We start from the raw sequence: 56636 nt of genomic DNA on the forward strand, positions 1-56636 counted from the left end.
GCCGTGCGGTTGTCGTCGGCGAGGGTCCAGCCGTTCGCGGTGGTGAGGACGTATCCGTCGGCTGCGGTGGCGGTGACGGTGATCGTCGCGCCGGGGGCCGGATCGGCGTTCCGGGTGTAGGTGACACCGTCGGTGTTCGGGAACGTCAGTGCCGGGGTGGTGGTGCCCTCGGCGGTGCACTGGGCCTGGACGATCTGGGGCATCACCGGTGCGACGGAGCGAACTTCGCCGTCACCGTCACCGCCGGCTCCGTCGCGCAGCACCTCAGCGCTCACACGCTGCGGGTCGTCGGCGAGGCCGGAGACGACGGCAGAGTTGCGGAACACCCCGTTCTCACCGGGGAGGAGGTTGCTGTCATATCTGAAATAGATGTTCTCCCCCGCGTAGACAGCGCTCTCGCCCGGGTGGTTACCGAAAAGCTCGATGCGCACGCCGCGAGCACCCTCTCGTGCCACGGTGTAACGCTCGGGGTTCATCTCGACATTGTTGACATAGCCCTTGACGGATTCGATGTTGATGCTCGAGCTCGGCCCCGGAGTATCGACGATGACGACCGGCGCATTGACGTGCGCACCAGTGCCGGTGTCGAGATACACCGCCCAACCCAGCTGGCGCGCGGGGGAAGAAGCACCCTGGTCGTCGCTCAGCCACCAGCCCACCTTGGAGGTGCTCTGGGCGTCGCCTGACGGGCCGTCGGGCAGCAGGGTCAAGGGCAGCGTCCACGAGCCGCTACCCGTGAATCGCAAGCTGTACTCGCCACCGTTGATCGTGTCGACTTCATTCCTGTTCCAGGAGACGGAGAAGTAGGCGCTGCCGTTGACGGAGGTCTTGTCGTTCACGAAACCCGTCAGCGTGAATGTCGCGGTGTTCCCGCTCCATACGGCATTGGCCACCACATCGTTGGCGCTGTTGCGCAGAGCGAAACCTGCGGTGCTGGATGGCCGCAACTCGTTGGGCAGAACGATCGAGAAGGTGTCTCCGCTCTTCGAGCCATCAGCAATAGCCCAGTTGAAAGAGAACCGGGTGCTCTCGCCGCTCGTCGTCGCCGTCTTATCGAACGTCTGGTTCGAGAACGTGACAGTCGCGGGCGCGGCCATTGCAGCCGGCGCCGCGACAAGCGACGCCACGAAGAACAGCAGTGCGAGCACAGCGCTCAGCGCGCCTCTCATCTTGGACGTTGAAAGCGATGAGCTCGAGTGCGGCATCATGTAAATTTCCCCTTCTGCAACGTGATAATTTCCCCGGTTGCGCGCAGACCGACGAGGCTCTCAACCGACGAGGTTCTCATAGGCACACAACGAAACAAGTCTTGCCTGCCACTCGCCCGTCATCGACGACGTCACGGTTCTTTCACCCCGAAATTCACCCCCAGTCCACCGCCCGGTACGCGTTGTCCTGTTCGCACGAAGAAGGCCGACGACAACGTCGGAGGTCACCGACGCGAGCGGAAGGCTGAGTCAGGTGTGCACCGGCTGACCCTGCCAGCGCTCGATCGTGAGGGGACCACCCGTCTCGCGGACGACCGGAACGCGGGCCGTGCGCACGCTCGCTTCAGGCCGGAGGCAACCGGAGCACGTCGCCCTCGCCGCCGGTGATGTCGTCGGCGAGCCGGATGCTGCGGGCGAGGTTGTCGAGTGCGCCCTCGAGGGTGCCGAAGCGCTCGCGGTCGCTGCACACCGCCGTCAGGGTGATGAGGTGGGTGCCGGTGTCCCAGGTGTAGGTCGCCGACGCGAGCGACGCGGGGTTCGGGGGCGACGGCATCAGCAGCTTCTCACCCTGACCGAGCGCCGTGCGGAAGTCCTCGGTGTCGTCGTACTCCATCGGCATCATCGCGCGTGCGGTGCGCAGCTGCGGGGTGAGCGCCTGCACGGTCGCCATCGCGACCACGAGGTCGGGCTCGGCTCGCCAGGTCCACGCGAGCACCCGACCATCCGCCTTGCGCATCGCGAAGGGGATGGCCTGGCTGGCCAGCCAGCTGCCGAACCGGGCGCCGGGCAGCGTCTCGCGCCCGAGTCCCGTGCCGGCCTGGGCCATCAGCATCCGGATCGCCGCTTTACGATGCCGACGGCCGCGCAATCCCAGCGAGCCGGTGACGGGGATCCACAGGGCGCGGTCGGCAGACGAGATCAGGCGCATGCACCCACGGTACGCGGCCCGCCTCCCGGGATGGCACAGTGCCCTCGGGTAGAGTGACGGGCGCCCAGAGCTAGAGATAGGCAGCAGACTTCACGTGACCTCCGGACGCCCCCTGAAGATCCTCATCGGCTGCGACACGTTCGCCCCCGACATCAATGGAGCCGCACGCTTCGCCGAGCGCCTCGCGGCCGGCCTCGTGCAGCGCGGCCACGACGTGCACGTCGTCGCGCCGAACACCGCCTATCGCCGTTCGGCCGCGCACACCGAGGTGATCGAGGGCGAGCCGATGACGATGCACCGGCTGCCCGCACTGCGCTGGCTGCCGCACGACTGGGTGCGCTTCGTCTGGCCGTGGCGCTCGAAGCACTGGGCGCGCAAGGTGCTCGACGAGGTGCGGCCCGACATCGTGCACATCCAGTCGCACATCATCATCGGGCGCGGCCTCACCCGGATCGCCCATCAGCGGGGCATCCCCGTCATCGCGACGAACCACGTGATGGCCGAGAACATCCTCGATCACACGGCGATGCCGAAGTTCATCGACGACATCGTGCTGCGCCTCGCCTGGGCCGACGCCAAGCGCACCTTCGACATGACCCGCGCGGTGACGACGCCCACCCGCAAGGCGGCCGAGTTCCTCGAGCGCACGATCGACACGCAGGGTGTGGTGCCGATCAGCTGCGGCATCGACCGGCGCAACTACAATCCGGTGATCGCGCCCCGCGACCGCAACCGCATCCTCTTCGTCGGGCGCCTCACGGGCGAGAAGCAGGTCGATGTCGTGCTGCGCGCGGTCGCGGCGCTCGACCCCGCCCTCGACGTGCACTTCGACATCGCCGGCGGCGGTGACCAGCGCAAGGCGCTCGAGGCGCTCACCGAGCAGCTGGGCATCGAGGACCGGGTCACGTTCCACGGCCGGGTGACCGACGCGCAGCTGCGCGAGCTGTACTCGCGCTCGTCGGTGTTCGCGATCGCCTCGATCGCCGAGCTGCAGTCGATCGTGACGATGGAGGCCATGGCATCCGCCCTGCCGATCGTCGGAGCGAACGCCGTCGCCCTGCCGCATCTGGTGCATGACGGCGAGAACGGCCACCTCTTCGAGCCGGGGAACGTCGATGACCTCGCCGACAAGCTCACCCGGGTGCTGACCGCGTCGCCGGCCGAGTACGAGCGGATGCAGCGCGCCTCACTCGACGGCGTGGCCGTGCACGACATCAACCGCACGCTCGACACGTTCGAGGCGCTCTACCGCGACGAGCCGCTGCCCGCCTGACGGCCGGCGCGGTCCGTGGGCGGGCGCGTGGTCGTGCGGCGGCTTCCGGCGGTCGTGCGGAGGTAGGCCAACACGCAGGGGTAGGACGAATCAGGGGTGTTTCGTCCTGTGCTCGGGCGTTCGCCTGCGCTCGCCGGGTCACGCCTCGCCGCGCCCCGCGCCCCCCGCCCCGCGCCCGCGCCGACGCGCGTACCGTCAGGCGTCGGTCATGCCTCGGCGCAGCAGACGGCCGCGCGGGTTCTCGAAGTCGATGACCTCGCCGTGCAGCCACGTGCGGCGCACCACGCCGGCGAGCGCCTTGCCCTGGTAGGGGGTGATCGGGTTCTTGTGGTGCAGCTTGCTGACGTCGACCACGTAGGCGTCGTCGGCGGCGAAGATCGAGAAGTCGGCGTCGTATCCCGGGGCGATCCGGCCCTTGCCGGTGAGCCCGGCGAACTGCGCCGGGCGCTCGCTCATCCAGGTCACGACCTGCTCGAGCGGCAGCCCGCGGCGACGGGCCTCGGTCCAGATCAGCGACAGGCCCAGCTGCAGCGACGCCACGCCGCCCCACGCCACGCCGAAGTCGCCGTTCTCGAGGTCCTTCAGATCGAGGGTCGAGGGGGAGTGGTCCGACACGATGAAGTCGATCGTGCCGTCCTCCAGGCCCTGCCAGAGCAGCTCGCGGTTGCCCGCCTCGCGGATCGGCGGGCAGCACTTGAACGCGGTCGCCCCGAGCGGGATCTCCTCGCTGACCAGGGTCAGGTAGTGCGGGCAGGTCTCGACGGTGATCCTCAGGCCGTCGCGCTTCGCGGTGCGGAGCATCGCCAGCGCGTCCGACGACGATAGGTGCAGGATGTGCGCCCTCGCGCCGGTCCAGCGGGCGCGCTCGATGACCTCGGCGATGGCGAGGTTCTCGGCCCCGCGGGGGCGGGATGCCAGGAACTTCGCGTAATCGTCGCCGTCGGGCTGGGGCGCGCGGTCGATGGCCCGCGAGTCCTCGGCGTGCACGATCATGACCGAGTCGAACGTGGCGAGCTCGCGCATGTCGTCTTCGAGCTCGTCGGGGTCGAGCGGGGGGAACTCATCGACCCCGGAGTGCAGCAGGAAGCTCTTGAAGCCGAAGACACCCGCGTCGTGCAGCGGGCGCAGGTCGGCGGTGTTGCCCGGAACGGCGCCGCCCCAGAACCCGACGTCGACGTGCGTCTGGCCGCGCGCGACATCGCGCTTGATCTCGAGGGCTTCGACGCTGACGGTGGGAGGGATGCTGTTCAGCGGCATGTCGACGATGGTCGTCACGCCGCCGGCGGCAGCGGCCCGGGTCGCCGAGGCGAACCCCTCCCACTCGGTGCGTCCGGGCTCGTTGACGTGCACGTGGGTGTCGACCAGCCCGGGGATCAGCGTCTCGTCGTCGGCGAGCTCGACGACCTCGGCGCCGTCGAGCCCGTTGCCGAGCGGCTGCATGGCGACGATGACGCCGCCGCGCACGCCGACCTCGCGGGGGCGGATGCCGGAGCTGGTGAGGACGCGCTGGCCGCGGATCACGAGGTCGTAGCGCTCGCCGGTGGGGTCGAGCGAGGTGGATGCTGACTGCGTGTGACCGGCGTCCTGCGACATCCCGACCGCCCTTCCAATGCTTTCATGATGCGAGAACAACTTTTCGCACTAAGGGATCTCACCATGCCGACGAAACACTGTCAACACCGAGCGAGTGTAGTCCCGGCCTGGGCCGGCGGCGGGTTCAGCGCCTGTCGACGGGCGGTCTTGGTCGGGTTAGAGTTCTCGCGCCGCAGAAACCGGATCCCGCAACGCAGACGAACGGAGTCATCATGACCGACAAGCTCACCCCCGGCGCCACCGCACCCGAGTTCGCACTCGCCGACGCCGACGGCCGCACGGTCGCGCTCGCCGACTACCGCGGGCGCGACGTGGTCGTGTACTTCTACCCGAAGGCGGCGACGCCCGGGTGCACGACCGAGGCCTGCGACTTCCGCGACAGCCTCTCGGCGCTGGATGCCGCCGGCTACGCCGTCATCGGCGTCTCGCCGGACTCGGTCGCCGAGATCCGAGCCTTTGCCGAGGCCGAGGGTCTCACCTTCCCCCTGCTCGCCGACACCGACGCGGCCGTGGCGAGGGCCTGGGGCGTCTGGGGCGAGAAGACCGTGGGCGATCGCACCTTCGACGGCGTGATCCGCTCGACCTTCGTGCTCGACGGCGACGGCGTCGTGCAGCGCGCGGAGTACGGTGTGGATGCAGAGGGCCACGTCGCCCGTCTGCGCGCCGAACTCGGCGTCTGACTCCACGATGTGAAACACGCCGCCGGGCGGTTGACAACCAGCCCGGCGGCGTACAGACTTCATTGCAGATGCTGAAACAACAGTTCCGGCATACGGAAGTTACCTTCTCGTGAAGACTCCGTCAGGGGTTTCCGTATAGCCTTCGCGCCGGATGCCAGCGTTCTGCTTGAGGATCGAAGATGCTGCTCGAGGACTTCAACTCGGCCCCCCGTGAAGAAGCCGTCGCCGTCGTGAAGCCGGCACTGGACATCGCCCGCTGGATCGACGCCATCGTCGACGGCCGCCCGTACGAGAGCGTCGACCAGATCGTCGCCGCGGCGGCCGCCGTCGCCGCCCCGCTCTCCGAGGCCGAGCTCGACGGCGCGCTGGCGCACCACCCGCGCATCGGCGAGCGCCCGCAGGGCGAGACCGCGGAAGCCGCCCTGTCGCGCAAGGAGCAGCCGGGCGTCGACGCCGAGGCCGCCGCCGCCCTGGCCGCGGGCAATAAGGCCTACGAGCAGAAGTTCGACCGTGTGTACCTCGTGCGCGCGGCCGGACGCTCCGCCGAAGAGATCCTCGCCCTGCTGCAGCAGCGGCTGGGCAACACCCCCGAACAGGAGCTCGCCGTCGTCGACCAGCAGCTGCGCGAGATCGCGGCGCTGCGACTGGCGGGAGCCCTCGAGAGCTGAAGGAGCGCGCCATGAGCGTTTCCCACGTGACCACCCACATCCTGGACACCTCGATCGGACGCCCCGCGCCCGACGTCGCCGTCGCACTCGAAGCCCGTCAGGGCGCCGAGTGGGTCGAGATCGGTGCAGGATCCACAGATGCTGACGGGCGGGTGAAAGAACTGGGCCCCTCGCGGCTGGAGAGCGGTGCATACCGCCTCCGGTTCGACACAGCGGCCTACTTCGCCGGCATCGACACGGACACCTTCTTCCCGGAGGTGGTGTTGACCTTCCAGGTCGACGCTGAGCAGGCGCACTACCACGTGCCGCTGCTGCTCAGCCCGTTCGCCTATTCCACATACCGAGGAAGCTGAGTTGACAACATGACCGACATCATTCTGGGCAAGAACCAGTACGGCAAGGCTGAGGTCCGCGTGGTGCGCATCACCCGCGACTCCGACCGTCACGAGATCGAGGACCTCAACGTCACCTCGCAGCTGCGCGGCGACTTCGACAGCGCGCACTTCGAGGGCGACAACGAACACGTCGTGGCCACCGACACGCAGAAGAACACGGTGTACGCCTTCGCCAAGGACGGCGTCGGCAGCCCGGAGGAGTTCCTGCTGCGTCTCGGCCGGCACTTCACCGGCGAGTTCGCCTGGGTCAGCGGCGGGCGCTGGGAGGCCGAGCAGTACACCTGGCAGCGCATCCAGGGCGACGACGGCGAGCACGACCACTCGTTCGTGCGCGGCGGCACCGAGACCCGCACCTCGGTCGTGCAGATCGACGGCGATGACACGGTCGTCATCGCCGGCCTGCAGGACCTCAAGGTGCTCAAGTCGACGCAGAGCGGGTTCGTCGGGTACCCGAAGGACAAGTACACGACGCTGCCCGAGACCGAGGACCGCATCCTCGCCACCTCCGTCACCGCGAAGTGGCGCTACAACCCCAACGACATCGACTTCAACGAGGTCTTCGCGGACGTGCGCCGCCTGCTGCTCGCCGGCTTCTCGCGCAACTACTCGTACGCCCTGCAGCACACGCTGAAGGAGATGGCGGAAGCCGTTCTCGAGCAGCACCCCGAGATCGACGAGATCCGCTTCTCGACCCCGAACAGCCACCACTTCGTGGTCGACCTGTCGCCGTTCGGCCTCGAGAACCCGAACGAGGTGTTCTACGCGGCCGACCGTCCCTACGGCCTGATCGAGGCGTCGTTCCTGCGCGCGGGCGCCGACACCGACCACTGGTCGTGGGACGGCATCGCCGGATTCTGCTGATCCGCACCGGATGCCGTTCGGCCGGCCGCTGACCCCGTCAGCCCCTGCCGCCGAACGGCATCCCCGCCGCGGCGACCGTGAGAGAGGCGACGTTCGCCTCGGCGGGCAGCTGCGCCATGAAGAGCACGGCGCGCGCGGCATCCGCGACGTCGAAGGTGGGCTCGACCCGGCGCGAGCCGTCGGCCTGCAGGGCACCCGAGCCGACCCCGATCTCGGACATGATCCGCGTCGCCGCGTTGCCGATGTCGATCTGACCGCAGGTGATGCCGTGCGGCCGGCCGTCGAGGTCGATCGACCGGGTCAGGCCGGTGATGGCGTGCTTGCTCACGGCGTACGCCACCGACAGCGGCCGCGGCACCTGCGCCGAGATCGAGCCGTTGTTGATGATCCGCCCGCCCTGCGGCCGCTGCGCGATCATCGTGCGCATCGCGGCTCCCGCGCAGAGCAGGGCACCGGTCACGTTCACATCGATCGTGCGCTGCCACTCGACCGGGTCGACGTCGGCCGCGGATGCCACCGGCCCGAAGACCCCCGCGTTGTTGAACAGCACGTCCACCCGGCCCCACTCGGCCACCACGCGGTCGAACAGGGCGTCGACCTCGGCGGGCACGGTGATGTCGGTGGGCACGACCAGGGCGTCCGGATGTCCGTCAGCGGTCTGCTCGAGGGCATCCGCCCGCCGGCCGGCGAGAGCGACCCGGAAGCCGGCGGCGAGCATCGCCGCCGCGACGGCACGCCCGATGCCGGAACCCGCCCCGGTGACGACGGCGACGCGTGCGTTCGGCATCAGCTTCCTCCTGTCCTGGGCCCGGTTTGGGTCCCTGAGCCCGGTTTGGGTCCCTGAGCCCAGTTTGGTCCCTGAGCCTGTCGAAGGTCCCTGAGCCTGTCGAAGGTCCCTGAGCCCGGTTTGGGTCCCTGAGCCTGTCGAAGGGCCCTGAGCCTGTCGAAGGGTCAGGATGCCAGCTCGGCGCTGATCGCCTGCGCCGCCGCACGCAGCATGGGCACGGCGCGCTCACCGAACGACTCGTCGACCCGCGAGATCGGACCCGACACCGACACCGCCGTGGGCGTCGGGGCGTCGGGCACGGCCATCGAGAAGCAGCGCACGCCGATCTCCTGCTCCTGGTCGTCGATCGCGTACCCCCGCTCGCGAATGCGGTCGAGCTCGGCGAGAAGCGCGTCGACGTCGCCGATGCTGAACTCGGTGGGGGTCGGCATGCCGGCGCGCGCGACGATGCCCCGCACGACGTCATCCGGCAGCTGGGCGAGGATCGCCTTGCCGACGCCGGTGTCGTGCATGTGCGCGCGCCGGCCCACCTCGGTGAACATGCGCATCGAGTGCAGCGACGGCACCTGGGCGACGTACACGACCATGTCGCCATCGAGCACCGCCATGTTGGCGCTCTCGCCCAGCTCGTCGACGAGCGTCTTCAGCTGCGGTCGCGCCAGGGCGCCGAACTGACGCGACGCGCCCTCGCCGATGCGGATCAGTCGCGGGCCGAGCGCGTAGCGCCGGTTCGGCAGCTGGCGCGCATAGCCGAGCGACACGAGCGTGCGCAGCAGCCGGTGAATGGTCGGCAGGGGCAGGTCGGTCGATGACGCCAGCTCGCTGAGGGTCACGTCGCCGCCGGCGTCGGTGACCAGCTCGAGCAGCTCGAAGACGCGCTCGACGGACTGCACTCCGGACCCGCTGCCGCGCGGGGTCTTGCTTTCAGCCATCACGTCCTCCTAGGTGCTCGCACGATTCCATCATGCGAGAAGTGCGAGCGAAAGTCCTGCCCGACCCTCATCGTTGATTGCAGTGAACTTTCGTAGGATAGACAATAGTCTCCACTATGCGAAAGCACGAAGAAGTCCACCAGCACACGTGAGTCGGCGCCGCGATGCGCCGCCCACCTCAGGGAAGAGGAATCATGGCCAATCCCGGTCCCGGCAATTCGATCACACTGCGCATCGACGCCCCCTCCAACTTCAGCGTCACCAGCGAGCTCGCGGCCGCTGCGGCATCCGCCGGTGCCGCGATCACCGCCCTCGACGTCGTCGAGTCGCACCCCACCTCGATCGTCGTCGACCTCACCTGCAACACCATCGACGACGACCACGCCACGCGCATCCGCGACGCGGTCGAGGCCCTCGACGGCGTGCACGTGCGCCAGGTCAGCGACCGCACCTTCCTCATGCACCTCGGCGGCAAGCTCGAGGTCGTGCCCAGCGTGCCGCTGCGCAACCGCGACGACCTCTCGCGCGCCTACACCCCCGGCGTCGCCCGCGTGTGCATGGCGATCGCGGAAGACAAGAGCAAGGCACGCAACCTCACCGTCAAGCGCAACACCATCGCCGTGGTCACCGACGGCACCGCCGTGCTCGGCCTCGGCGACATCGGCCCCGAGGCCGCGCTGCCGGTCATGGAGGGCAAGGCCGCGCTGTTCAAGCAGTTCGCCAACGTCGACGCGTGGCCGGTCTGCCTCGACACGAAGGACACCGAGGAGATCATCAAGATCGTCAAGGCGATCGCCCCCGTCTACGGCGGCGTGAACCTCGAGGACATCGCCGCTCCCCGCTGCTTCGAGATCGAGGCGCGCCTGCGGGAAGAGCTCGACATCCCCGTGTTCCACGACGACCAGCACGGCACGGCGATCGTCACCCTCGCGGCCCTGGTCAACGCCCTCAAGGTGGTGAAGAAGCGGATCGAGGATGTGCGCATCGTCGTGTCGGGGGTCGGCGCCGCCGGCAACGCGATCATCCAGCTGCTGCTCGCCGAGGGCGCGAGAGACATCGTGGCCTGCGGCCGCGACGGCGCGATCGTCGCCGGCGTGGAGTACGCCGACGCGCATCGCCGCGAGATCGCAGCGACCACCAACCCGCGCGGCTTCCAGGGCAGCCTCAAGGAGGCCATGTCGGGCGCCGACGTCTTCATCGGCGTGAGTGCGCCGAACGTGCTCGACGAGAACGACATCGCGGCCATGGCCGGCGACGCGATCGTCTTCGCGATGGCCAACCCCACCCCCGAGGTCGACCCGGTCGTGGCATCCAAGCACGCCGCCATCGTCGCCACCGGCCGCAGCGACTTCCCGAACCAGATCAACAACGTGCTCGCGTTCCCCGGAGTGTTCCGCGGTCTGCTCGACGCGGGCGTGTCCGACATCACCGCACCTATGCTGGTCGCGTCGGCCTACGCCATCGCGTCGCGCGTCGAAGACGATGAGCTCAACGCGAGCTTCATCATCCCGAGCGTGTTCGACCCGCTGGTCGCCGGCGCCGTCGCCGACGCGATCGTGCGGGCCGTCGAATCCGCCGCAGCCGACGCGTCCGTCGCAGAGAAGGAGTGAGCCGGGTGTCAGCCAACACGACCCTGCGCGAAGACGACTTCGCCGACATCGACGCGCGCCTGGCGCAGACCGACGCGCTGCTGTCGGGCTCGTACCCCGGCGATGACGGCAGCCGGCAGCCCGTGCACACGCTGTACGTGCCGGCCGACCGGTTCGATCCGCAGCTGCCGGCCCGCTTCGGCGCAGACGCGATCGCCGCCGTCGACGCCGCCGGCGGCACCGCCGCGCTCGCCGAGGCGGTCGGGCTGGGTCACCTCGCCGACGAGCTCGCGCCGCTGGTGGATGCCAAGCTGCGCCGCGAGCCCGTCGAAGACCTGCGCCTCGACTTCGAAGACGGCTACGGCACCCGCGGCGATGACGAGGAGGACGCCGACGCCGTCCTCGCCGCCGAGCGTGTGGCCGAGGCGGTCGCCGCAGGCACGGCGACGCCGTTCATCGGCATCCGGTTCAAGTGCTTCGAGGCGCCGACCCGGCGCCGCGGCATCCGCACCCTCGACCGCTTCGTCACCACGCTCGCCGCCGCAGGCGAGCTGCCCGACGGACTCGTCCTCACCCTGCCCAAGGTGACCACCGTGGCGCAGGTCGAGGCGATGGTCGCACTGTGCGAGCGCCTCGAGCAGCGCCTCGGCCTGGCTCCCGGGCGCCTGCGCTTCGAGGTGCAGATGGAGACCCCGCAGCTGATCGTCGCCGCCGACGGCACGATCCCGGTCGCGACGCTGCTGCACCGCGCCGAGGGGCGCGTTTCGGCGCTGCACTACGGCACCTACGACTACAGCGCCTCGCTGCAGATCGCCGCGGCGTACCAGTCGATGGAGCATCCCGCCGCCGACTACGCCAAGCAGGTGATGCAGGTCGCCGTCGCCGAGACCGGCGTGCGCCTGTCGGACGGATCGACCAATGTCATCCCGGTGGGAGAGAACGCGGCGGACGCCTGGAAGCTGCACGCCCGTCTGGTGCGGCGCTCGCTCGAGCGCGGCTACTACCAGGGCTGGGACCTGCACGCGCACCAGCTGCCGACCCGGTATCTCGCGACCTATGCGTTCTATCGAGAGGGCTTCGAGGCGGCCGCACGCCGGCTCGACAACTACCTGCACGGCAGCGACGCGACGATCATGGACGAGCCCGCCACCGCGCGCGCCCTCGCCCGCTTCGTCGTGCGCGGCCTGGAGTGCGGTGCGCTCACCGACCACGAGGTGCGCTCGTCGACCGGCGCCTCGCCCGCCGAGCTCACCCGGCTCGCGCATCCCAAACTCGCCACCAAGGAGTCCTGATGTCGTACTACACCCCGACTGGCGGGCTGCCGCCGCAGACCGACCTGCTCACCGATCGCGCGATCGTCAAGCTCGCGTACACGGTGATCCCGAAGGGCGTGCTGCGCGACATCGTCACCAGCAGCCTGCCCGGCTTCAGCCGCACCCGCGCGTGGATCATCGCCAAGCCCACCCCGAGCTCGGCGCAGACCTTCTCGCAGCTGATCGTCGAGATCTCGCCCGGCGGCGAGGCAGCCAAGCCCGAGGCCGAGGCGGGCGTCGAGGGCGTCGTGTTCGTCACGACCGGCCGTCTCACGCTCACGCTCGAGGGCGAGACGCACGTGCTCGAAGAGGGCGGGTACGCCTTCCTCGCGCCCGGTGCGGACTGGTCGCTGAAGAACGAGGGCGACGAGATCACGAGCTTCCACTGGATCCGCAAGGCGTACGAGTGGCTCGAAGGCGTCGACGCACCGGCATCCTTCGTCACCCGCGACCAGGACATCGAGCCCACCCCCATGGTCGGCACCGACGCATGGCTCACCACCCGCTTCGCCGACTCGAACGACATGGCGCACGACATGCAGGTGAACATCGTCACCTTCAAGCCGGGCGGCTCGATCCCGTTCGCCGAGACGCACGTCATGGAGCACGGCCTGTTCGTGCTCGAGGGCAAGGCCGTCTACCACCTCAACGGCGACTGGGTCGAGGTCGAGGCCGGCGACTACATGCTGCTGCGCGCGTTCTGCCCCCAGGCCTGCTACGCCGGCGGCCCGGGCGACTTCCGCTACCTGCTGTACAAGGACATGAACCGTCAGATCAAGCTGACCTGAGCCCCTCGCCGAGAGCGAGCGACTCCTGAACGCACCCGTCGGGCATCCGGTGGGTGCGTTCGGCTTTCCAGCCGGTTCCGGATGCCGGAATGTCGGGCGTTCATCGTTGACACCTCTCATACCCCCGCCTAACCTTTCGTTACTAGGAACTTTTCTTCCGCAATCCGAAAATCAGGGAACGTCATGAGCTACACCGTCAACGCCTCGATCCTGCTGACCGACCTGCCCGTGAACGAGCGTCCGGCCGCGGCCAGGGCCGCCGGCTTCGACGCCGTCGAGTTCTGGTGGCCCTTCTCGTCAGCCGTTCCCGAGCAGCAGGAGGTCGACGCGTTCATCGCCGCCCTCGACGACGCCGGCGTGCAGCTCACGGGGCTCAACTTCTTCGCCGGCGACATGCCCGCCGGTGACCGCGGCCTGGTCTCGTGGGTCGGTCGCGAAGACGAGTTCCGCGACAACGTCGACGTCGTGGTCGGCATCGGCGAGCGCACCGGCACGAAGGCGTTCAACGCCCTCTACGGTCTGCGCCAGGACGGCGTCGACGAGAAGGCCCAGGACGACCTGGCGGTCGAGAACCTCACGATCGCGGGCAAGGCGGTAGCCCGCATCGGCGGCATCGTGCTGCTCGAGCCCGTCTCGGGCGCCGACGCCTACCCGCTGAAGACCGCTGCAGACGCGCTCGCCGTCATCGCCCGCGTCAAGGACGAGCACGGCGTCGACAACGTCCGCCTGCTCGCCGACTTCTACCACCTCGCCGTCAACGGCGACGACGTCGCAGCCGTCATCGCCGACCACGCCGGCGAGTTCGGGCACATCCAGATCGCCGACGCCCCCGGTCGCGGCGAGCCCGGCACCGGCGAGCTGCCGCTGACCGAATGGATCGACGCCGCTCGCGCCGGCGGCTACGACGGCGTGATCGGGCTCGAGTACAAAGCCACCCAGAGCGACCCGTTCGCCTGGATCGAGAACTGACCCACTTCCGCGAAGGAGCGACGACATGACCAGCATCACCATCATCGGTCTCGGCATCATGGGCCTGCCCATGGCGAAGAACCTCGTCAAGGCCGGCTACACGGTCACCGGGTTCAACCGCAGCCCCGAGGCCGTGCAGAAGCTCGTCGATGCGGGTGGCAACGGCGCCGCCAGCATCGCCGAGGCCGTCAAGGACGCCGACGTGATCATCACGATGGTCCCCGACTCCCCGGACGTCGCCGGCGTCGTGCAGGGGCCCGAGGGCGTCTTCGCCAACGCGAAGAAGGGCGCGCTGTGGATCGACAACTCCTCGATCCGCCCTGACGTCGCCAAGGAGCTGGCGGAAGAAGCTGTCGCCGCCGGCCTCGGCGCCGTCGACGCGCCCGTCTCCGGGGGCGAGCAGGGCGCCATCGACGGGGTGCTCTCGATCATGACCGGCGGCTCCGCCGAGGACTTCGCGCGGGCCGAGCCCATCCTGCAGGCGATCGGCAAGACGATCGTGCACGTCGGCCCCGCCGGCGCCGGTCAGACCGTCAAGGCGGCGAACCAGCTCATCGTCGCCGTCAACATCCAGGCCCTCAGCGAGGCGATCGTCTTCCTCGAGGCGTACGGCGTCGACACCGACGCCGCCCTGAAGGTGCTCGGCGGCGGTCTCGCCGGCTCGAAGGTCCTCGACCAGAAGGGGCAGAAGATGCTCGATCGCGACTTCGCCCCCGGCTTCCGCCTGGCCCTGCACAACAAGGACCTCGGCATCGTCACCGCAGCAGCCCGCGGCGCCGGCGTCACCGTGCCCCTCGGCTCGGCCGTCGCCCAGCTCGTCACCTCGCTCGTCGCCCGCGGCGACGGCGGCCTCGACCACTCCGGCCTGTTCAAGCTCACCGCCGAGCTCTCCGGCCGCGACAACGACTAAGGACACAACATCATGACCCGCATGCGCGCAGTGGACGCGATCGTCCAGATCCTGATCAAGGAGGGCGCCGACGAGGCGTTCGGCCTGCCCGGAGCCGCCATCAACCCGCTGTACTCCGCGATACGCGCCGGTGGTGGCATCCGGCACACCCTCGCCCGTCACGTCGAGGGCGCCGCCCACATGGCCGACGGCTACAGCCGCACCGGCGACGGACGCATCGGCGTCTGCCTCGGCACCTCGGGCCCCGCCGGCACCGACATGATCACCGGTCTGTACGCCGCCATCGCCGACAGCATCCCGATGCTGTGCATCACCGGTCAGGCGCCGGTGGCGAAGCTCGACAAGGAGGACTTCCAGGCCGTCGACATCGCGTCGATCGCGAAGCCGGTGACGAAGTTCGCCAAGACGGTGCTCGAGGGGGCGCAGGTTCCCGGCGTGTTCCAGAGCGCCTTCCAGATCATGCGCTCGGGTCGCCCCGGCCCGGTGCTGATCGACCTCCCGTTCGACGTGCAGATGACCGAGATCGAGTTCGACATCGACACGTACGAACCGCTGCCGGTCGCGAAGCCGGTCGCGACCCGCGCGCAGGCCGAGAAGGTCCTCGACATGCTCACCGCGTCGAAGCATCCGGTCATCGTCGCCGGCGGCGGCATCGTCAACTCCGGCGCCTCCGACACGCTCGTCGAGCTGGCCGAGACGCTCGGCGTGCCGGTCGTGCCCACCCTGATGGGCTGGGGCGCCATCGCCGACGACCACCCGCTGGCCGCCGGCCTGGTCGGCATCCAGACCTCGCAGCGGTACGGCAACGCGAGCTTCCTCGAGAGCGACTTCGTGCTCGGCATCGGCAACCGCTGGGCCAACCGCCACACCGGCGGGCTCGACACGTACCGCAAGGGCCGCACCTTCGTGCACGTCGACATCGAGCCGACGCAGATCGGTCGCGTGTTCGCGCCCGATTACGGCGTGGTCTCCGACGCGGGCGCGTTCATGGAGGCACTGCTCGAGGCTGCCCGCGACCGGGTCGCCGAGCTGCCCGACTACAACGGCTGGGCCGAGGCGTGCCGTGACCGCAAGGCGCGCCTGCAGCGCAAGACCAACTTCGACGACGTGCCCATGAAGCCGCACCGCGTCTATCAGGAGATGCTCACCGCGTTCGACCGCGACACCACGTTCGTCACGACGATCGGCCTGTCACAGATCGCCGGCGCGCAGCTGCTGCACGTGTACGGCCCGCGCAAGTGGATCAACGCCGGCCAGGCGGGCCCACTGGGCTGGACGGGACCGGCGGCCCTCGGCGTCGTGCGCGGCAAGCCCGGCGAGCAGGTCGTCGCGCTCTCGGGCGACTACGACTTCCAGTTCATGATCGAAGAGCTCGCGGTGGGCGCGCAGCACAAGCTGCCGTACATCCACGTCGTGGTCAACAACAGCTACCTGGGCCTGATCCGGCAGTCGCAGCGCGGCTTCGAGATGGACTACGAGGTCTCGCTCGCGTTCGACAACGTCAACACTCCGTACGACCCCGACAGCGTGGCCAGCGGCTACGGCGTCGACCACGTGAAGGTCGCCGAGGGTCTGGGCTGCAAGGCGATCCGCGTCGAGCGCCCCGAACAGCTCGCCGCCGGATTCGCCGAGGCCGCGCGCCTGCGCGACGAGTTCCAGGTGCCGGTCGTGGTCGAGATCATCCTCGAGCGGGTCACGAACATCGCCATGGGTGCAGACCTCGACACCATGAACGAGTTCGAGCCGCTCGCCACGTCGCCCGAGGACGCTCCCGAGGCGATCTACGCCCTGCTCGACTGACCGCCATGCGCATCGTCATCGCCTCCGACAAGTTCAAGGGCTCGGCGACGGGCTCCGAGGTGGCGGCGGCGCTCGCCGACGGCATCCGGGAGATCATCCCGGATGCCGTCGTCGATGCCGCACCCGTCGCCGACGGCGGCGAGGGCACGGTCGACGCGGCCGTGGCGAGCGGATTCACGCCCGTCGCGGTCTCGGTGACCGGCCCCACCGGCCGCCCCGTGGATGCCGCGTTCGCAGTCCGCGGCGAGCAGGCGGTCATCGAGATGGCCGCGGCCAGCGGGCTCGACGTGCTTCCCGACGGCGAGAAGGATGCGCTCGGCGCGACCAGCCGGGGCACCGGCGAGCTCATCGCCGCCGCGCTCGATCGCGGCGCGACCTCGATCGTGCTGGGTGTGGGCGGCAGCGCGTGCACCGACGGCGGGGCCGGCATGCTGCAGGCGCTGGGTGCGACCCTGTCCGCCGAGCACGGCCCGGCGCGCCCGGGCGGTGCAGGCCTGGTCGATCTCGTCTCGGCCGACATCTCCGGACTCGACCCGCGACTCGCCGGTGTCCGTGTCGTGCTGGCCGCCGACGTCGACAATCCGCTCCTGGGAGACCGGGGCGCGGCCGCGGTGTTCGCACCGCAGAAGGGGGCGAGCGCTGCCGACGTCGCCGTCCTCGAGGCGGGGCTCGCGCGTCTCGCCGAGCTCGTCGACGCGCTGCCCGGAGTGCGGGCATCGGCGACGGCTCCCGGCGCGGGTGCCGCCGGCGGTGTGGGGTATGCGGCTCTCGCGGTGCTCGGCGCCGTGCGCGAACCCGGCATCGACGTGATCCAGCGGCTGACCGGTCTGGACGCGCGCATCGCCGACGCCGATCTCGTCATCACCGGCGAGGGCAGCCTCGACGAGCAGAGCCTGGGCGGCAAGACCCCGCTGGGCGTCTCAGCCGCCGCCGCGAGGGCCGGGAAGCCCGTCGTCGCGGTCTGCGGGCGCACGACACTGGATGCCGCCCAGGCGGCCTCCGCGGGCTTCGCGAAGGTCTACGCGCTGAGCGACCTCGAGCCCGAGCCGGCGAAGAGCATGGCGAACGCCGTGCCCCTGCTGCGCGAGGTGGGCCGCGCGATCGCCACGGAGCTCCCGGCTCTCACCGCCCGCTGAGTCGCGCTGCTGTTGGGCGGCGCGAGCCGGGTGGTCCCATAGGGTCGCCTCGCCGCGTGGGATGCGGCCCTTCGGGCCCACTCGAGGTCGGGGATGGGTGCGTGGGGGTTTAGGCGGCGCGAGCCGGGTGGTCCCATAGGGTCGCCTCGCGGCGCGGGATGCGGCCCTTCGGGCCCACTCGAGGTCGGGGATGGGTGCGTGGGGGTTTAGGCGGCGCGAGCCGGGTGGTCCCATGTGGTCGCCTCGCGGCGCGGGATGCGGCCCTTCGGGCCCACTCGAGGTCGGGGCGGCCCGCGTGGGGGCTGGGGCGGCGCACCGGGTGGTCCCATAGGGTCGCCTCGCGGCGCGGGATGCGGCCCTTCGGGCCCACCCGACGCGAGGGGATGCCTGCGCGTGGCGCGGGGCGGCGGCCCGGGTGGTCCCATGTGGTCGCCTCGCGGCGCGGGATGCTGCCCTTCGGGCCCACTCGAGGTGGGGGCGCGCGTGGGCCGTCAGGCCGCCTTCGGGAAGAGCACGCGGAATGCGCGGACGAAGCCGTTGCCGCGGTCAGCGGGCAGATGGAAGTCCGGGTCGATGTTGACCGTCGGATGCTCTGCGGACGGGACGTGCCCACTCGCCTCAGTCGGATGTGCGCTCATGTCCCTCTCCGTTCTCATTCTCATATGATGGAATAATCGTCTTGCTATATGAAAAGACTAGGCGGAGGGTCGCCAGAGAGTCAATACCCTCTTCGTGGGACCCTCTTCGCGAGCGAGCGGTCAGCTCCACTGACCGGGCCGCGCGAGCACCCGCGACCGCACGGTCACCGTGCCGGGCGCGACCTCGGCCGTGCAGAACAGCAGCGACATCGTCGGATACCCGTGAACCCGGTTGTCGCGCACGATCGCCCTGTCGTCCTCGGGCGGGAGAGCGGCGCTCTCGGCGAGCACGTCCTCCCATCGTGACGCCCAGCCGTCAGCATCCGCGGCGGCGGCGAACCGCGGCAGCCACGTCTCGATGCGCGCGGTGCGCGGATCGTCGAGGTCGTCGTGCGCGATCATGTGCACGCCGACCGGCACGGACGTCTCGCGCAGCCGTACGCCGTCCCACGACAGCACGCGAGATCCCTGCGGCGTCACCTCGAGCAGGTTGAAGCCGTGCATCGGCAGCCGACCCTGCGGTGAGCGGCCCGCGACCGACTCCAGGGCCAGCGACCCTCGTGAGCGCACGGCGTCGTCCGGCAGGTCGAGCACGTCGGCACGGTTCAGCAGCACGGCCAGGCGCCCGGCAGCGGGATCGGCGGCGAGCCAGGCGCCACCGGCGCGGCGGTCGCGGATGCCGATCACACCGGGATGCGCGTCGGGCCACCACTCGCCGAGGTCGTCCCACGGACGATCCGGGTCCTCGTCGCGCACGGCCAGCAGCCGGGCGCCGTCGCCGGGGGAGGGGGCGACATCGATCACGACGGTGCACACGAGCACGAGTCTAAGCGCGCCCGCCGCGCAGCCGGCTGGGGCAGAATCGAACGCGTGAACATCGTCGTCGCCGTCACCGGCGGGATCGCCGCGTACAAGAGCGTGCACCTGGTGCGCCTGCTGATCAAGGCCGGTCACGAGGTCACCGTCGTGCCCACCGAAGACGCGCTGCGCTTCGTCGGCCTGCCCACCTGGGAGGCGATCAGCCGCAGGCCCGTGACGACGAGCGTGCACGAGGACGTCGCCCAGGTGCGCCACGTCGCCCTGGGGCAGGCCGCCGAGCTGGTGATCGTCGCACCGGCCACGGCGAACACGATCGCGAAGATGGCCGCGGGGCTCGCCGACGATCTGCTCGGCACCACCCTGCTCGCCACCACGGCCCCGGTCGCGATCGCTCCGGCGATGCACACCGAGATGTGGCGCCACCCGGCCACGCAGGCGAACATCGCCACGCTGCGCGACCGCGGCGTCGCCATCCTCGGACCGGGCGAGGGCGAGCTGACCGGCGGGGATTCCGGACCGGGCCGGATGCTCGAGCCCGAGCAGATCATGGCCGAGGCGCTCGCCCTGCTCGACGGAGGCCCGCAGGACAGAGACCTCGACGGGCTGCGCGTCGCCGTCTCGGCGGGCGGCACCCGCGAGCCGCTGGACCCGGTGCGCTTCCTCGGCAACCGCTCCAGCGGGCGGCAGGGCATAGCCCTCGCCCTCGCCGCGGCAGACCGGGGTGCCGAGGTGCTGCTCGTCGCCGCGCATGTCGACGGCGCGGTGCTGGCGGATGCCGAACGGCATCCGCTCATCCGCCTCGAGCACGTCGGCACCGCGGCCGAACTCGGCGACGCGATGCGCCGCGCATCGGAGGAGGCCGCCGTGATCGTGATGGCCGCCGCCGTCGCGGACTACCGCCCGGCCGACGTGTCCGATCACAAGCTCACCAAGGAGTCCGGCCCGCTCGAGAGCATCGAGCTGGTGCAGAACGAAGACATCGTGGCTCACCTGGCGGCGCGCCGGCACCCGGGTCAGGTGATCGTCGCGTTCGCCGCCGAGACCCCGGATGACGGCGACGACCTGCTCGAGCGGGCCCGCCGCAAGCGCGAGCGCAAGGGCGTCGACCTGCTCGTGGTGAACGAGGTCGGCTGGGACCGCGGGTTCGAGTCGGGCCAGAACGCCGTGCACGTGATCGGCGAGGGCGGGGTGGTGCTCGCCCGGGCATCCGGAACCAAGCGCTCGGTCGCCGACGACGTGTGGGACGTCATCGCCGACGTTCTGGCGTGAGGCGGCGGCTCAGCCGCCGATGTACGACATCTCGATGCGCTTGCGCTGCGTGCGCAGCGCCGGGGTGAGACCGGCGCGGATCTCGGAGTAGCGGTCGTCGCGTGCGCCCCAGATGGATGCCATGGCCGCAGCCAGCTCGACGTCGTCGGCGCCACCGCGCATGAGCGCCCGCAGGTCGTGGCCCTGCGAGGCGAACAGGCAGGTGAACAGCTTTCCCTCGGTCGAGATCCGCGCGCGCGTGCACGTGCCGCAGAACGCGTTGGTCACGCTGGAGATCACGCCGATCTCGCCACTGCCGTCGGCGTAGCGCCAGCGCTTCGCCGTCTCGCCGTGCACGGTCGGGGCGACCGGCTCGAGGGGGAAGACCGCGCCGACGCGCTCGATGATCTCGGCCGACGGCACGACCTCGTCGAGCGACCAGCCGTTCGTGTTGCCGACATCCATGTACTCGATGAAGCGCAGGGTGTACGGGGTGCCCTTGAAGTGCCGCGCCATGTCGATGATCTCGTCGTCGTTGACGCCGCGCTTGACGACCATGTTGAGCCGGATCGGCCCGAGGCCCGCCGCGTGTGCGGCGTCGATGCCGTCGAGCACCCGGCTCACCGGGAAGCGCACGTCGTTCATGCGCTGGAATAGCGCGTCGTCGAGCGAGTCGACCGACACCGTCACGCGCTGCAGGCCGGCCGCCTTCAGCGCCCCGGCCTTCATCCCGAGGGCGGACCCGTTGGTGGTCAGGGCCAGATCGAGCGGCTCACCGTCGGGCGTGCGGATGGCGGCGAGCTGCTCGATGAGCTGTTCGATGCCGCGTCGCAGCAGGGGCTCACCCCCGGTGAGGCGCAGCTTCTGCACGCCGTGCGCCGCGGCGACGGTGGCGATGCGCGTGATCTCCTCGAAGCTCAGCAGCTCGTCGCGATCGAGGAACGCGTAGTCGCGCCCGAAGATCTCTTTGGGCATGCAGTAGACGCAGCGGAAGTTGCAGCGGTCGGTCACCGAGATGCGAAGATCGCGCAGCGGACGACGAAGCCGGTCGGTCAGCGCGCCCGACGCGTCGGCCGGCCGGCCGTCGCCGTCGATGCGCCTGCTCGCCATGATCACGTCCTCTCGCGTGTGAAACGCTAGCACCGGATTCCCGGTCGCGGATCCGCCCGAGTGCGTATCCATTGTCGCTCGCGCGTCTTTTCCGTCGAGGGTGGAAATGGGTGTCGGAATTCTCTGGACGCCGGGAGGCGATGTTGCTATTGTCAAAACAGCCGCATATCCGACAAGTGGCTCAATTGAACAGTCAGCGGTTCGACGTATATCTCGCAGAACGATCTCACCCGGGTCCGCCTCGATAAGCCGTATCACTGCTACGTCAGCAAGGAAGCTCTCGTATGAACAGCAGTGCTATGCCCATATCCGAATCGACTGACCAGACGTCCCCCGGTCCCGCCGAGTACCTGGCCGAGGCCGTGCGGATCGCCGTCGACAACGTCCGCAACCAGGGCGGACCGTTCGGCGCCGTGGTCGTCACAGCCGATGGCCAGGTCTTCGAGGGCGTCAACCGGGTCACCGCCGATCTCGATCCCTCGGCGCACGCCGAGGTCACGGCGATCCGCAACGCGTGCCGCGGGCTCGGAACCTTCGACCTGTCGGGTGCGACGCTCTACACGAGCTGCGAGCCCTGCCCGATGTGCCTGGCCACGTCGCTGTGGGCGCGCATCGAGCGGGTGTACTTCGCCGCCGACCGCAACGACGCCGCCGACGCCGGCTTCGACGATGCGGCGTTCTACCGCTACTTCGAGGGCGACGAGGCCGACCGGGCCGTCATGCCCGTGACCGACATCGCGCTGCCGCCCGCGCAGCGCGTCGCCCCCTTCGCCGAGTGGAGCAGCACGCCCACTCGCATCGAATACTGACCCCCGACCCTTTTCGGAGCCGATGATGTCTTCACCTCTCCCTCCTTCCGCGCGCCCATCCGAGGCCGACGGATCCACTCCGGCTGACCCGACCGCCGCAGCCGACACATCCACCACAGGGGTCGTCGGCAACGACGCCGCCGGGCACTTCGCCCGGGGCGACGCGCAGCTGCCGCCCCTCGCGACCGGGGCGACGACGACCGTCGACGCCACACCCAAGAACGCCTTCGACCGGTTCTTCGAGATCACCCGACGCGGGTCGACCGTCGCACGCGAGATCCGCGGCGGCGTGGTCACCTTCGTGACGATGGCGTACATCGTCATCCTCAACCCGCTGATCCTCGGCGGCGTCACCGACGTCTCCGGCGGGGCGCTGGATGCCGCTCAGATCGGCGCCGCGACGGGCCTCACCGCCGGCGTGATGACGATCCTGTTCGGCGTGTTCGCGAAGCTGCCGTTCGCCCTCGCGGCGGGCCTCGGCATCAACTCGTTCCTCGCCGTCTCGGTCGTCGGCCAGGTCACCTGGCCCGAGGCGATGGGCCTGGTCGTGATCAACGGCCTGCTGATCGTGCTCTTCGGTGCCACCGGCATCCGCACCGCCATCTTCCGGGCGGTGCCGCAGGCGCTGAAGGCGGCGATCACCGTCGGAATCGGCCTGTTCATCGCCTTCATCGGCTTCGTCGACTCGGGCTTCGTCAACCGCACCCCGGGCGGCCCGCCCGTGCAGCTCGGCGACAACGGATCGATCACCTCGGTGCCCACGCTGATCTTCGTGTTCGGCCTGGTGCTCATCGGCATCCTGGTCGCGCGCAAGGTGCCCGGTGGCATCCTCATCGGCATCGTGATCAGCACCGTGGTGGCGCTGATCGCGCAGTCGGTGCTGAAGCTCGGGCCCTCCTTCGAGGACCCGAACGGCTGGCACATGACCATCCCCGAGCTGCCGGCCGCGTGGATCACGATCCCCGACTTCGGTCTGATCGGCCAGTTCGACCTGTTCGGCGCCTTCGGCCGCGTGGGCATGCTCTCGGCCACGATGCTCGTGTTCACGCTCGTCTTCTCGAACTTCTTCGACGCGATGGGCACGATGACCGGCCTCGCGAAGAACGCCGGGCTCGCCTACAAGGACGGCACCTTCCCGCGTCTGCGTTCGGCGTTCGTCGTCGAGGGCTTCGGCGCCGTGGCGGGCGGCGTTACCTCTACGTCGTCGAACACCGTGTACGTCGACAGCGCCTCGGGAATCGGCGAGGGCGCCCGAACGGGCCTCGCCTCGCTCGTCGTCGGCGTGCTGTTCCTGCTGTCGATGTTCGTCACTCCGCTCACCCTCGTGGTGCCGATCGAGGTGGGCTCGGCGGCCCTCGTCATCGTCGGCGCGATGATGATGTCGCAGATCCGCGAGATCAAGTTCACGAAGTTCGCGGTGGCGCTGCCGGCGTTCCTCACCATCGTGACCATGCCGCTGACCTACTCGATCGCGAACGGCATCGGGGTGGGCTTCATCTCGTGGGCGCTCGTGAACGCCTTCTCCGGTCGTGCCCGCAAGGTGCACTGGCTGATGTGGATCGTCGCCGCCGGCTTCGCGCTGTATTTCGTGCGCGGTCCGATCGAGGCGATGCTCGCAGGCTGAGTGCCGCAGCCGAAAAGGCCCCGATTCTCGCTTCGAGGATCGGGGCCTTTCTGTGTGCGCGGGGTGCTTTTCGAGTGCGTGGGAAAGGGTGCCCCGCGCCATTCCTGTGCAGGGCGGATTATTCTTTCTCCGAATTGTCGCATTGCGGAATTCCGGAATGCGTTGCACGCATTCCGGAATTCCGTGGAATGTCATTCCGCCGGCAGCGGCGCCGCCTCCTCGATGAGCTGCAGGATGCGCGCGGCAACGCTCACCGCGATGACGGCGGGCTGCTTGCCCGCCACCTCGGGGACGCCGATGGGAGTGGTCACACGGGCGAACTCGTCGTCGGTGTGACCGAGCTCGCGGAGCTTCTTGCGGAACCTCGCCCACTTCGACGCTGAGCCGATCAGGCCGATGGACCCGAGCCCGGGTGTGCGCAGCGACTGGTCGACGATCGCGAGATCCTCGACGTGGTCGTGCGTCATCACGAGCACATGGGCCCCGGCCGGGATGTCCAGCAGGGCCGACTCGGGAACCGGCGCGTGATGCGGCTGGATGCCCGCCACGGCGTCGGTCGTGGCCGGCGCGAGACGGGCCGGGTCGAGCATCTCGGCGCGGGAGTCGACGAGATGCAGCGACAGCTCGTGCCGCGACAGGATGCGCGCGAGCTCCAGGCCCACGTGCCCCATGCCGAACACGGCCACCGACGGCACCACGCGAACAGGTTCGAGCATGATCGTCACCTCTCCTCCGCAGCACTGCACGCCGTACTCGGTCGTCGCCTTGTCGCTCAGCGTCAGCGTCAGCAGCTGGGGCTCGGCCGTGCCCGAGGCGAGCATCTCGCGGGCGCGATCGGTGGCGGTCGCCTCGAGGTTCCCGCCACCGATCGTGCCGAACCGATCACTGGGCGAGATGACCATCTTCGCGCCGCCGTTGCGGGGCGCGTGTCCGCGCACCATCGCCAGCGTCACGATCACCGCGGGTGTGCGGCTCTCGCGCAGCGCCTGCAGGGCATCCAGCCAGTCGACCATGTCAGACCGCTGCGAGCTCGGGTGCAGGCTCCGCCGCGCCGTGCGCCGCGCGGGCGGCCTCGACCGCCCAGTACACCGCCTCCGGCGTCGCCGGCGAGGCCAGATCGACCGAGTGCCCGGCCGGGCCGAAGGCCGCGACCGCATCGCGCAGCGCCTCGCGGGCGCTGAACGCGAGCATGAACGGCGGCTCGCCCACGGCCTTCGAACCGTAGACCGCGCCGTCCTCACGGGCGTTCTGGAACAGTCGGACGGCGAACTCCTCGGGCATCTCCGAGAAGCTCGGCAGCTTGTAGGTCGACGCCGACTGGGTCTGCAGGCGGCCGCGGTGCGGGCCGTCGGTGACATCCCACCGCAGGTCCTCGAGTGTCAGCCAGCCCATGCCCTGCACGTACGCACCCTCGATCTGGCCGATGTCGAGCATCGGCGAGAGCGAGTCGCCCACGTCGTGCACGATGTCGACGCGGCGGATGCGGTACGCGCCGGTGAAGCGATCGATCTCGACCTCGGTCGCCGCCGCGCCGTACGCGAAGTACTTGAACGGCGAGCCGTGCATGGTCTCGGGGTTCCAGTGCAGGCCGGCCGTGCGGTAGTAGCCCGCCGCGAACAGCTGCACGCGCTGGAAGTACGCCGCCTTCGCGACCTCGGCGAAGGTCAGCCTCTCGGACTTGCCGAGCCCGGTCACGTAGCCGCCGGCGAAGCGCACGTCGCGCTCGTCTACGCCGAGCAGGCGCCCGGCGACGGCGGCCATGCGCTCGCGGATCTGTTCGCACGCGTTCTTCACGGCCCCGCCGTTCAGGTCCGCTCCCGACGACGCGGCCGTGGCCGACGTGTTCGGCACCTTGTCGGTGCGCGTGGGGGCGAGGCGCACCTGGTGCAGCTCGAGACCCAGCGCCGTGGCCGCGATCTGCAGCATCTTGGTGTGCAGGCCCTGGCCCATCTCGGTGCCGCCGTGGTTGACCAGCACTGAGCCGTCCTTGTAGACGTGCACGAGCGCGCCGGCCTGGTTGAACGCGGCGAAGTTGAACGAGATGCCGAACTTGATCGGCGTCATCGAGATGGCGCGCTTCACGTCGGGGTTCGCGGCGTTGAACGCGTCGATCTCGGCCCGCCGCTGCGCGATCGACGCCTCGTCGGCGAGCTGATCCCAGATGGTCGGCATCCGCTCGGCATCCTTCACCGGCTGGCCGTACGGGGTGCTCTGACCCGGCTGATAGAAGTTGCGGCGACGCAGCTCGAGCGGATCGATGCCGAGCGACGGGGCGACCCGGCCGAGGATGTCCTCGATGAGGAACACACCCTGCGGTCCGCCGAAGCCGCGGTACGCGGTGTTCGACTGCTTGTTGGTCTTCGCGATCTGCCCGTAGGCATGCACGTTCGGGATCCAGTAGGCATTGTCGAGGTGGCACAGCGCACGGCCGAGCACGGGCTCGGACAGGTCGATCGACCAGCCTCCGTCGGCGGTGAGCACAGCGTCGAGTGCCTGCAGCATGCCGTCCTCGTCGAGGCCGACCTTCCAGCTGATGTGGAACGGATGCCGCTTGCCGGTCATCGTGAGATCCTGCGTGCGGTTCAGGCGCACGCGCACCGGACGGCCGGTGAGCTTCGCGCCGAGCGCCGCGATGGCGGCGAAGCCGTGCGGCTGCATCTCCTTGCCGCCGAAGCCGCCGCCCATGCGCAGGCACTGCACGGTGATCTCGTTGGCGGGGATGCCCAGCACGTGCGAGACCAGGTCCTGCGTCTCGGTCGGATGCTGGGTGGAGCACTGGATGAAGTACTGCCCCTCGGAGTCGCGCACGGCGAACGACGCGTGCGTCTCGAGGTAGAAGTGCTCTTGACCGGCGAACTCGGTGACGCCTTCGAAGACGTGCGCCGATGCGGCGAGACCCGCAGCCGCGTCGCCGCGGGCCACCGTGCGCGGCGTGCCCATGAACGATCCGGCCTCGATGGCGTCGTGCACCGTGATCAGCGACGGGAGCTCGTCGTACTCGACCTTCACCCGTTCGGCCCCGAGGCGCGCGGCCTCGGTCGTCTCGCCGAGCACCCACACCAGCGCGTGCCCGTAGAACATCGCCTCGCTCGGGAAGAGCGGCTCGTCGTTGCGGATGCCGGCGTCGTTCAGGCCCGGCACGTCGTCGGCGGTGAGCACGCGCACGACGCCGGGCACGTCGTAGGCTCCCGAGACGTCGATGCTCACGCGCGCGTGCGCGCTGGTGGACTGCACCGGCCAGGCGGTGAGCGCACCGTGGGTCAGTGTGGCGATGTCGTCGGTGTACATCGCCGCTCCGGTCACGTGCAGCGCCGCACTCTCGTGCACCGCGCTCTGTCCGACGACGGGGTTCTCCGGGCGGTCGGCGAGAGCACTCATGCCGACACCTCCTTCGACTGGATGACGGTCTGGCTGTAGAACTTCAGCAGGGCGGAGCCCAGCATGTGCGCGCGGTAGTCGCCGCTGGCGCGGTGGTCGGACATCGGGGTGCCCTCGGACTGCAGCACCGCGGACGCCGCCTTGATCGTGGCGATGTTCCACGGCTTGCCGATCAGCGCCTCCTCGGTGGCGGTGGCGCGCAGCGGGGTGGCGGCGACGCCGCCCAGGCCGATACGGGCGGAGGTGACCGTGCCGCCCGTGATGTCGAACGCGAAGCCGAGCGCGACCGACGAGATGTCGTCGAAGCGGCGCTTGGAGATCTTGTGGAACGCGGTGTACTCCGCGAGCGGCAACGGGATGCGCACCGCGGTGATCAGCTCGTCCTTCGCGCGCACGGTCTGCCGGTAGCCGGTGAAGTACTCGGCCAGCGGCACCTCGCGCTCGCCGTCGGCGGATGCCAGCACCAGCCTCGCGTCCAGGGCGAGCAGCGCCGGCGGGGTGTCGCCGATCGGCGAGCCGGTGCCGAGGTTGCCGCCGATGGTGCCGCGGTTGCGGATGAGGCGGGACGCGAACTGCGGGAACAGCTTGGCGAGCAGCGGCACGCGGCCGTCGAGACGGCGTTCGATGTCGGACAGCGGCAGAGCCGCGCCGATCTCGATCATCTCGTCGGTCACGGTGAGTGCGCGCAGCTCGTCGAGCTGGTCGATCGTGACGACGAAGGAGGCGCGGCGACCGCGGAGGTTGACCTCGACACCCCAATCCGTCGACCCGGCGACGATCAGGGCATCCGGCTCGTCGCGCAGCAGACGCAGGGCCTCGGCGAGGGTGGCCGGGCGGACGAAGCGCGCGCCCGCGACTTCGGCATCCGTCGCGACGGATGCGGGCGCGGGCTGCGCCAGGCGCTGCTGCAGCGGATCATCCTGCTCGGGAGAGCCGAGCGAGTACGCCGCGTCGCGAATGGGGCGGTACCCGGTGCAGCGGCACAGGTTGCCGCTGAGGGCATGCAGATCGAACCCGTTGGGGCCGGCCTCGAGGCCGTCGTCGTCGGGTCCTTCGCCGTACTGCTGCTCGCCGTCGTGAGCGGGGCAGCCGTCGCCGCGCTCCGGGCGGTAGTACTCCGCGGCCATGCTGCACGCGAATCCCGGAGTGCAGTAGCCGCACTGCGAGCCGCCGGCCTCGGCGAGCTTCTGCTGCACCGGATGCAGGTTCTCGACCCCGCCGAGCCCCTCGGCGGTCACGATCTCCTGTCCGTCGAGCGCGTAGACCGGCACGAGGCACGCGTTGACCGGCGTCCAGCGGGTGGTGCCGTCGTCGTCGGGGGTGGCGACCATCATGGCGCAGGCGCCGCACTCGCCTTCGGCGCAGCCCTCCTTGCTGCCGGGCAGCCCGCCGTCGCGCAGCCAGTCCAGCGCGGTGGTGTGGGTGGCGACACCGTCGAGCGGGCGGCTGTGCCCGTTCACGGTGACCGTGATGTCAGTCATTGTGTCTCTCCTCGGGTGTGACGCGGCGGCGTCTGGCGCACGCTGCGTGCGTGCCGGCGGGGATTCCGAGGGTGAGCGCCGCCGCGATCGCGTCCGGCGATCGCATCGACGTCGTGCGTGGTCGCGCTGATCTCAGGCGAGCCGTCGACGAAACCTCGGAATCGGTGTGAAGCGCGATTCCGTGGGCGGCTGCTCAGGCGCCGTGGGCGTACCAGTTCCCCCACGCGGTGGAACTCTCAACGGGGGCGGTGGCGTGAACGTGAACGTACTGCAGCATCGCGGCCCCTCTCTGCGCTGAGTTGAGGAGAATCCTCATGGTGTCGGTCAGTGTAATCCGCCGCTTCGGCTTCGGTCAAGGCAGGCGGCTTGCCCTTCGCCAGTCCTGCACGTAAACTTGAGTCGACACAACTCAAGTTTGAATGAGTCTCCCTCCAGGAGGAACGAATGTCCAACCAGGCACAGTCTGAAGAGCAGCAGAGCGCCCTCGAGCAGTTCGGCATCAACCTCACGGATCGCGCCCGTCAGGGCAAGCTCGATCCGGTGATCGGCCGCGACAGCGAGATCCGTCGTGTGAGCCAGGTGCTGACCCGGCGCACGAAGAACAACCCCGTGCTCATCGGCGAGCCCGGCGTCGGCAAGACCGCCGTCGTCGAGGGGCTCGCGCAGCGCATCGTCGCAGGAGACGTCGCCGAGTCGCTCAAGGACAAAGAACTCGTCTCGCTCGACATCTCCGCGCTCGTCGCGGGTGCCATGTACCGCGGCCAGTTCGAGGAGCGCCTCAAGAGCGTGCTGAAGGAGATCACCGAGTCCGACGGCAAGGTCATCACCTTCATCGACGAGCTGCACGTGCTCATGGGCGCGGGCGGCGGCGAGGGGTCGGTCGCGGCATCCAACATGCTCAAGCCCATGCTCGCCCGCGGCGAGCTGCGCATGATCGGCGCCACCACCCTCAACGAGTACCGCGAGTTCATCGAGAAGGATGCCGCGCTCGAGCGCCGCTTCCAGCAGGTGTACGTCGGCGAGCCGAGCGTGGAGGACACGGTCGCGATCCTGCGCGGACTCAAGGGGCGGTACGAAGCGCACCACGGGGTCACGATCTCGGACACCGCGCTCGTGGCATCCGCCGCCCTGTCGAACCGCTACCTGCCCAGCCGGCAGCTGCCCGACAAGGCGATCGACCTGATCGACGAGGCCATGTCGCGGCTGAAGATGGAGATCGACTCGTCGCCCGTCGAGATCGACGAGCTCAAGCGCCAGGTCGACCGGATGAGGCTGGAAGAGCTCGCCCTGAAGAAGGAGAAGGACCCCGCGTCGAAGGAGCGGCTGGCCGCGCTGCGCGAGCAGATGGCCGGCCTCGAGAGCCAGCTCGGCGAGCTCGAAGCGCGCTGGGCGCGCGAGCGTCAGGGTCTGAACCGCGTCGGCGAGCTGAAGAAGAAACTCGACGAGGCGACGACGCAGCGCGACCTGGCGATGCGCGAGGGCGACTACACGAAGGCGTCCAAGCTCGAGTACGAGACCATTCGCCGTCTGAACGCCGAGATCGCCGAGGCCGAGCAGGCCGAGCAGGCCGTGTCGGACGAGGGCCGCATGGTCAACGAGCAGGTCACCGAAGAGGACATCGCGGCGGTGATCGCCGCGTGGACCGGCATCCCGGTCGGCCGTCTGCTGCAGGGCGAGAGCGAGAAGCTGCTGCATCTCGAGAGCGAACTCGGTCGCCGTCTGATCGGTCAGAAGGACGCGGTCAAGGCGGTGTCGGATGCCGTGCGGCGCTCGCGCGCCGGCATCAGCGATCCCGGCCGCCCGACCGGATCGTTCCTGTTCCTCGGCCCGACCGGTGTCGGCAAGACCGAGCTGGCCAAGGCGCTCGCCGCGTTCCTGTTCGACGACGAGCACGCGATGGTGCGCATCGACATGAGCGAGTACGGCGAGAAGCACTCGGTCTCGCGTCTGGTCGGCGCCCCTCCCGGCTACGTCGGCTACGAGCAGGGCGGCCAGCTGACCGAGGCCGTGCGCCGGCGCCCCTACAGCGTGGTGCTGCTCGATGAGGTCGAGAAGGCGCATCCCGAGGTGTTCGACGTGCTGCTGCAGGTGCTCGACGACGGGCGCCTGACCGATGGGCAGGGGCGCACGGTCGACTTCTCGAACGTCATCCTCATCCTCACCTCGAACATCGGCTCGCCGATCCTCATCGATCCGGTGATGTCGGCAGACGAGAAGCGCGAGGCGGTGATGACGCTCGTGCGGCAGTCGTTCCGCCCCGAGTTCCTGAACCGTCTCGACGACATCGTCATGTTCTCGGCGCTCTCGCACGACGATCTCGCGCAGATCGTCGAGCTCGCGGTCGACGGCCTGCAGCGTCGGCTCTCCGATCGCCGGCTCACGCTGGCGGTGACTCCGGATGCCAGGGCCTGGCTGGCCGAGCGCGGCTACGACCCGGTGTTCGGCGCGCGCCCGCTGCGCCGGCTCATCCAGACCGAGGTGCAGAACCGCCTCGCGACAGCGCTGCTCTCGGGCGGCGTGCGCGACGGCGACACGGTGCGGGTCGAGGTCGCGGCCGACGGAAGCGGCCTGACGCTCACGGCGGACAGAGCCGACACCTGACCGCCATCCCGCCGAGAAACCGCATTCCGCAAGAGAAACCACGTCTGAGCGGGTTTCTCTTGCGGGGTGTGGTTTCTCACGTTCGCGGTGACGAGAGGATTTCACAACGTGAAAGAGTGTCTTCGATGCTCGGAAAACGTGCTGACCTATCTGAGGGTGCGTGTGTGACTCGCTGCTCGTGCGGCATCGCTGATCAGACACCATCCGACACCTGATAACCGAATCAGCCCGACACGACGAAGAGGTCGACATGACGAAACAGAAGACACAGGCAACCCTCCGCCCCGAAGACGAGCGCCTGTCCATCGGAGCCACCTTCGGGTACGGGCTCCAGCATGTGCTCACGATGTACGGCGGCATCATCGCCCCGCCGCTGATCATCGGGCAGATCGCGGGCCTGAGCCCCGCCGAGATCGGCGTGCTCATCGCGTCGTGCCTGTTCATGGGCGGTCTGGCCACCATCCTGCAGACCGTCGGCATCCCGTTCTTCGGCTCGCAGCTGCCGCTCGTGCAGGGCGTGTCGTTCGCCGGCGTCGCGACGATGGGCGCGATCGTGACGAACGGCGGCGGGCTGCCGTCGGTGTTCGGATCGGTGATAGCGGCATCCGTCATCGGCCTGCTGATCGCCCCGGTCTTCGCGATGGTGATCCGGTTCTTCCCGCCGGTCGTCACCGGTGTCGTGATCACGACCATCGGCCTCACCCTGCTGCCGGTCGCCGCCCGCTGGGCGATGGGCGGCAACTCCGACGCCGCCGACTTCGGCGCGCCCGAGAACCTGCTGCTGGCGTTCGTCACGCTGCTGTTCGTGCTGATCCTCAGCAAGGTGCCGGTCGGGGCCGTCTCGCGCCTGTCGATCCTGCTCGCCATCGTCGCCGGCACGATCTTCGCCGCCTTCCTCGGACGCGTCGACTTCTCGCAGGTCGGCGAGGGTGCCATCTTCGCCTTCCCGACCCCGTTCGCGTTCGGCTGGCCGACGTTCGAGGTCGCCGCGATCATCTCGATGTTCATCGTGATCCTCGTGACCCTCACCGAGACCACCGCCGACATCCTCGCCGTGGGCGAGATCGTGGGCACCAAGGTCGACAAGAAGCGCATCGCCGACGGACTGCGCGCCGACATGCTCTCCAGCGCCGTCTCGCCCGTGTTCGGCACCTTCACCCAGTCGGCGTTCGCGCAGAACGTCGGTCTGGTCGCCATCACGGGTGTGAAGAGCCGCTTCGTCGTCACCGCCGGTGGTGTGGTGCTCGTCGTCCTCGGTCTGCTGCCGGTGCTGGGCCGCGTGGTCGGCGAGATCCCCTCGCCGGTGCTGGGTGGCGCGGGCATCGTGCTGTTCGGCTCGGTCGCCGCATCCGGCATCCGCACCCTGGCCAAGGTCGACTACCGCGGCAACATGAATCTCATCATCGTGGCGTCGTCGCTCGGCATCGGCATGCTGCCGATCGCCGCGCCCACGATCTACGACCAGATGCCCGACTGGTTCAACACGATCTTCCACTCCGGCATCAGCTCGGCGGCGGTCGCCGCGATCTTCCTCAACCTGCTGTTCAACCACGTCGGCGCTCGCCGCTCGAAGGGGGCCAGCACCCTGGCCGCGGCGCCCACGCGCAGCATCCCGGTGCAGTACCTTGACGCGCTCGAGGACGGCGACTCCGTCGTCGACGGCAAGATCGTCGACCGTGAGGGCCAGGAAGTTCCCGTGCGGGCGCCGGAGCACTGACACTCGACATCCTGACATCCCCGCGAGACTTCACCTCCGGCACGAGACCTGCGCACGCGCGCCCGGTCTCATGCTGGAAGTGAAGTCTCGCGGCGTTCTGCAGCGCAGTTCAGTCGTGCGTCGAGGTCTGCCAGCCTGACGGGCCGGTGGAGCCGGCGGGGTACTCGTCGAGCGGCGTCTCGCCGCGAGCCCAGGCATCCCGCACCGGCTGGATGATCCGCCAGCACTGCTCGGCCTCATCCGCCCGCACCGACAGGGCGACATCGCCGTCGAGCAGCTCGTCGAGCACCTCCTCGTACGAGCGCTGCTGCCCGGCGCCCAGCTCCGCGACGAGATCTTCGTCGCGCAGGGCGAACGGGTCATCGCCGCCCGTCATGTGCAGCCGCAGGTGCATCTCGTCCGGACCGAGCGAGAACGTGAGGCGCCCGCCGTCGGCCGGTGTGCCGTTCAGCCCCGGCGGCACGTGCCGCACCGGCTTGAACGTCACGATGATCTCCGAGCGCTTGCGCTCGAGTGCCTTGCCCGAGCGCAGAGTGAACGGCACCCCGGCCCAGCGATCGCTGGCCACCTCGAAGACGACCTCGGCGAGCGTCTCGGTCTGTCGCGAGTCGTCGACTCCCTCCTCGTCGCGGTAGGACGGCAGCTCACGCGAGCCCCCGTCGGCGAGCTGCTGCACGCCGGCGGTGTACTGCGCGCGCCGTGAGAAGCGAGCCGGATCGTCGTGCATCACGTGCGTGGCGCGCAGCACCTCCGCCTTCGCATCGCGCAGATCGCGCTCGCCGAGTGTGGCGGGCGGGTCCATCGCGAGCAGGGCGAGCACCTGCAGCAGGTGGCTCTGGATCATGTCGATCATCGCGCCGGCCCTGTCGTAGTAGCGGGCGCGTCCCTCGAGGGCGACGGATTCATCGAACCGGATCAGCACCTCCTGGATGTGCTCGGCAGACCACACCGGCTCCCAGATGCGGTTGGCCAGCCGCACGCCGAGCAGGTTGAGCAGGGTGGACCGGCCGAGGAAGTGGTCGACGCGGAAGATCTGCTTCTCGGGAACCAGGGCGAGCAGCTTCTCGTTCAGCTCGCGGGCGGTCGCCTCGTCCTGCCCGAACGGCTTCTCCATCGCGAGCACCGTGCCCTCGGGCAGCGTCAGGCCGGTCATCGCATCGATCGCGGCGGCGGTGACTGCCGGGGGCAGGGCGAAGTAGAGCACGGTATGCGGGTCGAGGGTGTCGACGAGCGATGCCACGGCCGACGCATCGGTCACATCGGCCTGGATGTAGTCGGCGATGGCGACGTGATCCAGTGCCCGGGGCGAGTCGGAGAACGCCTTCTCGACCGTGGCGCGCCAGGTCTCGGCATCCCCCTTCTCGGTGCCCGACCCGCGCAGGGTCACCCGCCGCTTGTGCTCCTTGCCGAGCAGAGACGCGAGCGAGGGCAGCAGCAGGCGCGAGGTGAGATCGCCGGTCGCGCCGAGGATGAAGAGTGTTCTGGTCGTCGACATGGCACTGAGGGTAGTCGCCGCCGAACCGCGCGCAAGGGGGGTGGAGCCGGTCGGGCGGCGATGCCAGACTGCGGATGTGGTGACGCCGATCGAGGATTACGCCCTGCTCAGCAACTGCCGTACAGCGGCACTCGTGTCGCGAGAGGGCAGCATCGACTGGCTGTGCCTGCCGCGACTCGACTCGCCCAGCACCTTCGCCGCCCTGCTGGGCGACGAATCGCACGGGCGGTGGATGCTGCGTCCCGACGATCCGGATGCCACGGCCACCCGTCATTACGATCGCGACACCTTCGTGCTGATCACCCGCTGGCAGAGCGGTGACGCGGTCGCTGAAGTGCACGACTTCATGCCCATCGATCCCGATCCGGGCGTGCAGATCCGGCGGACGGACGTCGTGCGCCGCATCGTCGGGGTCGCCGGGGAGATGACGTTCACGCAGAGCCTGCGCATCCGCTTCGACTACTCCCGTGCCATGCCGTGGGTGCGGCAGATGGGCACCGACGACGAGCCGCAGCTGGTCGCCATGGCGGGTCCCGACGCGCTGGTGGTGCTTGGGGCGCGTCTGACGGCCGCCGATCACGAGCACCGCGGCGAGGTGCGCGTCGCCGCGGACGAGGTGCGCGATCTGCAGCTGGCGTGGTTCCCGTCGCATCGTCCGGCGCCGGACCCGCTCGACGTGGACGAGGTGCTCGGGTCGACGAAGAAGTGGTGGCAGAGCTGGGCCGACACGATCGAGCACTCTGGACCTCATCACGAGAAGGTGGTGCGGTCGCTGCTCATCCTGCGCGCTCTCACCAATCACGAGACCGGGGGTATCGCCGCGGCGGCGACCATGGCGCTGCCCGAGGAGATCGGCGGCGAGCGCAACTGGGACTACCGCTACGTCTGGCTGCGCGACGCGGCGCTCACACTCGAGGCGCTGCTCGACCACGGCTTCCTCGGACTCGCCGACAGCTGGCGCGAGTGGCTGCTGCGCGCGGTGGCCGGTGATCCGGCGGATCTGCAGATCATGTACGGCCTGGCGGGTGAGCGGGATCTGTTCGAGCGCGAGCTCGGCGCGCTACCCGGCTATGCCGGGTCGTCGCCGGTGCGCGTCGGCAACGGCGCGTGGTCGCAGTACCAGGCCGATGTGGTGGGCGAAGTGCTGGTGACCCTGTCGGCCGCGCGCACGGCGGGCCTGGTCGAGAGCGCCTTCTCGTGGCCGCTCGAGCGCAGCCTGCTGCGGTTCGCGGCCGATCAGATCGACCATCCGGATCACGGCCTCTGGGAGATCCGCGGGCCTGCGCGCATGTTCACCCATTCCCGGGTGATGATGTGGGCGGCTTTCGACCGCGGTGTGCGGGCGGTCGAGGATCACGGCCTGCCCGGCGCGGTCAAGACGTGGCGGACGCTGCGCGACCGGCTCCGAGACGAGATCGACTCGCGCGGTGTCCGCGACGGGCACTTCACGCAGCACTACGACACCGACGAGGTGGATGCGTCGCTGCTGCTGCTTCCGGAGGTCGGCTACTGCCGACCCGACGACAAGCGGATGCTCGCGACGGTCGACCGCATCGAGAAGACGCTCATGCACGACGGTCTGCTGCACCGGTACCGCACGCAGAGCGGTGTCGACGGTCTGGCGGGGGCGGAGAGTCCGTTCCTCGCGTGCTCGTTCTGGCTCGTCGAGCAGTACGCGAGCACCGGGCGCCGTGACGAGGCGGTCGAGCTGATGGATCGGCTCTGCTCGCTGACCAATGACGTCGGGATGCTCGCCGAGGAGTACGACCCGATCGCCGGGCGCCAGCTGGGCAACACCCCGCAGGCGTTCTCGCACCTCGCGTTGGTGCGCGCCGCAGACGCCCTGAACGACAGCGAGTGCCGGCCCCGCTGACCGGCGGCGTGCGCGAGCCCCGCTGACGACGAGAGCGCCGACCCTCGGGAGGGACGGCGCTCTCGACAGGAAGCCGGGATCAGGCGCTGGCGATGATCGTCTCGCCGATCGGACGGCGCATCCGCGGCGCGGTCTCGCCCTGCTGGATGCCTTCGGGCAGTCCCTCGGCGCTGCCGAGGTCGCCGACGGCGATCACGGTCGTCGGCGCGAAGCGCGCGTCGAGGCCGACGAGCTCGCGCACCTTCTCGGGGTCGAAGCCGCTCATCTGGTGCACGTGCAGACCGTCGGAGTGCGCCTGCACCGACAGGTGCGCCACAGCCTGGCCGAGGTCGTAGATCGCGTGGGTGTTGGGCGTGCCGTCTTCAGACGCCGTCTCGGCGATGGCGACGAGCAGCACCGCGGCGTGCGCGGCCCAGGCCTGGTTGAACTCCACCAGCGTCGACACGACCCCGCTGTGCAGCTCGGTGCCGCGGCGCGCGACGATGAAGCGCCAGGGCTGGGAGTTGTACGCCGACGGCGACCAGCGTGCGGCTTCGAGCGCCGAGGCGAGCTTCGCCTCGTCGATCGGAGCGTCAGCGTCGTACGCGCGCGGGCTCCAGCGGTCGGCGAGGACGTCGAGCACCGGGTGCTCGGTCTGGGCGGTGCGGTCGAGGACAGGAGTGCTCATGCTCGATGAGGCCCTTTCAGTGGGGGAGAACGGATTGACTGCGGACCTCATCGTCCATCGAACCCAACTCATGCATGCGAATGCATATTCCCTGCACCCGAAGTCGTTTCTCGACCGAGGCCGGCGAGGTCGGCGAGGCCGCCGTGTCAGCCGCGCAGCGCCTCCGTGAGCTTGACCCGCGATCCCATCCGCAGCAGCGAGTTCTCGTAGATCTTCGCCGCGACGACGATCGCCGCGACGCACGACGCCACGAGGATCACGAGCGACAGCGCTCCCTCCCACCACTGCGCCTCGCCGACGAACATCCGCACCGGCATCGCGACCGGAGCCGAGAACGGCACGTACGACATGATCGTCAGCACCAGCGGGTTGTCGTTGAAGAAGATGACCAGGAAGTACGGCGCCATCACGAGCATCATCAGCGGCATGGTCGTCGATCCGATGTCCTCCTGACGCGACACCATCGCCGCCGCCGCGGCGTAGAGCGACGCGAGCAGCACGAATCCGAACAGGAAGAAGACGGCGAACCAGAGGATGGGGGCGCCGATGCCGCTGAGCACGTCCTCCTGCCCCGTCACGATCAGGCCGACGATCGCGATCACGGCCAGAGCGATGATCTGTCCCATCGCCAGCACGGTGTTGCCGAGCACCTTGCCGGCCAGCAGCGCCCGCGTCGGGATCGCCGAGATGAGCAGCTCGACCACGCGGGTCTGCTTCTCCTCGACCACGCTCTGCGCGATGGTGCCGCCGAAGGTCGATGCGGCGATCAGGAACACCAGCCCGAACCCGAGCGCCACCAGGTAGCGCAGCAGCGGGTCGGTGTCGGCCGGCTGCAGCACCTCGACGGTGGGCGACTGCGACAGCATCATCATGAGACCGGACGGCGCGCTCTCCTTCGCGAGCACCACGTACCCGAATCCGGCCGGGTCGCCGGGAACGAGGGCGGCTTCCACCTCGTCGTTCGAGACGAGCTCTTCGGCAGCCGCACGGTCGGGCACCTCGTGCGCCTCGAGTCCGGGCATCCCCTCGATCACCGCCGCGGTCTCGGGCGTGACGGCGATGGCGTCCGCACTGGGGGCCTTGCTCATGAATCCGCCGAGGAGCACGCCGGCGAGCGCGATCAGCAGCAGGATGCCGGTGGCGATGACGAACGCGCGGCTGCGCAGCTTCGCCATGATCTCCCGCTCGGCGACGAGCCAGACGGCATTGTTCATGAGATGACCTCCTTGAAGATCTGGGCGAGGGACGGATGCTGGGGAGCGAAGCTCGACACGGCTCCGCGATCGATGGCCTCGCGCAGCACACGCTGCGCGGTGTCGGGAGCGTCGACGTCGAACAGTGCCGATCCGCCCTCGAAGTCGATCACCGAGATGCCCGGCTCGGTGCGCAGCCAGCCGGCGTCGCCGCTGGAGTGCAGCTGGTACCGCAGCGTCGAGTGCGCCGAGCGCAGCTCGTCGCGCGAGCCCGCCGCGCGGATCGTGCCCCCGGCGATGATGATCAGGTCGTCGCACAGCCGCTCGACGACGTCGAGCTGGTGCGACGAGAAGAGGATGGCGGCCCCTGCCGCGGCGCGACGCTGCAGCACCTCGGCGACCACGTCGACCGCGAGCGGGTCGAGGCCCGAGAACGGCTCGTCGAGGATGAGCACCTGCGGGTCGTGCACGAGCGCCGCGGCGATCTGCGCCCGCTGCTGGTTGCCCAGTGACAGGGCCTCGATCTTCTCGTCGAGCCGTTCACCGAGCCCGAGCTCTTCGAGCAGCGCGGTGCCGCGCGCCGTGGCGTCGGCCTTGCTGAAGCCGTGCAGCCGGCCGAGGTAGACGACCTGCTCGAGCACCTTCATCTTCGGGTACAGCCCGCGCTCCTCCGGCATGTATCCGAAGCCCTGCCGGTCGTCGGCGGTCGCCGGCCGCCTGTCGAGCGTCACGGTGCCGCCGTCGGAGGCGAGCACGCCGAGGATGATGCGCATGGTGGTCGTCTTGCCCGCGCCGTTGCCGCCGACGAAACCGGTCAGTCGCCCGGGGGCCACGTCGAACCGGACGCCGTCGAGCACCTTGCGCGAGCCGTAGCTCTTGGTGATGCCGTCGAGTCTGAGATAGCTCATGACATCAGGCTAGGGACGACGGGTGCGGTCGGGCATCCCCCTTGCGGCGGATCTGCGACGTCCGTCTACCGGCCGAGGTGCAGCGAGGCGCGGACGATCAGGCCGGCGACGAGGGCCCAGAATGCGGCGCTGATGCCGAGCAGCGCGACGCCGGATGCCGCGACGAGGAACGTCACCACAGCGGGCATCCGCTCGCCGGGGTCGTCGATGGCCTGCTGCACCGCCGAACCGAACGCGCCGAACAGGGCGAGGCCCGCGACGGCGGGGATGACCGCGGCGGGCGCCAGCAGCACCAGCGCCGCGAAGACGGCCGACAGGCCGCCGAGCACGATGTACGAGACGCCCGTCGAGACCCCGGCGATCCACCGGCGAGCAGGGTCGGGCTCCGCGTCGGGCGCCGCGGCGAGGGCGGCGCTGATCGCAGCGAGGTTGATCGCGTGGCCGCCGGCGGTCGCGCCGAGGGCGGTGCCGACCCCGGTGACGAGCATCGCCGGTCGCCACGGCACCTCGTACCCGAAGCTGCGCATCACGGCGATGCCTGGCACGTTCTGCGACGCCATCGTCACGATGAACAGCGGTAGCGCGACGCCGATGATCGACCCGACCGTGAAGGTGGGTGCGGTGAAGGCGAGGGTGGGCAGCAGCACCGCCGGGTCGACGTCGGTTCCGGATGCCGTGATGCCGGCCACCACGACCACCGTCGCGGCCAGGAAGGCCGCGGGCACCGCCCAGCGCGGAGCGAGCCGCGTGACGATGAGCCACGTGAGCACGACGGGCAGCACGCCCCACGGGTTGGCGACGATCCCGGTGATCGGGGCGAGGCAGAGTGGCAGCAGGACCCCCGCGAGCATCGCCTGGGCGATCGACGGCGGGATCGCCGCGATCAGCGCGCCGAGGTGCGGCACGAGGGCGGTGAGCAGGATGAGCGCGGCCACCACGAGGAACGCACCCACGGCGGCCGGCCAGCCGCCGTCGACCACGCTGACCGCGGCGAGCAGAGCCGCGCCCGGGGTCGACCAGGCCGCCGTGATCGGCATACGCAAGCGCCAGGCGAGGATGATGCACGCGGCGCCCATCGTGAGGCTGAGCGCCAGCAGGCCGCTGGCAGCCTGTGCCGGGGTTGCTCCGACCGCGTCGAGCCCGGTGAGCACGACGGCGAACGAGCTGGTGAAGCCGACCAGGGCGGTGACGATCCCCGCGGTGATCGGGCGGGACGCGCGGGGCGTCGCTGCCGCGGTCGGTGCGGCGGTCATCGGGTGAGACCGTGGCGGTGCGCCAGCACGATCGCCTGCACGCGGTCGCGGGCGCCGAGCTTCTGCAGCACCCGCGACACGTGCGTCTTCACGGTCGCCTCGCCGATGAACAGCTCGCGGGCGATCTCGGCGTTGCTGCGGGCGTCGGCCATGAGCGCGAGCACCTCCGACTCCCGGTCGGTGAGCACACCGTGGGCCGCTGAGCCTGCCCCCTGGGCCGCTGAGCTCCCCCCTTGGGTCGCTGAGCCTGCCCCTTGGGTCGCTGAGCCTGCCCCTTGGGTCGCTGAGCCTGCCCCTTGGGTCGCTGAGCTCCCCCCTTGGGTCGCTGAGCCTGCCGAAGCGCCGCCCCCCGACATCGAGAACCTCGACAGCACTCGCCGCGTCACCTCGGGCGCGAGGATCCCTTCGCCCGCCGCGAGCGCACGCACCGCGGTGATCAGCTCTTCAGGCCCGGCGTTCTTCAGCAGGAAGCCCCCGGCCCCGGCATCCAGCGCCTGGAAGAGGTACTCGTCGCGGTCGAAGGTCGTCACGATGGCGATCGACGCGCCGACGGCGGGGTCGGCGACGATGCGCCGAGTCGCCTCGATGCCGTCCATGTCGGGCATCTGCACGTCCATCGTGATGACGTCGGGCTGCAGCTCGGCGGCGAGCCGCACACCCTCGGCTCCGGTCGAAGCCTCGCCGACGACCTCGATGTCGGGCTGGGTGCTGAGAATCGCGCGGAAGCCCGCACGCAGCATCGCGTGGTCGTCGACGAGCAGCACCCGGATCATCGCGTCACCTCCTGCGCGGACGACGCCGCCGGTGCGGTCGGCGCGGGGGCGATCGGCACGGCGACCCGCACCCGCAACCCGCCCTGCGGCCGAGGCTGCAGCTCGATCTCGCCCCCGGATGCCAGGGCGCGTTCGCGCATGCCCAGCTGCCCGAGCCCCGGCCGCAGCACTCCGACGGAGCGGCCGGTGTTCACGATCTCCAGCTCCAGGGCATCCGGATTCCAGCGCAGCCGCACGTCGGCGGTGGCTCCCGCGCCGGCGTGGCGGCGGGCGTTGGTCAGCGCCTCCTGCGCGATCCGGTACAGATTCACGCCGACCGTCGACGACACGGGAACGGGGTCGCCGATCTCGGTGTAGGCGGTGGGCAGCCCGGCATCCGTTGAGGCCTGCGCGAGCTGCTCGATGTCGGCGATCCCGACCGCCGAGGGCTCGTCCTGCCCGTCGTCGCCCGGGTCGCGGAGCGTCTCGAGCAGCTGCCGGAAGTCGCCGATCGCCTCGCGAGAGGCGTGCTCGACTCCCGCGAGCATCCGCTTCGCCTCGTCTGGATCATGGTCGATCATCAGCCGAGCCGCACCGGCCTGCACGCCCATCACCGACACGTGGTGGGCGACGACGTCGTGCAGCTCGCGGGCGATGCGCACCCGGTCGAGGGCCACGGCCTGCGCGGCGGTGATCTCACGCTCGGTCTCGAGTTCGGCGGTGCGCTGCTCGAGCACGAAGCGCTGCGCGGCCGCATGCCACGAGCGCTCGCCGAAGTAGTAGGCGCCGCCGAAGTAGAGCACGTTCACCAGCAGGTTCAGCATCATGAACGCGACGTACGGCGAGAGCAGGCCGGCGGCGACCTCGGCCTTGTCCGCCTCGTTGATCGCATCGCGGTACATCACGATGATCAGCCAGACGAACATGCCGAGGATGATGCCGGCGCGCACGAGGAACGCGCGACGGCGGTCGTTCATCCAGGCGCCCACCGTGTACAGCGCGATGAACATGGCGATGTTGGTGGCGTAGACCTCGGGGATGTGCAGGGTCACGCTGGTGAACATGACCACCGCGATGATCACGGCCACCAGACCCGGGTACCGACGGCGCATGCTGAGCGGTGCCGAGACGCCCACCGCGACGAGCAGGGCCCACCACAGGGGTGCCTGCTCGTCGCGGTAGAGACCGGAGATGCTCGACAGGGCGGCGCTGATGACCGCGCCGACCAGCATGACCACGGCGAGCAGCAGGTCCTGCCGCCGATCGCGGTCGGTCGGGGTGCGGGTGAAGGCGGCGGGCGCGGGCATCTCTCCAACTTACGGACGAGCGGATGCCCGGGCATCCCCCGCAGGACGGATGGGCGGGCTGGGGCGGAGCGGGTCAGTTCCCCGCAGGACGGATGGGGCGGGCTGACGCCGGCTGGTCAGTCGTTGCGGTCGGGAAGCAGATCCGCGACGGACTGCACGATCTCGTCGGGGCGGAACGGGAACCGCTCGATGTCGGACGGGTCGCTGATGCCGGTCATCACCAGCACGGTGTGCAGGCCCGCCTCGATGCCGGCGACGATGTCGGTGTCCATGCGGTCGCCGATCATCCCGGTCGTCTCGGAGTGCGCCCCGATCTTGTTCAGCGCCGAGCGGAACATCATCGGGTTCGGCTTACCGACCACGTACGGCTCGCGCCCCGTCGCCTTGGTGATCAGCGCCGCGATCGCTCCGGTGGCGGGCAGCGGGCCCTCGGCGCTGGGGCCGGTGGCGTCGGGGTTGGTGACGATGAAGCGCGCGCCGGCTCCGATGAGCCGGATCGCCTTGGTGATCGCCTCGAACGAGTAGTTGCGGGTCTCGCCGACCACGACGAAGTCCGGACGCGTCTCGGTCATGATGAAGCCGGCATCGTGCAGGGCGGTGTGCAGGCCGGCCTCGCCGATCACGAAGGCCGAGCCGCCCGGCAGCTGCTGGGCGAGGAAGTCGGCGGTGGCGAGCGCCGAGGTCCAGATCCGCTCCTCGGGCACGTGCAGGCCGCTGGCCCGCAGGCGGGCCGAGAGGTCGCGCGCGGTGAAGATCGAGTTGTTCGTGAGCACGAGGTAGGGGATGCCGTCGCGTTCCCACCCGGCGAGCAGCTCGGCTGCACCGGGGATCGCGTCGTTCTCGTGCACGAGAACGCCGTCCATGTCGGTCAGCCAGCATTCGATCTCAGAGCGGTCAGCCATGGCATCAGGGTATCGGCAGGCCGCGGGCGCCGCAGGCTGATCGCCGATCGGGGTTTCGCGCAGCCGCAGACGGGCGCATGATCAGCATCATGAACGGACGCATCATCATCGATCTGTTCACCACGCTCGACGGGGTGGCTCAGGCGCCGGGCGGGCCCGAGGAGGATCCGAGCGACGACTTCCCGTTCGGCGGGTGGCAGGCGGGATACCCGAGTGAGGCCGTCGGCGAGAGCGTCACGGCGAGGATGCAGACCCTCGACGCGCTGCTGCTGGGGCGCCGCACCTACGACATCTTCGCCGGGTACTGGCCGCAGCACACCGACGGCCCCGAGGGGTGGATCGGGCAGCTGTTCGACCGGGTGCCGAAGTACGTCGCGTCGAGGGATGCCGCCCTCGGGCTCGACTGGCAGGGCTCGACCCGCATCGGCGACGACCTGCCGGCAGAGATCGCGGCGCTGCGCGAGAGACATCGTGACGTGCACGTCATCGGCAGCGTCGATCTCGTGCAGACCCTGCTGGCCGAGCAGCTCTACGACGAGCTGCAGCTGTGGGTGTACCCGGTCGTGCTCGGGCGGGGCAAGAAGGTGTTCCCCGATGGTGCGACCCCGCACAACATGCGCCTGCTCAGCGCCGAGGCCGGCGACGGCGGCGCCGTGCTGCTGCGCTATGCACCCGAGCCGGGCGCGGTGCGCACCGGCACGATGGGGGTGTAGCCGCCGGCCGGTCAGCCGCGCAGCATCCGCTCGATCACGCGTGCGACGCCGTCGTCGGCGTTCGCTTCGGTGACCTCGTCGGCGGCATCGCGCACGACGTCGATCGCGTTGCCCATCGCGACGCCGTGCCCCGCCCATTGCAGCATCTCGAGGTCGTTGAGTGCGTCGCCGAACGCGAGCACCTCATGCGCCTCGACGCCGAGCCGTTCGCACACCTGAGCGAGCCCGGTCGCCTTGGTCACGCCCTGCGCCATCACCTCGACGAACGGCGCACCCGACAGGGTCGCCGCGAAGCCGGTCAGCCCGAGCGCGTTCAGCGCGTCGAAGATCTCATCGATCGGCACGGACGCGTGCCGGATCACGAGTTTGAGGCTGGGCGAGCCGACCACCTCGTCGAGTGCGACGCCGCCCATCGCTTCGGGGTCGCGCTTGTGGTCGCTCAGCTGGGCGAGCGCGGCGTACCCGTGCTGGGCGACGAACCCCTCGCCGGCGTCGCGCACGCTCGCGAAGACGAGATCCGGGATGCTCTCGAGCAGCGCCCGCGCCAGCTCGCCCTGCACGTCGGCGGGGATCTCCTCGGCGAACAGGTGCTCCTGCGTCGACAGGTGCAGGCCGTAGGCGCCGTTGCCGCACAGCGCCCACGAGTCGAAGCCCGCCTGCTCGGCGATCGGCCGCAGCCCGATCGGCTGGCGCGCGGTGACCGGGATCGTCTCGATCCCGGCATCCCGAGCAGCGTCGAGCGCCGCCCGCGTGCGCGGCGACACCCTGCCCGACTCGTCGAGCAGGGTGCCGTCGAGATCGGTCGCGATGAGCCGGATGCCCGCGATGGGGCCCTGAGCCTGTCGAAGCAGCTTGCCCTGAGCCTGTCGAAGCAGCTTGCCCTGAGCCTGTCGAAGGGTCACGCGAAGATCATCGGCATGTCGCCGTCGTCGTCACTGCCGCCGAAATCGAGGTCGACGACGACGGGCACGTGGTCGCTGGGCTGCTCGCCCTTGCGCTCGTTGCGGTGGATCGATGCGCCGGTGACGGCATCGGCGAGGGTCTTCGAGCCGAGCACGAAGTCGATGCGGATGCCCTCGTTGCGGGGGAACTTGAGGCGCTGGTAGTCCCAGTAGGTGAACCCCTCGGGAAGCAGCGGGCGCACGACGTCGGTGACGCCCGCCGACTCGAGGGCGAAGAACGCCTCGCGCTCGGGCGGCGACACGTGCGTCGAGACCCCCTGCACGATGGCCGGGTCGCCGTTGTCGTGGTCGAACGGGATGATGTTGAAGTCGCCGACCAGGGCGAGCGGCAGGTTCGGATCCGCGGCGAGCTCGGCCGCGGTCGCCGTGCGCAGGGCTTCGAGCCAGTGCAGCTTGTAGTGGTAGTGCTCGTCGTTCAGCGAGCGGCCGTTCGGCACGTACAGGCTCCACACCCGAACGCCGTCGACCATCACGCCCAGAGCGCGCGCCTCGAGCGGGGCGTCCGGACCCTCATGTCCCTTCGCGAAGCCCGGCTGCCCGGCGAACGACGTGCGCACGTCGGTCATCGGCAGACGGCTCGCGATCGCGACACCGTTCCACTGGTTGAAGCCGTGCACCTCGACCTGGTAGCCGGCCTCTTCGAACGGCTCGTACGGGAACTGCTCGGGCTTGCACTTGATCTCCTGGAGCGCGAGCACGTCGACGTCCTCACGGACGGCGAAGTCGACGGTGCGCGCGACGCGGGTGCGGATCGAGTTGATGTTCCAGGTGGCCAGACGCATGCATCCAGCCTATTCGCCGGCGGCCGACAGGCGCCGTCGGCGGCTACCGCTCCGCAGGGTCTCCCGTGCCGATCAGCACGCCGCGGGCGAGCGTGTGGAAGTGCCGGTTGAAGCCGAGCACCGCCGGCGTCGACCCGGGTTCGAGATCGAGGTGGTCGACGTCGAGGGCGTCGACGACGAAGAAGTAGCGGTGCACGCCCGTTCCGGCCGGGGGAGCGGCCCCGATGAAGCGCTCCGTGCGGGCCTCGTTCGGCAGCACGATCGCGCCCGCGGGAAGCTCCGCCGCGGTGCCGTCGCCGCTGTCGAGGCGGCGCACGTCGGGCGGGAGGTCGTAGGCGGCCCAGTGCCAGAAGCCGGATCCGGTGGGAGCGTCGGGGTCGAAGCACGAGACGGCGAAGCTGAGGGTGCCGGCGGGCGGGTCGGACCACTCCAGGGTGGGATGGCGGTCTTCTCCCGCCCGATCCGACGACCACGCGAAGCCGGGAAGCGGCCCGCCTGCGGTGAAGTCTGGGCTGGTCAGCTCGAGCGGTGCGACCGGTCGCAGCGCGGCGAGTTCGGCATAGGGATCGTACGAGAACATGTGTGACCTCCGCGTCCCACGCTAGGGGAGGAAGGAGCATCGGGCCAGGTGCCGAGCGGTGAATACACTGGATGCCGTGACCCACCTCGCCGAAGACCGCCAGGCCCTGCTCGATCTCATCAAGGACGAGGCCGTGTTCCACGGCGACTTCACCCTCTCGAGCGGCAAGAAGGCGACGTACTACGTCGACATGCGCAAGCTGACCCTCGACCACCGCGCCGCCCCCGCGATCGGGCGCATCATGCTCGACCTGATCAAGGACTTCGATATCGCCGCAGTGGGTGGTCTGACGCTGGGCGCCGATCCCATCGCGAACTCGGTCATGCACGCGTCGGTGGCATCCGATCGCCCGCTCGACGCGTTCGTCGTGCGCAAGGAGCCGAAGGACCACGGCCGCGGCCGCCAGGTCGAGGGCGCTGACGTCTCGGGCAAGCGCGTCATCGTGCTGGAGGACACCTCGACCACCGGACAGTCGGCGCTGAAGGCCGTCGAGGTGCTGCGTCGCGAGGGCGCCGAGGTGCTCGCGGTCGCCGTGATCGTCGACCGCAAGACCGGTGCTCAGGCCGCGATCGAGGCCGAGGGCCTGCAGTGGCTCGCCGCCTACGACCTCGACGACCTGGGCCTCGACCCGCAGTAGCCCGCGTCTCCCCGTAACGCGTCCCCGTCAGCGCGTCATGTCAGCGCGCCACATTGACATTCCGGGGGCCGACACTCCAGATGTCGGACGCTTTCGCAGGATCGGTCCGACATCTGGAGTGTCGGCCCCCGATTCGTATCCGGTGGGGTGGGGACGCCGTCAGGGGCGCGTGCCGACCGCCGCGTCGGCGACCAGCTTCGCGATGCGGGATGCCCGGGTCTCGGCGCGCTTCGCCATCGCGAGGTTCGTGAGGCCGAGCTTCTTCGCCGACGGCGGGAAGGCGTCCCAGTTCTCGCGCGCGGCGGGCACGGCATCCAGCGCCGCGGCGAGGTCGTCGGGCTCGATCCCGGCCTCAGGGCCGTCGAGCACGCTCCACGATCCGTCTGCCTTCGCCGCCTCGATCACGCGGATGCCCGCCGGCGCGAGCATCCCGGCGGCTTCGAGCTCGGCGATGCGCGCCTTGTTCGTGGCCGCCCATCCGCTGCCGCGCCGGCGAGGTGAGAACCACTGCCCGATGCTGCCGTCGTCGAACGTGCGCACCGGCCCGTCGATCCAGCCGAAGCAGAGCGCCTGACGCACGGCGTCGTCGTACGAGATGCCGTTCTGGTCGCGACGCCGCACGTGCAGCAGCCACACCCCTGTGGCGGTCTCGTGGTGCTCGGCCATCCAGGCGCGCCACTGCGCAGCATCCGCCGCCGTCACCCGCTCGCCGTCATCGAGAGCTCCCATCCGGTCAGCATAAGTGCGCCCCGGATGCTCGGGATGCCCCGTTCTCGACTTGGCAACGTTTTCATGCCACCCTGCCAACTATGGCGATCGATGGCGATGGAAGTGCCGAGGTGACGGGGCGGCCGACCATGAAGGACGTCGCAGCCCGAGCGCGCGTGGGTTTGTCCACGGTGTCGCGCGTGGTGGCGGGGAAAGACGGCGTCAGCCGCTCCAAGCGGCAGTCGGTCGAGCGCGCCATCGCCGAGCTCGGGTACAGCCGCAACGACTTCGCGCACACGCTGCGCACCGGATCCGCGCGCACGATCGGCGTCGCGGTGACGCGGATCTCGGATCCGTTCTACTCGCAGATCGTCGGAGCGGTGGAGGCGCGTGCGCAGGAGCGCGACCTGCTGGTGCTGGTCGCTTCGGCCGGCGAGGGAGCCGCCGAGGGCGAGCGCGTGCTGCGGCGCGTGCTCAGCCGCAGGCTCGACGGGCTCATCGTGGTCGCGCCCGAGGAGGCCGATCTGGCATTCCTCGCCCCCGAGCGCGCCGTCGGCACCCCGATCGTGTTCGTCGACCGTCCCCCGCGCGGCATGCACGCCGACGTCGTGCTCGTCGACAACGAGCGCGGCGCCGGCGACGCGGTGCGGCACCTGGTGCGCTCGGGCCACCGCAGCATCGCGTGCATCGCGCACATCTCGGGACGCTTCACCTCCGAGCGGCGTCAGGCGGGCTTCCGCCGCGGCGTGCGGGAGAGCGGTCTGCCCGACCGACCCGAGCTCATCGTCGAGGTCGAGGACGAGGTCGAAGCATGCGTCGAGGCGCTGCGCGAGCTGTTCTCGCTGCCGGATCCGCCGACCGCGTTGTTCACCACCAACAGTCGCACCACCAAGGCAGTCCTCGGAGCACTGCGCCTGATCGGCACGCATCCGGCGCTGGTCGGCTTCGACGACTTCGAGCTCGCCGAGCTGCTCTCGCCGCCGGTGACGACCATCGCCCAGGACCCCGCGATGATCGGCGCCGCCGCGGCGGATCTGCTCTTCGACCGCATCGCCGGGCTCGCCGGCCCCGAGCGGCACATCGTGCTGGGCACGCGGCTGATCACTCGCGGCTCCGGCGAGCAGCCGCCGGATGTTGCGGGGTTGTGACTGCACGCTGTTGCTTTTGGCAACGTTTTCAGTTTCTATGTCAGGAGAGCCGCGGAGCTCCGCGGGCCACAGTTCCAATGGAGGATCACATGCGCAAAGCACTTGCAGCAGTCGCTGGTCTCGCCGCAGTCGGTCTGGCGCTCGCCGGATGCTCGGGCGGCGCAGACAACGGCAACGCCGGCGGGTCGAACGACGACAGCCAGGTCGAGGTGTTCACGTGGTGGGCCGCCGGGTCTGAGAAGGCCGGTCTCGACGCGCTCGTCAAGGTGTTCGACGAGCAGTTCCCGAACACCGAGTTCGTCAACGCGGCCGTCGCCGGCGGCGCCGGATCGAACGCCAAGAACGCGCTCGCCTCGCGACTGAAGGCCAACAACCCGCCGGACTCGTTCCAGGCGCACGCCGGCGCCGAGCTCACCGACTACATCGAGGCCGACAAGCTCGAGGACCTCAGCTCGTTCTACAAAGACAACGGTCTGAACGACGTCTTCCCATCGACCCTGCTCGACCGGCTGACCGTCGACGGCAAGATCTACTCGGTGCCCAGCAACATCCACCGCGCCAACGTCGTGTGGCTGAACACCTCGGTGCTCACCGACGCCGGCATCGACCCCACCAAGGCGCCCGCCGATCTGGACGCCTGGCTCGCCGACATGGAGACCCTGAAGGCGAACGGCGTCGAGACCCCGCTCTCGGTCGCCACCGACTGGACCCAGGTGCAGCTGTTCGAGAACGTGCTGCTGTCGGTGCTCGGCGCCGACGGCTACTCGGGGCTGTGGGACGGCTCGACCAAGTTCGATGACGCCAAGGTGACCAAGGCGATCGACTACTACTCGAAGCTGCTCTCGTTCGCCAACACCGACGGCACCGGTCAGGACTGGCCGGTAGCGACCGACATGGTCATCGACGGCACCGCCGCCTACAACGTGATGGGCGACTGGGCGCTGGCGCAGTTCGACGCCAAGGGCAAGGTCTACGGCACCGACTACACCACCTGGCCCACCCCCGGCACCGACGGAACGTTCGACTTCCTCGCCGACTCCTTCACCCTTACGGTCGGTGCCCCGCACGCCGGCGGCGCGAAGAACTGGCTGAAGACGATCAGCTCGGCCGAGGGCCAGAAGGCGTTCAACCTCGCCAAGGGCTCGATCCCCGCGCGCACCGACGCCGACCCGGCCGACTACCCCGAGTACCAGCAGGGTGCGATCGCCTCGTTCTCCGAGGACACCGTGGTCAGCTCGCTGGCGCACGGCGCCGCCGTGAAGGTGTCGTGGCTGAACGACGTCACCTCCGCGATCGGCCAGTTCGTCTCGACCAGCGATGCGAAGACGCTGCAGGACGCGCTGGTCCAGGCGCAGACCAAGGCGCTCGGCTAGAGCGCATCCGATCCATCTGCGGGGCGGCGTGACGGCGCCGCCCCGCACCCATCTGCCGCGTCAAGGAGGACACGATGCGCAAAGGCATTCGCAACTGGGGCCCGCCCCTGCTGCTGATCTCACCCACGATCGTGCTGCTGGGCGTCTTCGTCTACATCCTCATCGGCGTGAACTTCTCGACGGCCATGACCAAGGACTCGGCGCTGAGCGCATCGGAGTTCGTCGGTCTGCAGAACTTCGTCGACCTGCTCACCGAGCCGCGCTTCCTGCACTCGCTGGCCAACCTCGGCATCTTCACCGTGTTCTTCATGGTCGGCACGATGCTGTTCGGTTTCCTCTGGGCGTGGATGCTCGACAAGGGCGTCACCGCCGAAGGCGCGTTCCGCTCGATCTATCTCTTCCCGATGGCCGTCTCGTTCGTGGCATCCGGTGTCGTGTGGCGCTGGCTGCTCAGCTCGGCGACCGGCGACCGCGCCTCGGGCCTGAACCGCCTGCTCGACTCGATCGGACTCGGAGCCCTGCAGAACGACTGGTACAACCAGCCGGGGTGGGGCATGGCCGCCATGGCGATGCCCGCGATCTGGCAGCTCGCCGGATACGTGATGGCGCTGTTCCTGGCCGGGTTCCGCGGCGTGCCCGAAGAGCTGCGCGAAGCCGCCCGCATGGACGGCGCCAGTGAATGGAAGCTGTACCGGCACGTGGTCTTCCCGCAGCTGAGCCCGGTGGCGCTGTCGGCGCTCGTCATCGTCGCGCACATGTCTCTGAAGGTGTTCGACCTGATCATGGCGATCACCGGCCCGGTGTACGTCACCGAGGTGCCGGCCACCTACATGTGGGTCGCGCTCACCGGCGGCGAGTACGGCAAGGCATCCGCCATCGCGACGGTACTGCTGCTGCTGGTGTGCATCTTCATCGTCCCCTATCTGATCTCCACGGCCCGTGCCGAGAGGAAGGTGCGCAAGTGACCGTCGCAACCGGCATCGAACGCCGCACCACCCCTGCCTCGACCATCCCCACCGCGCACAAGGGCCGCGCGCGGCTCGGCCGCACGGCCAAGTACGCCGCCCTGCTGCTCTTCGTCGTCATCGTGCTGATGCCGGTGTACGTGCTGGTCGTGACCAGCCTCAAGCCGCCGTCCGACGTGAGCGCCGCAAGCTCCTGGGCGCTGCCGTCGCTGTGGCCGTGGCAGACCGACGCCGACGGAGCCACCGGCTTCGGCAACTGGGCCGACGCGTGGGACTACCTCTCGGCGTCGCTCGGGCGCACCTTCCTGCTGGCGATTCCCGCGGCGCTCATCTCGGCCATGCTCGGCTCGATGAACGGCTTCGTGCTCTCGCGCTGGCGGTTCCCGTACGCGAATGTCGTGTTCACCCTGATCCTGTTCGGCATGTTCATCCCGTACCAGGCGATCATGGTGCCGCTGGTGCAGATGAAGACGTCGCTGGGCATGCCGAGCAACATCGCGACGCTGCTGATCGTGCACATCATCTACGGCCTGCCGATCTGCACGCTGATCTTCCGCAACTACTACGAGGGCGTGCCCGAAGAGCTGATGGAGGCCTCGCGCGTCGACGGTGCGGGCATGCTCGCCTCGTACTGGCGCATCATCCTGCCGCTGTCGCTGCCCGGGTTCGTCGTGACGATCATCTGGCAGTTCACGTCAGCCTGGAACGACTACCTGTTCGCGCTGTTCCTCTCGGATGCCAATCAGGGGCCCGTCTCGCTGTCGCTGGTCAACCTGTCGCAGGGCGCTCAGCTGTCGAACTACGGCGCCTCGATGGCCGGCGCGCTGATCGCGTCGCTGCCGACGCTGCTGGTCTACATCATCCTCGGCAAGTACTTCATCGGCGGTCTGATGAGCGGTTCAGTCAAGTCCTGAGCTCGGCAGGGCGGGGTGCGGCGCCGGCCGCGCCCCGGATGCCCGAGGGGGCGTCAGCGGCGCGGCCCGCGGGGGCGCTCGTCGTCGTGCCAGGGGCCCTCGTACCACTCGCCGCGGTTGTCTTTCTTGCGCGGCTTGAGCAGCTGGATCGTGAAGAGCGTCAACGACGCGAGTCCGATGCTGATCAGCACCAGGAACAGCATGTCGCTCTGGTTCATCTCGATACCTCCGTGGTCAGCCTAGGCTGAGCCAGACCGCGTCCGCCGCCCCATCGGGCAGATCGGCTGGCGCGGTGATCGCGACGCCGACGCTCACCCCCGCGTCCTCCAGTTGCTGCAGCAGCTCGGGGTCGCGATCGCTCACGCGCAGCACGCGGCCGACGTGCCCGGCGGGTGCGTCGCCGAGCAGCACGAACGGCTCGCGCACCACGTGGCCGTTCGCGTCGGGGATCGCGTCGCCGTGCGGGTCGAAGCGCGGGCGCCCGAGGCGCTCGTCGACGGCATCCAGCAGCCGGTCGCTGATCGTGTGCTCGAGCACTTCGGCCTCGTCGTGCACCTCATGCCACGCGTAGCCGAACTCGCCCACCAGCCACGTCTCGATCAGCCGGTGCCGCCGCAGCATCTGCAGGGCGCGCTCGCGCCCGGCATCCGTCAGCTTCACCGCGCCGTACGGCACGTGCGAGACGAGGCCGGCTGCGGCGAGCTTCTTCACCATCTCGGTGACGCTCGACGGGGCGATGCCGAGGGCCGCGGCGAGCTGCGACGGGGTGATCGGCGCGTCCTGCCACTCGGTGTGCGCGTACACCGTCTTGAGGTAGTCGTCGAAGGCGGGGGATGCCATGCTCAGCCGCCCAGCGAGATCAGCACGTTGAATGCCGCGTTGCCGGCGAAGAAGAGGATCGCGAACCCGGCGAGCGCGGCGAGCAGCGACAGCCGTCCGTCGTAGTCGTTCACGCCGCGGGTGCCGATCGCCCGCGCCCGGAAGGCGAGGAACAGGGTCAGCGCGCCGAGCGCGAGCTGCACCCACGGGCCGCCGGCCGGAAGCAGATCCGGCAGGGCGACGAGCAGCACGCCCAGGGCTCCCGCCGCCAGCGCGAACCAGGTGCTGAGCTGCATCGCCCGGCGCGCCTCGGAGTCGTCGCGGTGCTTCTTGGCGGGGGAGGAGGGCATGGCTTCGAGCCTACCGGGGGCGGGTATGCGCTCCCTTCGGACCGTCACGCCCCGGTCGCCACCAGCCAGAGCAGCACGGCGTTCAGGGCGATCAGCAGCACGGCGAAGACCACGCCGAGCACGGTGGTGAGCGTGCGGTTCGCGTGCTCGCCGAGGGTGCGACGCTGCGCGGTGAGGGTGATGAGAGGCACGAGCGCGAACGGGATGCCGAACGACAGCACCACCTGGCTGAGCACGAGCGCCAGGGTCGGGTCGAACCCGATGCCCAGGATGATGAGCGCGGGGATCAGGGTGACCAGACGCCGCGCGAGCACGGGGACGCGGATGGTGAGCAGCCCGTGCATGATCTCCGCTCCCGCGTACGCGCCGACGGAGGTCGATGCGAGGCCGGATGCCAGCAGCCCGATCGCGAAGAGCGTGCCGATGATCGGCCCGAGGCTCGCGGTGATCGCGGCGTGCGCCCCCTCAAGCGAGTCGGTGCCCTCGACGCCGGCGAGGTTGGCGGCGGCGAGCAGCAGGATCGCCAGGTTGACCGAGCCGGCGATCACCATGGCGATCGTCACATCCCAGCGGGTGACGGTGAGCAGCATCCGGATGCTCGGGCGACGCGACTGCTCGTCGGATCCGAACCGGTCGCGCGTGAGCGCGCTGTGCGCGTAGATCGCGTGCGGCATGACCGTCGCGCCGAGGATCGAGGCGGCGAGCAGCACCGAGCCGCTGTCGGCGAAGCGCGGCAGCATGCCGCCGAGCACGCCGCCGGGGTCGGGCGGGGCGACGAAGAGCCCGGCGACGAACCCGACCACGATGATCGACATCAGGCCGATGATGACGAACTCGAAGTGCCGTGGACCTCGGCGGGTCTGGATGGCGAGCAGCGCGATCGAGATGGCGCCGGTGATGGTTCCGCCGAGCAGCAGCGGGATGCCGAAGAGCAGGTTCAGCGCGACGGCTCCGCCGAGCACCTCGGCGATGTCGGTGGCCATGGCGACGAGTTCGGCCTGCAGCCAGTAGGCGCGTCTCGCCCACCGATTGCGGATGCGGGTGCCGAGCACCTCGGGCAGGCTCTGCCCCGTGACGATGCCGAGCTTCGCCGAGAGGTACTGGATCAGCCAGGCCATCACGTTGCCGGCGACGACGACCCACACGAGCAGATACCCGTAGCGGGCGCCGGCGGTCATGTTGCTCGCGACGTTGCCGGGGTCGAGGTAGGCGACGCCCGCGACGAGGGCGGGACCGAGCAGCCAGACGCTGCGCCACCACGCGCGGCGCACAGGGGGGTCGATCAGCAGATTTTTAGGCACACCTAAAAATAGCATCTTCGCCGCCACGGTTACGCTGAGACGTGATGGAAGAGACGGGTTCAGAGGCGCAGCCGGGGTACGGCGTCGGCCCGTGGCCGGGGGAGTGGCCGACCGACGATCACTACGATCCCGAGCTGCTCGCGCACGGCGACACCCGCAACGTCATCGACCGGTACCGGTACTGGCGCATGGATGCCATCGTCGCCGACCTCGACACGCACCGGCACGCGTTCCACGTCGCGATCGAGAACTGGCAGCACGACATGAACATCGGCTCGATCGTGCGCAGCGCCAATGCCTTCCTCGCCGACACGGTGCACATCATCGGGCGACGCCGCTGGAACAAGCGTGGCGCGATGGTCACTGATCGGTATCAGCACGTCGTGCATCATCCCGACGTCGAGTCGTTTACCGCGTGGGCGGCGGGGGAGGGCATCCCGATCATCGCCGTCGACAACGTGGGTGAGGCGGTGCCGGTCGACCGTGCCGATCTGCCCGAGCGCTGCGTGCTGCTGTTCGGTCAGGAGGGGCCGGGGTTGTCGGACGAGGCGCTGGCCGCGGCGTCCGGGCACATCGAGATCACGCAGTACGGCTCGACCCGCTCGATCAACGCAAGCGCAGCGGCGGCCGTGGTGATGTACGAGTGGTGCCGCCGGTACGCTTGAGCGCTGCGCGCCCGTGGTTCCCCTGAGACGCAGTCTCGCGTAAAGTGGGTCTGAGTCTCACGCGAATGGAGTGCGCCATGGCATCCGACTACGTCCCCCCGGTCGACGATTACCGCTTCCTCTTCGGCGAGGCGTTCGGCCTCGACCTTCCCGCCCGGGCGACCGGCGGTGCGTTCAGCGCCGAAGACGCGACCGAGATCATCGCGGGTGCCGGCGAGTTCGCGGCATCCGTCCTGGCGCCGCTTCAGGCCAGCGGCGACCGCGAGGGCGCCCGCATCGAAGACGGGCAGGTGCGCCTGCCCGCCGGGTTCGCCGAGGCGTACCAGGCGTTCGTCGAGGCCGGCTGGGTCAGCGCCGAGGCGCCCGAGTCGGCGGGCGGCGACGGGCTGCCCGGCTCGATCCGCGCAGGTCTCGGCGAGATCTGGAACGCCTCCAACGCGGCGTTCGCGCTGTGCTGGCTGCTGACCGCCGGGCAGATCCACGCGCTGGATGCGGCGGCATCCGACGAGATCCGTGAGACGTATCTCACCAAGCTCGTCTCGGGCGAGTGGACCGGCACGATGAACCTCACCGAGCCCGACGCCGGCACCGACCTCGGCGCGATCCGCACGATCGCGACCCCGCGCGGCGACGGGTCGTGGGGGGTCAGCGGCCAGAAGATCTTCATCACGTGGGGTGACCACGACGTGGCCGAGAACATCGTGCACCTCGTGCTCGCGCGCACGCCCGATGCTCCGGCCGGGGCCAAGGGTCTGTCGCTGTTCGTCGTGCCGAAGTTCCTGCCCGACGCCTCCGGTGCGCCGGGCGAGCGCAACGCCGTCACCACGGTGGCGCTCGAGCACAAGCTCGGCATCCACGGCAGCCCCACCTGCGTGCTCGCGTACGAGGATGCGACCGGATACCTCGTCGGCGAGGTCGGCGGGGGCCTGGCGGGCATGTTCGTGATGATGAACTCCGCGCGCGCGGGCATGGGCTTCCAGGCGACCGGCATCTCCGACCGCGCGTACCAGCAGGCGGTCTCGTATGCCGCCGGGCGACTGCAGGGCGCGGTACTCGACCGCCCGGCAGGCACGCCGATCGCCGAGCATCCCGACGTGCGCCGTCTGCTGCTGTC

Annotated in this window: 53 protein-coding genes (1 of these 53 only partly in view); 26 read left to right on the plus strand and 27 right to left on the minus strand. The window is 69.7% G+C overall.

The window, feature by feature from the left end; genetic code table 11:
• Both ACWIDW_RS05795 and ACWIDW_RS05800 read right to left on the minus strand, forming a co-directional pair.
• On the minus strand, positions 1-1148 hold a 1148-nt coding region (locus tag ACWIDW_RS05795), incomplete at its 3' end, for an Ig-like domain-containing protein (RefSeq protein ID WP_454123686.1).
• A gap of 403 nt (positions 1149-1551) precedes the next feature.
• On the minus strand, positions 1552-2136 hold the full coding sequence (locus tag ACWIDW_RS05800) for a hypothetical protein (protein WP_454123687.1): 585 nt from the start codon (positions 2134-2136) through the stop codon (positions 1552-1554).
• A 94-nt stretch (positions 2137-2230) separates the two neighbouring features.
• On the opposite strand from ACWIDW_RS05800, the gene ACWIDW_RS05805 reads away from it, so the two are divergent.
• Positions 2231-3409: a glycosyltransferase gene (locus ACWIDW_RS05805; RefSeq protein WP_454123688.1), complete on the plus strand. Its 1179-nt coding sequence runs from the start codon at positions 2231-2233 to the stop codon at positions 3407-3409.
• Between the two features lie 195 nt (positions 3410-3604).
• Here the strand turns inward: ACWIDW_RS05805 and allB are convergent, their stop codons facing one another.
• Positions 3605-5002, minus strand: coding sequence for an allantoinase AllB (gene allB, locus ACWIDW_RS05810; RefSeq protein ID WP_454123689.1), 1398 nt, complete (start codon positions 5000-5002; stop codon positions 3605-3607).
• Positions 5003-5214: 212 nt separating this feature from the next.
• Here allB and bcp point away from each other — a divergent pair, with 212 nt between their 5' ends.
• The 4 genes from bcp to pucL all read left to right on the plus strand — a co-directional run bounded on the left by bcp (position 5215) and on the right by pucL (position 7606).
• Positions 5215-5682: a thioredoxin-dependent thiol peroxidase gene (gene bcp, locus ACWIDW_RS05815; protein ID WP_454123691.1), complete on the plus strand. Its 468-nt coding sequence runs from the start codon at positions 5215-5217 to the stop codon at positions 5680-5682.
• Between the two features lie 179 nt (positions 5683-5861).
• Complete coding sequence (uraD, locus tag ACWIDW_RS05820) at positions 5862-6350, plus strand: 2-oxo-4-hydroxy-4-carboxy-5-ureidoimidazoline decarboxylase (protein ID WP_454123692.1); 489 nt, start codon at positions 5862-5864, stop codon at positions 6348-6350.
• A gap of 11 nt (positions 6351-6361) precedes the next feature.
• Positions 6362-6703, plus strand: coding sequence for a hydroxyisourate hydrolase (uraH, locus tag ACWIDW_RS05825; RefSeq protein WP_454123694.1), 342 nt, complete (start codon positions 6362-6364; stop codon positions 6701-6703).
• 9 nt (positions 6704-6712) lie between these two features.
• The gene (gene pucL / locus ACWIDW_RS05830; RefSeq protein ID WP_454123696.1) at positions 6713-7606 is read left to right on the plus strand and encodes a factor-independent urate hydroxylase; all 894 of its coding nucleotides are present in this window, start codon (positions 6713-6715) and stop codon (positions 7604-7606) included.
• A 37-nt stretch (positions 7607-7643) separates the two neighbouring features.
• Here pucL and ACWIDW_RS05835 read toward each other — a convergent pair whose 3' ends face one another.
• A complete protein-coding gene (locus ACWIDW_RS05835) occupies positions 7644-8393 on the minus strand; it encodes an SDR family oxidoreductase (protein ID WP_454123698.1) in 750 nt (249 codons plus the stop codon).
• Between the two features lie 164 nt (positions 8394-8557).
• On the minus strand, positions 8558-9325 hold the full coding sequence (locus ACWIDW_RS05840; RefSeq protein WP_454123700.1) for an IclR family transcriptional regulator: 768 nt from the start codon (positions 9323-9325) through the stop codon (positions 8558-8560).
• A 194-nt stretch (positions 9326-9519) separates the two neighbouring features.
• On the opposite strand from ACWIDW_RS05840, the gene ACWIDW_RS05845 reads away from it, so the two are divergent.
• The 7 genes from ACWIDW_RS05845 to ACWIDW_RS05875 all read left to right on the plus strand — a co-directional run bounded on the left by ACWIDW_RS05845 (position 9520) and on the right by ACWIDW_RS05875 (position 17830).
• Positions 9520-10935 carry a malic enzyme-like NAD(P)-binding protein gene (locus tag ACWIDW_RS05845; RefSeq protein ID WP_454123701.1) on the plus strand — a complete coding sequence of 472 codons (1416 nt, stop codon included), beginning with the start codon at positions 9520-9522 and terminating at the stop codon, positions 10933-10935.
• A gap of 5 nt (positions 10936-10940) precedes the next feature.
• Positions 10941-12206: a DUF6986 family protein gene (locus ACWIDW_RS05850; protein WP_454123703.1), complete on the plus strand. Its 1266-nt coding sequence runs from the start codon at positions 10941-10943 to the stop codon at positions 12204-12206.
• On the plus strand, positions 12203-13015 hold the full coding sequence (locus tag ACWIDW_RS05855; RefSeq protein ID WP_454124498.1) for a bifunctional allantoicase/(S)-ureidoglycine aminohydrolase: 813 nt from the start codon (positions 12203-12205) through the stop codon (positions 13013-13015). Before ACWIDW_RS05850 ends, ACWIDW_RS05855 begins: the two co-directional genes overlap by 4 nt.
• Positions 13016-13198: 183 nt before the next feature.
• The gene (locus ACWIDW_RS05860) at positions 13199-13984 is read left to right on the plus strand and encodes a hydroxypyruvate isomerase family protein (protein WP_454123705.1); all 786 of its coding nucleotides are present in this window, start codon (positions 13199-13201) and stop codon (positions 13982-13984) included.
• Between the two features lie 25 nt (positions 13985-14009).
• On the plus strand, positions 14010-14894 hold the full coding sequence (locus ACWIDW_RS05865; protein WP_454123706.1) for a 2-hydroxy-3-oxopropionate reductase: 885 nt from the start codon (positions 14010-14012) through the stop codon (positions 14892-14894).
• Positions 14895-14906: 12 nt separating this feature from the next.
• On the plus strand, positions 14907-16694 hold the full coding sequence (gene gcl / locus ACWIDW_RS05870) for a glyoxylate carboligase (RefSeq protein ID WP_454123707.1): 1788 nt from the start codon (positions 14907-14909) through the stop codon (positions 16692-16694).
• 5 nt (positions 16695-16699) lie between these two features.
• Complete coding sequence (locus ACWIDW_RS05875; protein WP_454123709.1) at positions 16700-17830, plus strand: glycerate kinase; 1131 nt, start codon at positions 16700-16702, stop codon at positions 17828-17830.
• Positions 17831-18321: 491 nt separating this feature from the next.
• Here ACWIDW_RS05875 and ACWIDW_RS05880 read toward each other — a convergent pair whose 3' ends face one another.
• Both ACWIDW_RS05880 and ACWIDW_RS05885 read right to left on the minus strand, forming a co-directional pair.
• Positions 18322-18468 carry a hypothetical protein gene (locus ACWIDW_RS05880; protein WP_454123711.1) on the minus strand — a complete coding sequence of 49 codons (147 nt, stop codon included), beginning with the start codon at positions 18466-18468 and terminating at the stop codon, positions 18322-18324.
• Positions 18469-18588: 120 nt separating this feature from the next.
• Positions 18589-19284 (minus strand): NRDE family protein, encoded by a 696-nt coding sequence (locus tag ACWIDW_RS05885; protein WP_454123712.1) that lies wholly within the window; start codon positions 19282-19284, stop codon positions 18589-18591.
• A 54-nt stretch (positions 19285-19338) separates the two neighbouring features.
• Between ACWIDW_RS05885 and coaBC the strand changes: the two genes are divergently transcribed.
• A complete protein-coding gene (gene coaBC / locus ACWIDW_RS05890) occupies positions 19339-20556 on the plus strand; it encodes a bifunctional phosphopantothenoylcysteine decarboxylase/phosphopantothenate--cysteine ligase CoaBC (protein ID WP_454123714.1) in 1218 nt (405 codons plus the stop codon).
• Positions 20557-20565: 9 nt separating this feature from the next.
• Here the strand turns inward: coaBC and moaA are convergent, their stop codons facing one another.
• The gene (gene moaA / locus ACWIDW_RS05895; protein ID WP_454123716.1) at positions 20566-21645 is read right to left on the minus strand and encodes a GTP 3',8-cyclase MoaA; all 1080 of its coding nucleotides are present in this window, start codon (positions 21643-21645) and stop codon (positions 20566-20568) included.
• A gap of 299 nt (positions 21646-21944) precedes the next feature.
• Between moaA and ACWIDW_RS05900 the strand changes: the two genes are divergently transcribed.
• Positions 21945-22454, plus strand: coding sequence for a nucleoside deaminase (locus tag ACWIDW_RS05900; protein WP_454123717.1), 510 nt, complete (start codon positions 21945-21947; stop codon positions 22452-22454).
• A 25-nt stretch (positions 22455-22479) separates the two neighbouring features.
• Complete coding sequence (locus ACWIDW_RS05905; RefSeq protein ID WP_454123718.1) at positions 22480-24078, plus strand: NCS2 family permease; 1599 nt, start codon at positions 22480-22482, stop codon at positions 24076-24078.
• A gap of 191 nt (positions 24079-24269) precedes the next feature.
• Here the strand turns inward: ACWIDW_RS05905 and xdhC are convergent, their stop codons facing one another.
• From xdhC to ACWIDW_RS05920, 3 genes are read right to left on the minus strand one after another with little or no spacing between them, the layout of a single operon-like run.
• Positions 24270-25091: a xanthine dehydrogenase accessory protein XdhC gene (xdhC, locus tag ACWIDW_RS05910; RefSeq protein WP_454123719.1), complete on the minus strand. Its 822-nt coding sequence runs from the start codon at positions 25089-25091 to the stop codon at positions 24270-24272.
• A gap of 1 nt (position 25092) precedes the next feature.
• Positions 25093-27456 carry a xanthine dehydrogenase molybdopterin binding subunit gene (gene xdhB, locus ACWIDW_RS05915; RefSeq protein WP_454123720.1) on the minus strand — a complete coding sequence of 788 codons (2364 nt, stop codon included), beginning with the start codon at positions 27454-27456 and terminating at the stop codon, positions 25093-25095.
• Entirely contained in the window at positions 27453-28937 is a 1485-nt protein-coding gene (locus ACWIDW_RS05920) for a xanthine dehydrogenase small subunit (protein WP_454123722.1), read from the minus strand. Before ACWIDW_RS05920 ends, xdhB begins: the two co-directional genes overlap by 4 nt.
• 444 nt (positions 28938-29381) lie before the next feature.
• Here ACWIDW_RS05920 and ACWIDW_RS05925 point away from each other — a divergent pair, with 444 nt between their 5' ends.
• Together ACWIDW_RS05925 and ACWIDW_RS05930 are read left to right on the plus strand one after the other, a co-directional pair.
• A complete protein-coding gene (locus tag ACWIDW_RS05925; RefSeq protein ID WP_454123724.1) occupies positions 29382-31538 on the plus strand; it encodes an ATP-dependent Clp protease ATP-binding subunit in 2157 nt (718 codons plus the stop codon).
• Positions 31539-31788: 250 nt separating this feature from the next.
• Complete coding sequence (locus tag ACWIDW_RS05930; RefSeq protein WP_454123726.1) at positions 31789-33255, plus strand: nucleobase:cation symporter-2 family protein; 1467 nt, start codon at positions 31789-31791, stop codon at positions 33253-33255.
• Between the two features lie 109 nt (positions 33256-33364).
• On the opposite strand, the gene ACWIDW_RS05935 is transcribed toward ACWIDW_RS05930, so the two are convergent.
• Complete coding sequence (locus ACWIDW_RS05935; protein WP_454123727.1) at positions 33365-34750, minus strand: glucose-6-phosphate dehydrogenase; 1386 nt, start codon at positions 34748-34750, stop codon at positions 33365-33367.
• A 76-nt stretch (positions 34751-34826) separates the two neighbouring features.
• Here ACWIDW_RS05935 and ACWIDW_RS05940 point away from each other — a divergent pair, with 76 nt between their 5' ends.
• Entirely contained in the window at positions 34827-36623 is a 1797-nt protein-coding gene (locus tag ACWIDW_RS05940) for a glycoside hydrolase family 15 protein (protein ID WP_454123728.1), read from the plus strand.
• 79 nt (positions 36624-36702) lie between these two features.
• Here the strand turns inward: ACWIDW_RS05940 and ACWIDW_RS05945 are convergent, their stop codons facing one another.
• From ACWIDW_RS05945 to ACWIDW_RS05975, 7 genes are all read right to left on the minus strand, one after another.
• Positions 36703-37290, minus strand: coding sequence for a nitroreductase family protein (locus tag ACWIDW_RS05945; protein WP_454123730.1), 588 nt, complete (start codon positions 37288-37290; stop codon positions 36703-36705).
• A 146-nt stretch (positions 37291-37436) separates the two neighbouring features.
• Positions 37437-38504, minus strand: coding sequence for an ABC transporter permease (locus ACWIDW_RS05950; protein ID WP_454123732.1), 1068 nt, complete (start codon positions 38502-38504; stop codon positions 37437-37439).
• Positions 38501-39391 (minus strand): ABC transporter ATP-binding protein, encoded by an 891-nt coding sequence (locus ACWIDW_RS05955; protein ID WP_454123734.1) that lies wholly within the window; start codon positions 39389-39391, stop codon positions 38501-38503. Before ACWIDW_RS05955 ends, ACWIDW_RS05950 begins: the two co-directional genes overlap by 4 nt.
• A gap of 65 nt (positions 39392-39456) precedes the next feature.
• Positions 39457-40644, minus strand: coding sequence for a benzoate/H(+) symporter BenE family transporter (locus ACWIDW_RS05960; protein WP_454123736.1), 1188 nt, complete (start codon positions 40642-40644; stop codon positions 39457-39459).
• Positions 40641-41417, minus strand: a complete 777-nt coding sequence (locus tag ACWIDW_RS05965; protein ID WP_454123738.1) for a response regulator — start codon at positions 41415-41417, stop codon at positions 40641-40643. The genes ACWIDW_RS05960 and ACWIDW_RS05965 overlap by 4 nt, the downstream gene beginning before the upstream one ends.
• Complete coding sequence (locus ACWIDW_RS05970; RefSeq protein ID WP_454123740.1) at positions 41414-42703, minus strand: histidine kinase; 1290 nt, start codon at positions 42701-42703, stop codon at positions 41414-41416. Before ACWIDW_RS05970 ends, ACWIDW_RS05965 begins: the two co-directional genes overlap by 4 nt.
• Positions 42704-42819: 116 nt before the next feature.
• Complete coding sequence (locus ACWIDW_RS05975) at positions 42820-43605, minus strand: HAD-IIA family hydrolase (protein ID WP_454123742.1); 786 nt, start codon at positions 43603-43605, stop codon at positions 42820-42822.
• A gap of 89 nt (positions 43606-43694) precedes the next feature.
• Here ACWIDW_RS05975 and ACWIDW_RS05980 point away from each other — a divergent pair, with 89 nt between their 5' ends.
• Complete coding sequence (locus ACWIDW_RS05980) at positions 43695-44318, plus strand: dihydrofolate reductase family protein (RefSeq protein ID WP_454123744.1); 624 nt, start codon at positions 43695-43697, stop codon at positions 44316-44318.
• Between the two features lie 11 nt (positions 44319-44329).
• Here the strand turns inward: ACWIDW_RS05980 and ACWIDW_RS05985 are convergent, their stop codons facing one another.
• From ACWIDW_RS05985 to ACWIDW_RS05995, 3 genes are read right to left on the minus strand one after another with little or no spacing between them, the layout of a single operon-like run.
• Positions 44330-45220 carry a Cof-type HAD-IIB family hydrolase gene (locus ACWIDW_RS05985; protein ID WP_454123746.1) on the minus strand — a complete coding sequence of 297 codons (891 nt, stop codon included), beginning with the start codon at positions 45218-45220 and terminating at the stop codon, positions 44330-44332.
• Positions 45217-46062 carry an exodeoxyribonuclease III gene (locus ACWIDW_RS05990; protein ID WP_454123748.1) on the minus strand — a complete coding sequence of 282 codons (846 nt, stop codon included), beginning with the start codon at positions 46060-46062 and terminating at the stop codon, positions 45217-45219. The genes ACWIDW_RS05985 and ACWIDW_RS05990 overlap by 4 nt, the downstream gene beginning before the upstream one ends.
• Positions 46063-46105: 43 nt before the next feature.
• Positions 46106-46642, minus strand: coding sequence for a YbhB/YbcL family Raf kinase inhibitor-like protein (locus ACWIDW_RS05995; protein ID WP_454123750.1), 537 nt, complete (start codon positions 46640-46642; stop codon positions 46106-46108).
• Between the two features lie 76 nt (positions 46643-46718).
• Here ACWIDW_RS05995 and pyrE point away from each other — a divergent pair, with 76 nt between their 5' ends.
• Positions 46719-47279 (plus strand): orotate phosphoribosyltransferase, encoded by a 561-nt coding sequence (gene pyrE / locus ACWIDW_RS06000; RefSeq protein ID WP_454123751.1) that lies wholly within the window; start codon positions 46719-46721, stop codon positions 47277-47279.
• Positions 47280-47438: 159 nt separating this feature from the next.
• On the opposite strand, the gene ACWIDW_RS06005 is transcribed toward pyrE, so the two are convergent.
• The gene (locus ACWIDW_RS06005) at positions 47439-48008 is read right to left on the minus strand and encodes a YdeI/OmpD-associated family protein (protein WP_454123752.1); all 570 of its coding nucleotides are present in this window, start codon (positions 48006-48008) and stop codon (positions 47439-47441) included.
• 128 nt (positions 48009-48136) lie between these two features.
• Between ACWIDW_RS06005 and ACWIDW_RS06010 the strand changes: the two genes are divergently transcribed.
• From ACWIDW_RS06010 to ACWIDW_RS06025, 4 genes are all read left to right on the plus strand, one after another.
• Positions 48137-49135, plus strand: coding sequence for a LacI family DNA-binding transcriptional regulator (locus ACWIDW_RS06010; protein ID WP_454123754.1), 999 nt, complete (start codon positions 48137-48139; stop codon positions 49133-49135).
• Positions 49136-49224: 89 nt separating this feature from the next.
• Complete coding sequence (locus ACWIDW_RS06015; RefSeq protein WP_454123756.1) at positions 49225-50508, plus strand: ABC transporter substrate-binding protein; 1284 nt, start codon at positions 49225-49227, stop codon at positions 50506-50508.
• Between the two features lie 74 nt (positions 50509-50582).
• Entirely contained in the window at positions 50583-51473 is an 891-nt protein-coding gene (locus ACWIDW_RS06020; RefSeq protein WP_454123758.1) for a carbohydrate ABC transporter permease, read from the plus strand.
• Positions 51470-52387: a carbohydrate ABC transporter permease gene (locus ACWIDW_RS06025; protein WP_454123760.1), complete on the plus strand. Its 918-nt coding sequence runs from the start codon at positions 51470-51472 to the stop codon at positions 52385-52387. Before ACWIDW_RS06020 ends, ACWIDW_RS06025 begins: the two co-directional genes overlap by 4 nt.
• Before the next feature lie 53 nt (positions 52388-52440).
• On the opposite strand, the gene ACWIDW_RS06030 is transcribed toward ACWIDW_RS06025, so the two are convergent.
• Genes ACWIDW_RS06030 through ACWIDW_RS06045 form a run of 4 tightly spaced genes read right to left on the minus strand, consistent with a single transcriptional unit; the run spans position 52441 to position 54872 of the window.
• Positions 52441-52605 carry a hypothetical protein gene (locus tag ACWIDW_RS06030; protein ID WP_454123762.1) on the minus strand — a complete coding sequence of 55 codons (165 nt, stop codon included), beginning with the start codon at positions 52603-52605 and terminating at the stop codon, positions 52441-52443.
• A 16-nt stretch (positions 52606-52621) separates the two neighbouring features.
• Complete coding sequence (locus tag ACWIDW_RS06035; RefSeq protein WP_454123764.1) at positions 52622-53227, minus strand: metal-dependent transcriptional regulator; 606 nt, start codon at positions 53225-53227, stop codon at positions 52622-52624.
• Positions 53228-53229: 2 nt separating this feature from the next.
• The gene (locus ACWIDW_RS06040; RefSeq protein ID WP_454123765.1) at positions 53230-53556 is read right to left on the minus strand and encodes a hypothetical protein; all 327 of its coding nucleotides are present in this window, start codon (positions 53554-53556) and stop codon (positions 53230-53232) included.
• 44 nt (positions 53557-53600) lie between these two features.
• Positions 53601-54872 carry an Nramp family divalent metal transporter gene (locus ACWIDW_RS06045; protein ID WP_454124500.1) on the minus strand — a complete coding sequence of 424 codons (1272 nt, stop codon included), beginning with the start codon at positions 54870-54872 and terminating at the stop codon, positions 53601-53603.
• A 29-nt stretch (positions 54873-54901) separates the two neighbouring features.
• On the opposite strand from ACWIDW_RS06045, the gene ACWIDW_RS06050 reads away from it, so the two are divergent.
• Both ACWIDW_RS06050 and ACWIDW_RS06055 read left to right on the plus strand, forming a co-directional pair.
• A complete protein-coding gene (locus ACWIDW_RS06050; protein WP_454123766.1) occupies positions 54902-55522 on the plus strand; it encodes a TrmH family RNA methyltransferase in 621 nt (206 codons plus the stop codon).
• A 77-nt stretch (positions 55523-55599) separates the two neighbouring features.
• Positions 55600-56636, plus strand: the 5' portion of a protein-coding gene (locus ACWIDW_RS06055) for an acyl-CoA dehydrogenase (protein ID WP_454123767.1). The gene runs 679 nt beyond the window's last position; 1037 of the gene's 1716 nt are visible here — the first part of the coding sequence; it begins with the start codon at positions 55600-55602; the stop codon falls past the right edge of the window.

Source organism: Microbacterium sp. NPDC055312, assembly GCF_053645675.1.

Coding starts and splice junctions, on each gene's coding strand:
- xdhC (WP_454123719.1), bottom strand. CDS start 25,091: ATGGTCGACTGGCTGGATGCCCTGCAGGCGCTGCGCGAGAGCCGCACA.
- uraD (WP_454123692.1), top strand. CDS start 5,862: ATGCTGCTCGAGGACTTCAACTCGGCCCCCCGTGAAGAAGCCGTCGCC.
- ACWIDW_RS06040 (WP_454123765.1), bottom strand. CDS start 53,556: ATGCCCTCCTCCCCCGCCAAGAAGCACCGCGACGACTCCGAGGCGCGC.
- ACWIDW_RS05860 (WP_454123705.1), top strand. CDS start 13,199: ATGAGCTACACCGTCAACGCCTCGATCCTGCTGACCGACCTGCCCGTG.
- ACWIDW_RS05905 (WP_454123718.1), top strand. CDS start 22,480: ATGTCTTCACCTCTCCCTCCTTCCGCGCGCCCATCCGAGGCCGACGGA.
- ACWIDW_RS06050 (WP_454123766.1), top strand. CDS start 54,902: ATGGAAGAGACGGGTTCAGAGGCGCAGCCGGGGTACGGCGTCGGCCCG.
- ACWIDW_RS05980 (WP_454123744.1), top strand. CDS start 43,695: ATGAACGGACGCATCATCATCGATCTGTTCACCACGCTCGACGGGGTG.
- ACWIDW_RS05930 (WP_454123726.1), top strand. CDS start 31,789: ATGACGAAACAGAAGACACAGGCAACCCTCCGCCCCGAAGACGAGCGC.
- ACWIDW_RS06005 (WP_454123752.1), bottom strand. CDS start 48,008: ATGGGAGCTCTCGATGACGGCGAGCGGGTGACGGCGGCGGATGCTGCG.
- ACWIDW_RS05900 (WP_454123717.1), top strand. CDS start 21,945: ATGCCCATATCCGAATCGACTGACCAGACGTCCCCCGGTCCCGCCGAG.
- ACWIDW_RS05865 (WP_454123706.1), top strand. CDS start 14,010: ATGACCAGCATCACCATCATCGGTCTCGGCATCATGGGCCTGCCCATG.
- pucL (WP_454123696.1), top strand. CDS start 6,713: ATGACCGACATCATTCTGGGCAAGAACCAGTACGGCAAGGCTGAGGTC.
- ACWIDW_RS05920 (WP_454123722.1), bottom strand. CDS start 28,937: ATGACTGACATCACGGTCACCGTGAACGGGCACAGCCGCCCGCTCGAC.
- ACWIDW_RS05935 (WP_454123727.1), bottom strand. CDS start 34,750: ATGTCGACGACCAGAACACTCTTCATCCTCGGCGCGACCGGCGATCTC.
- ACWIDW_RS05835 (WP_454123698.1), bottom strand. CDS start 8,393: ATGCCGAACGCACGCGTCGCCGTCGTCACCGGGGCGGGTTCCGGCATC.
- bcp (WP_454123691.1), top strand. CDS start 5,215: ATGACCGACAAGCTCACCCCCGGCGCCACCGCACCCGAGTTCGCACTC.
- ACWIDW_RS05875 (WP_454123709.1), top strand. CDS start 16,700: ATGCGCATCGTCATCGCCTCCGACAAGTTCAAGGGCTCGGCGACGGGC.
- ACWIDW_RS05945 (WP_454123730.1), bottom strand. CDS start 37,290: ATGAGCACTCCTGTCCTCGACCGCACCGCCCAGACCGAGCACCCGGTG.
- ACWIDW_RS05975 (WP_454123742.1), bottom strand. CDS start 43,605: ATGGCTGACCGCTCTGAGATCGAATGCTGGCTGACCGACATGGACGGC.
- ACWIDW_RS06035 (WP_454123764.1), bottom strand. CDS start 53,227: ATGGCATCCCCCGCCTTCGACGACTACCTCAAGACGGTGTACGCGCAC.
- gcl (WP_454123707.1), top strand. CDS start 14,907: ATGACCCGCATGCGCGCAGTGGACGCGATCGTCCAGATCCTGATCAAG.
- ACWIDW_RS06020 (WP_454123758.1), top strand. CDS start 50,583: ATGCGCAAAGGCATTCGCAACTGGGGCCCGCCCCTGCTGCTGATCTCA.
- ACWIDW_RS05925 (WP_454123724.1), top strand. CDS start 29,382: ATGTCCAACCAGGCACAGTCTGAAGAGCAGCAGAGCGCCCTCGAGCAG.
- ACWIDW_RS05965 (WP_454123738.1), bottom strand. CDS start 41,417: ATGATCCGGGTGCTGCTCGTCGACGACCACGCGATGCTGCGTGCGGGC.
- ACWIDW_RS05880 (WP_454123711.1), bottom strand. CDS start 18,468: ATGAGCGCACATCCGACTGAGGCGAGTGGGCACGTCCCGTCCGCAGAG.
- ACWIDW_RS06010 (WP_454123754.1), top strand. CDS start 48,137: ATGAAGGACGTCGCAGCCCGAGCGCGCGTGGGTTTGTCCACGGTGTCG.
- ACWIDW_RS05960 (WP_454123736.1), bottom strand. CDS start 40,644: ATGACCGCCGCACCGACCGCGGCAGCGACGCCCCGCGCGTCCCGCCCG.
- ACWIDW_RS05800 (WP_454123687.1), bottom strand. CDS start 2,136: ATGCGCCTGATCTCGTCTGCCGACCGCGCCCTGTGGATCCCCGTCACC.
- ACWIDW_RS05955 (WP_454123734.1), bottom strand. CDS start 39,391: ATGAGCTATCTCAGACTCGACGGCATCACCAAGAGCTACGGCTCGCGC.
- ACWIDW_RS05845 (WP_454123701.1), top strand. CDS start 9,520: ATGGCCAATCCCGGTCCCGGCAATTCGATCACACTGCGCATCGACGCC.
- xdhB (WP_454123720.1), bottom strand. CDS start 27,456: ATGAGTGCTCTCGCCGACCGCCCGGAGAACCCCGTCGTCGGACAGAGC.
- ACWIDW_RS05840 (WP_454123700.1), bottom strand. CDS start 9,325: ATGGCTGAAAGCAAGACCCCGCGCGGCAGCGGGTCCGGAGTGCAGTCC.
- ACWIDW_RS05990 (WP_454123748.1), bottom strand. CDS start 46,062: ATGCGTCTGGCCACCTGGAACATCAACTCGATCCGCACCCGCGTCGCG.
- ACWIDW_RS06045 (WP_454124500.1), bottom strand. CDS start 54,872: ATGCTATTTTTAGGTGTGCCTAAAAATCTGCTGATCGACCCCCCTGTG.
- ACWIDW_RS06030 (WP_454123762.1), bottom strand. CDS start 52,605: ATGAACCAGAGCGACATGCTGTTCCTGGTGCTGATCAGCATCGGACTC.
- uraH (WP_454123694.1), top strand. CDS start 6,362: ATGAGCGTTTCCCACGTGACCACCCACATCCTGGACACCTCGATCGGA.
- ACWIDW_RS06015 (WP_454123756.1), top strand. CDS start 49,225: ATGCGCAAAGCACTTGCAGCAGTCGCTGGTCTCGCCGCAGTCGGTCTG.
- allB (WP_454123689.1), bottom strand. CDS start 5,002: ATGTCGCAGGACGCCGGTCACACGCAGTCAGCATCCACCTCGCTCGAC.
- ACWIDW_RS05950 (WP_454123732.1), bottom strand. CDS start 38,504: ATGAACAATGCCGTCTGGCTCGTCGCCGAGCGGGAGATCATGGCGAAG.
- moaA (WP_454123716.1), bottom strand. CDS start 21,645: ATGGCGAGCAGGCGCATCGACGGCGACGGCCGGCCGGCCGACGCGTCG.
- ACWIDW_RS05995 (WP_454123750.1), bottom strand. CDS start 46,642: ATGTTCTCGTACGATCCCTATGCCGAACTCGCCGCGCTGCGACCGGTC.
- ACWIDW_RS05970 (WP_454123740.1), bottom strand. CDS start 42,703: ATGCCCGCGCCCGCCGCCTTCACCCGCACCCCGACCGACCGCGATCGG.